The sequence below is a fragment of the Collinsella stercoris DSM 13279 genome, from assembly GCF_020735465.1.
GTDB classification, from domain to species: Bacteria; Actinomycetota; Coriobacteriia; order Coriobacteriales; family Coriobacteriaceae; genus Collinsella; species Collinsella stercoris.
Window position 1 is genome coordinate 690,058 of record NZ_CP085935.1, and the last position, 57,671, is coordinate 747,728.

Annotated in this window: 44 protein-coding genes and 1 riboswitch (2 of these 45 only partly in view); of the genes, 27 read left to right on the top strand and 17 right to left on the bottom strand. The window is 66.4% G+C overall.

Translation table 11 applies throughout. The annotated features are described in order from the left end of the window. Positions 1-523 carry the start of a glutamate--tRNA ligase gene (gene gltX, locus LK434_RS02940; RefSeq protein WP_006721318.1) on the bottom strand. The gene continues 953 nt to the left of window position 1, outside the view, so only the first 523 of its 1,476 coding nucleotides appear in the window; the start codon lies at positions 521-523; its stop codon lies beyond the left edge, outside the window. A 172-nt stretch (positions 524-695) separates the two neighbouring features. Between gltX and LK434_RS02945 the strand changes: the two genes are divergently transcribed. Then, positions 696-956: an ROK family protein gene (locus LK434_RS02945; RefSeq protein ID WP_040361268.1), complete on the top strand. Its 261-nt coding sequence runs from the start codon at positions 696-698 to the stop codon at positions 954-956. Between the two features lie 11 nt (positions 957-967). Here the strand turns inward: LK434_RS02945 and thiD are convergent, their stop codons facing one another. From thiD to LK434_RS10625, 4 genes are all read right to left on the bottom strand, one after another. Next, entirely contained in the window at positions 968-2,509 is a 1,542-nt protein-coding gene (gene thiD / locus LK434_RS02950) for a bifunctional hydroxymethylpyrimidine kinase/phosphomethylpyrimidine kinase (RefSeq protein ID WP_227917825.1), read from the bottom strand. Positions 2,510-2,657: 148 nt separating this feature from the next. Continuing rightward, on the bottom strand, positions 2,658-3,497 hold the full coding sequence (thiM, locus tag LK434_RS02955) for a hydroxyethylthiazole kinase (protein ID WP_227917826.1): 840 nt from the start codon (positions 3,495-3,497) through the stop codon (positions 2,658-2,660). 250 nt (positions 3,498-3,747) lie between these two features. Continuing rightward, complete coding sequence (gene thiC / locus LK434_RS02960; RefSeq protein WP_040361513.1) at positions 3,748-5,097, bottom strand: phosphomethylpyrimidine synthase ThiC; 1,350 nt, start codon at positions 5,095-5,097, stop codon at positions 3,748-3,750. Then, a riboswitch (TPP riboswitch) is annotated at positions 5,088-5,206 on the bottom strand. (Overlaps the previous gene by 10 nt.) Before the next feature lie 56 nt (positions 5,207-5,262). Continuing rightward, positions 5,263-6,096: an ISL3 family transposase gene (locus LK434_RS10625; RefSeq protein ID WP_457766484.1), complete on the bottom strand. Its 834-nt coding sequence runs from the start codon at positions 6,094-6,096 to the stop codon at positions 5,263-5,265. Positions 6,097-6,352: 256 nt separating this feature from the next. Between LK434_RS10625 and LK434_RS02975 the strand changes: the two genes are divergently transcribed. The 6 genes from LK434_RS02975 (at position 6,353) to LK434_RS03000 (ending at position 15,113) form a co-directional block, all read left to right on the top strand. Next, the gene (locus LK434_RS02975) at positions 6,353-6,859 is read left to right on the top strand and encodes a signal peptidase I (protein ID WP_083784222.1); all 507 of its coding nucleotides are present in this window, start codon (positions 6,353-6,355) and stop codon (positions 6,857-6,859) included. Positions 6,860-6,911: 52 nt separating this feature from the next. Further along, on the top strand, positions 6,912-7,619 hold the full coding sequence (locus tag LK434_RS02980) for a SipW-dependent-type signal peptide-containing protein (protein ID WP_040361262.1): 708 nt from the start codon (positions 6,912-6,914) through the stop codon (positions 7,617-7,619). An 87-nt stretch (positions 7,620-7,706) separates the two neighbouring features. Next, the gene (locus LK434_RS02985) at positions 7,707-8,420 is read left to right on the top strand and encodes a hypothetical protein (RefSeq protein ID WP_006721307.1); all 714 of its coding nucleotides are present in this window, start codon (positions 7,707-7,709) and stop codon (positions 8,418-8,420) included. Beyond that, entirely contained in the window at positions 8,420-13,801 is a 5,382-nt protein-coding gene (locus LK434_RS02990; protein WP_006721306.1) for a M26 family metallopeptidase, read from the top strand. Before LK434_RS02985 ends, LK434_RS02990 begins: the two co-directional genes overlap by 1 nt. After that, positions 13,798-14,469 carry a SipW-dependent-type signal peptide-containing protein gene (locus LK434_RS02995; RefSeq protein ID WP_006721305.1) on the top strand — a complete coding sequence of 224 codons (672 nt, stop codon included), beginning with the start codon at positions 13,798-13,800 and terminating at the stop codon, positions 14,467-14,469. The genes LK434_RS02990 and LK434_RS02995 overlap by 4 nt, the downstream gene beginning before the upstream one ends. Beyond that, the gene (locus LK434_RS03000; RefSeq protein ID WP_148334584.1) at positions 14,469-15,113 is read left to right on the top strand and encodes a hypothetical protein; all 645 of its coding nucleotides are present in this window, start codon (positions 14,469-14,471) and stop codon (positions 15,111-15,113) included. The genes LK434_RS02995 and LK434_RS03000 overlap by 1 nt, the downstream gene beginning before the upstream one ends. On the opposite strand, the gene LK434_RS03005 is transcribed toward LK434_RS03000, so the two are convergent. Next, the gene (locus tag LK434_RS03005; protein ID WP_006721303.1) at positions 15,110-15,262 is read right to left on the bottom strand and encodes an integrase core domain-containing protein; all 153 of its coding nucleotides are present in this window, start codon (positions 15,260-15,262) and stop codon (positions 15,110-15,112) included. The two genes, LK434_RS03000 and LK434_RS03005, sit on opposite strands and share 4 nt — an antisense overlap. 35 nt (positions 15,263-15,297) lie before the next feature. After that, positions 15,298-16,317, bottom strand: a complete 1,020-nt coding sequence (locus LK434_RS03010; RefSeq protein WP_006721302.1) for a CorA family divalent cation transporter — start codon at positions 16,315-16,317, stop codon at positions 15,298-15,300. A 190-nt stretch (positions 16,318-16,507) separates the two neighbouring features. Between LK434_RS03010 and metK the strand changes: the two genes are divergently transcribed. From metK to LK434_RS03035, 5 genes are all read left to right on the top strand, one after another. After that, complete coding sequence (gene metK / locus LK434_RS03015; protein WP_006721301.1) at positions 16,508-17,815, top strand: methionine adenosyltransferase; 1,308 nt, start codon at positions 16,508-16,510, stop codon at positions 17,813-17,815. Positions 17,816-17,996: 181 nt separating this feature from the next. Then, entirely contained in the window at positions 17,997-20,522 is a 2,526-nt protein-coding gene (priA, locus tag LK434_RS03020) for a replication restart helicase PriA (protein ID WP_227917827.1), read from the top strand. A gap of 299 nt (positions 20,523-20,821) precedes the next feature. Then, on the top strand, positions 20,822-21,358 hold the full coding sequence (gene def / locus LK434_RS03025) for a peptide deformylase (protein ID WP_006721297.1): 537 nt from the start codon (positions 20,822-20,824) through the stop codon (positions 21,356-21,358). Positions 21,359-21,360: 2 nt separating this feature from the next. Continuing rightward, positions 21,361-22,284: a methionyl-tRNA formyltransferase gene (gene fmt, locus LK434_RS03030; protein ID WP_227917828.1), complete on the top strand. Its 924-nt coding sequence runs from the start codon at positions 21,361-21,363 to the stop codon at positions 22,282-22,284. A 127-nt stretch (positions 22,285-22,411) separates the two neighbouring features. Then, positions 22,412-23,833, top strand: coding sequence for a transcription antitermination factor NusB (locus tag LK434_RS03035; RefSeq protein WP_040361254.1), 1,422 nt, complete (start codon positions 22,412-22,414; stop codon positions 23,831-23,833). A gap of 172 nt (positions 23,834-24,005) precedes the next feature. On the opposite strand, the gene LK434_RS03040 is transcribed toward LK434_RS03035, so the two are convergent. From LK434_RS03040 to glgB, 7 genes are all read right to left on the bottom strand, one after another. Next, a complete protein-coding gene (locus LK434_RS03040; protein ID WP_006721293.1) occupies positions 24,006-24,248 on the bottom strand; it encodes an FmdB family zinc ribbon protein in 243 nt (80 codons plus the stop codon). 179 nt (positions 24,249-24,427) lie between these two features. Continuing rightward, positions 24,428-27,742: a 4-alpha-glucanotransferase gene (locus LK434_RS03045; protein ID WP_006721292.1), complete on the bottom strand. Its 3,315-nt coding sequence runs from the start codon at positions 27,740-27,742 to the stop codon at positions 24,428-24,430. 152 nt (positions 27,743-27,894) lie between these two features. Continuing rightward, entirely contained in the window at positions 27,895-30,447 is a 2,553-nt protein-coding gene (gene glgA / locus LK434_RS03050) for a glycogen synthase GlgA (RefSeq protein ID WP_006721291.1), read from the bottom strand. Between the two features lie 139 nt (positions 30,448-30,586). After that, positions 30,587-31,696, bottom strand: coding sequence for a glucose-1-phosphate adenylyltransferase subunit GlgD (gene glgD / locus LK434_RS03055; protein WP_006721290.1), 1,110 nt, complete (start codon positions 31,694-31,696; stop codon positions 30,587-30,589). Between the two features lie 4 nt (positions 31,697-31,700). Beyond that, a complete protein-coding gene (locus LK434_RS03060) occupies positions 31,701-32,849 on the bottom strand; it encodes a glucose-1-phosphate adenylyltransferase (protein ID WP_006721289.1) in 1,149 nt (382 codons plus the stop codon). 135 nt (positions 32,850-32,984) lie between these two features. Further along, entirely contained in the window at positions 32,985-35,411 is a 2,427-nt protein-coding gene (locus LK434_RS03065) for a glycogen/starch/alpha-glucan phosphorylase (protein ID WP_006721288.1), read from the bottom strand. Between the two features lie 92 nt (positions 35,412-35,503). Further along, positions 35,504-37,555 carry a 1,4-alpha-glucan branching protein GlgB gene (glgB, locus tag LK434_RS03070; RefSeq protein ID WP_006721287.1) on the bottom strand — a complete coding sequence of 684 codons (2,052 nt, stop codon included), beginning with the start codon at positions 37,553-37,555 and terminating at the stop codon, positions 35,504-35,506. A gap of 414 nt (positions 37,556-37,969) precedes the next feature. On the opposite strand from glgB, the gene LK434_RS03075 reads away from it, so the two are divergent. Beyond that, entirely contained in the window at positions 37,970-38,671 is a 702-nt protein-coding gene (locus LK434_RS03075) for a thiamine diphosphokinase (protein ID WP_006721285.1), read from the top strand. Between the two features lie 78 nt (positions 38,672-38,749). Here LK434_RS03075 and LK434_RS03080 read toward each other — a convergent pair whose 3' ends face one another. The 3 genes from LK434_RS03080 to rpmB form a co-directional block, all read right to left on the bottom strand. After that, complete coding sequence (locus tag LK434_RS03080) at positions 38,750-39,517, bottom strand: phosphotransferase family protein (protein ID WP_040361250.1); 768 nt, start codon at positions 39,515-39,517, stop codon at positions 38,750-38,752. A 108-nt stretch (positions 39,518-39,625) separates the two neighbouring features. Then, positions 39,626-42,274, bottom strand: coding sequence for a bifunctional acetaldehyde-CoA/alcohol dehydrogenase (gene adhE, locus LK434_RS03085; RefSeq protein ID WP_006721283.1), 2,649 nt, complete (start codon positions 42,272-42,274; stop codon positions 39,626-39,628). A gap of 639 nt (positions 42,275-42,913) precedes the next feature. Further along, positions 42,914-43,102: a 50S ribosomal protein L28 gene (gene rpmB, locus LK434_RS03090; protein WP_006721280.1), complete on the bottom strand. Its 189-nt coding sequence runs from the start codon at positions 43,100-43,102 to the stop codon at positions 42,914-42,916. Positions 43,103-43,484: 382 nt separating this feature from the next. Here rpmB and LK434_RS03095 point away from each other — a divergent pair, with 382 nt between their 5' ends. The 14 genes from LK434_RS03095 to smc form a co-directional block, all read left to right on the top strand. Continuing rightward, positions 43,485-45,833: an ABC transporter ATP-binding protein gene (locus LK434_RS03095; RefSeq protein WP_006721279.1), complete on the top strand. Its 2,349-nt coding sequence runs from the start codon at positions 43,485-43,487 to the stop codon at positions 45,831-45,833. A 13-nt stretch (positions 45,834-45,846) separates the two neighbouring features. Beyond that, a complete protein-coding gene (locus LK434_RS03100; RefSeq protein ID WP_006721278.1) occupies positions 45,847-47,652 on the top strand; it encodes an ABC transporter ATP-binding protein in 1,806 nt (601 codons plus the stop codon). A gap of 144 nt (positions 47,653-47,796) precedes the next feature. Further along, entirely contained in the window at positions 47,797-48,150 is a 354-nt protein-coding gene (locus LK434_RS03105) for an Asp23/Gls24 family envelope stress response protein (protein ID WP_040361244.1), read from the top strand. Between the two features lie 54 nt (positions 48,151-48,204). Further along, the gene (locus LK434_RS03110; RefSeq protein WP_040361242.1) at positions 48,205-49,869 is read left to right on the top strand and encodes a DAK2 domain-containing protein; all 1,665 of its coding nucleotides are present in this window, start codon (positions 48,205-48,207) and stop codon (positions 49,867-49,869) included. 12 nt (positions 49,870-49,881) lie between these two features. Beyond that, positions 49,882-52,065 (top strand): ATP-dependent DNA helicase RecG, encoded by a 2,184-nt coding sequence (locus LK434_RS03115; protein ID WP_227917830.1) that lies wholly within the window; start codon positions 49,882-49,884, stop codon positions 52,063-52,065. Then, positions 52,062-52,646 carry a 16S rRNA (guanine(966)-N(2))-methyltransferase RsmD gene (gene rsmD, locus LK434_RS03120; RefSeq protein ID WP_227917831.1) on the top strand — a complete coding sequence of 195 codons (585 nt, stop codon included), beginning with the start codon at positions 52,062-52,064 and terminating at the stop codon, positions 52,644-52,646. The genes LK434_RS03115 and rsmD overlap by 4 nt, the downstream gene beginning before the upstream one ends. Then, the gene (coaD, locus tag LK434_RS03125; protein ID WP_006721273.1) at positions 52,643-53,140 is read left to right on the top strand and encodes a pantetheine-phosphate adenylyltransferase; all 498 of its coding nucleotides are present in this window, start codon (positions 52,643-52,645) and stop codon (positions 53,138-53,140) included. The genes rsmD and coaD overlap by 4 nt, the downstream gene beginning before the upstream one ends. A gap of 77 nt (positions 53,141-53,217) precedes the next feature. Further along, positions 53,218-53,718: an ATP synthase subunit B family protein gene (locus LK434_RS03130; protein ID WP_006721272.1), complete on the top strand. Its 501-nt coding sequence runs from the start codon at positions 53,218-53,220 to the stop codon at positions 53,716-53,718. 1 nt (position 53,719) lies between these two features. Next, complete coding sequence (locus tag LK434_RS03135; RefSeq protein WP_006721271.1) at positions 53,720-54,271, top strand: YceD family protein; 552 nt, start codon at positions 53,720-53,722, stop codon at positions 54,269-54,271. 103 nt (positions 54,272-54,374) lie between these two features. After that, positions 54,375-54,554 (top strand): 50S ribosomal protein L32, encoded by a 180-nt coding sequence (gene rpmF / locus LK434_RS03140; RefSeq protein WP_039910269.1) that lies wholly within the window; start codon positions 54,375-54,377, stop codon positions 54,552-54,554. A 75-nt stretch (positions 54,555-54,629) separates the two neighbouring features. Next, positions 54,630-55,646, top strand: a complete 1,017-nt coding sequence (gene plsX, locus LK434_RS03145) for a phosphate acyltransferase PlsX (RefSeq protein WP_006721269.1) — start codon at positions 54,630-54,632, stop codon at positions 55,644-55,646. 217 nt (positions 55,647-55,863) lie between these two features. Next, a complete protein-coding gene (locus LK434_RS03150) occupies positions 55,864-56,112 on the top strand; it encodes an acyl carrier protein (protein WP_006721268.1) in 249 nt (82 codons plus the stop codon). 5 nt (positions 56,113-56,117) lie between these two features. Next, the gene (gene rnc, locus LK434_RS03155; protein ID WP_006721267.1) at positions 56,118-56,843 is read left to right on the top strand and encodes a ribonuclease III; all 726 of its coding nucleotides are present in this window, start codon (positions 56,118-56,120) and stop codon (positions 56,841-56,843) included. Positions 56,844-56,852: 9 nt separating this feature from the next. Then, positions 56,853-57,671: the 5' portion of a chromosome segregation protein SMC gene (gene smc, locus LK434_RS03160; protein WP_227917832.1), read on the top strand. Its footprint extends 2,718 nt past the window's final position; only the first 819 of its 3,537 coding nucleotides appear in the window; it begins with the start codon at positions 56,853-56,855; the stop codon falls past the right edge of the window.

Sequence of the window (57,671 nt, forward strand, 5' to 3'; positions counted from 1 at the left end):
CGTGGACGGCGTCGTTGATCACGACGTTGCCGCGATCCTCGGGCACCTTGATGCGCAGCGTGTAGGGCTCGCCGGCCTCCATGCGTGAGCGCGCCTCGTCGGCGGGGATGTCGCGGCAGCGGCGCTGGTAGCCCTGGAAGGGGTCCTTGCGCGCCGCGGCGGCCTCGCGGTCGGCGGCGAGCTGCTCGGGCGTGCAGAAGCAGGGGTACGCCTTGCCTTCGGCGAGCAGGCGCTCGGCGGCCTCGCGGTAGATGTCAAGGCGCTCGGTCTGGGAATACGGGCCGAAGTCGCCGCCGACCTCGGGGCCCTCGTCCCAGTCAAGGCCCAGCCAGCGCATGGCGCGCAGGATGACCTGCGTGTTCTCCTCGGTTGAGCGGGCCGGGTCGGTGTCGTCGATGCGCAGGATGAACGCCCCGCCGCATGAGCGGGCGAACGCCCAGTTGTAGATGGCGGTGCGGGCGCCGCCGATGTGCAGCTTGCCGGTGGGCGACGGCGCGAAGCGGACGCGGACGGGAGAGGTCATGTACGGCTCCTCTGCAATACGGATACCAGTTGAACGACCTGCATTATACATGCATCCCGCCGCCGCATGCCCCGCTGCGGGCGCACCTGCTGGGATGGACACACAAGTTCGACTTCGCGCCGCCGCGGCGCGAGCGGGCGTCGCGGGGCGACGCATGAGAGGGGAGAGCGACATGAGGCTTGCGGTGTTCGACGTCGGGGGCACGGCCATCAAGTATGCGGCGATGACGGACGGAGAGATGGACGGCAAGGGCGAGGTCCCCACGCCGGCCACGTGCTCGGGTGATTTCCTGGCCGCCATCGAGGGCGTGCTCGACGCCCTGCGTGCGGGGATGGCGCGCCTGCATGAGACCGACTTGTGCTACCGTTTTCCGCCATCGATTGCGCGCGGGCCACAGCCCCACCTCTCAATTTGGTGCCCGCCCTCTTTTTGAGGGCGGGGTGCCTAAACGGGCACCTTCTGGTGCGGGCGGTAGGCCCACATGTGGTCGATGGGGCCGGAGCCGGCGCCCAGGTTGAGCCCGGCCTCGAGCGCGCCCATGAGGTATGACTTCGCTGCCGCCACCGATTCTTCAAGCCCGAGACCTCTGGCGAGACCGCAGGCAATGGCCGACGAGAGCGTGCAGCCGGTGCCGTGGGTGTTTTCGGTATCGACGCGGGGGCTGCGAAGCCACGTCGTGCGAACGCCCGCACCGACGTCTGCGGTTTCAGTCGGTGGCAGGGCCAGCACGTCGTTGGCATCGTGGACGCCGTGCCCCCCTTTGACGAGCACGGCGCAGCCGAAGCGGTCGGCCAGCGCGACGGCCGCCCGCTCCTGGTCCTTCTCGTCGCGCACCTCGAAGCCTGCGAGGACCTCGGCTTCCGGCATGTTGGGCGTGATGAGGCGCGCGAGCGGTATGAGTCGATCTTCGAGTGCATGGACCGCGTCCTCGGCGATGAGGCGGGCGCCGGATGTGGCGACCATCACGGGATCCAGCACGATGTTGGTGGCGCTCCAGCGCGTGAGCGCGTCGGCGACGGCTTCGATGACGGGCGCCGACGGGCACATGCCGATCTTTATCGCCGCGGGCGGGATGTCCTCGAATATCGCATCAATCTGTTCGGCTATGAACGTCGGCGTCGCCTCGAGCACGTTGCGGACGCCCATGGTGTTCTGCGCGGTGAGCGCGGTCACGGCCGTCTCGGCGAACAGCCCGTGGGCCGCGACGGTCTTGATATCCGCCTGGATGCCCGCGCCGCCGCTCGAGTCGGAGCCGGCGATGGCGAGTACGGCGGGCAGTGCGGCGCATGCCGGGGGCAACGCCGGAAAGGCGGATTCGCCGCCGCCGAGCATCTCGTCCAGACGGGCGCGCAGGCTTCGCGCGGCAGCTTGGGCGTCATCGGCCGCGAAGAGGGCCGAGACCACGGCCGCGCCGTCTACACCTGAGTTCGCGAGCACGTCGAGCGTCTCGACGCGCAGCCCGCCGATGCCCACCACGGGGATGTCCACCGCTCGGCAGATGCGCGCGAGCTCTTCGGAGGTGACATCGACGGCATCGGGCTTGGTGGGGGTGGGGATAAGCGCGCCCACGCCCAGGTAGTCGGCTCCCGCCGCCTGGGCAGCGCGCGCCTCCTCGACGGTCTGGACCGAGACGCCGATGATGGCGCCGTCACCCAGCAGCCGACGCGCATCGGCGCAGGCGGTATCGCTTTGGCCCACGTGGACGCCGTCGGCACCCACCTCGCGTGCGATCTCGACCTCGTCGTCGATCACGAAGGGCACGCCTGCGGCATGGCAGATGGGCATGAGCTCGCGAGCGAGCGCTACGATCTCATCGTGCGTGGCGTGCTTCTCGCGCAGCTGGATGAAGGTGGCGCCGCCGGCTATAGCGTCGGCTACGAGCTCGGGCAGGGTGCGTCCGTTGAGCCAGGCCCGATCGGTCACGGCATATAGGCGCATATGCGTACGGATGTCCTGGGCGCTCCAGCGCCCGCGGCGAGGTGCCATGTACGAATCTCCTCTCGATTGCGATGCCCTCCGCGTCGGAGGGCTGCCCGAAGGGCCGTGTGGCGAGGGGGCACTGGCACTGCCCTTCGGGGACGGCAGGGCGGGCGGGTGCGTGCCCGCCCTGCCTCGGCTGCAAGGGCGCGGCCCCCTAGAGCTCCTCCACGAGCGCTCCGGCAGCGAGCTGCTCGGCGGTCATGTTGCAGATAGCGTCGAGCAGGTAGGTGCGGAAGCTGCCGTTTCCATCGAGCTCGCCCATGCGCGAGGCCGCGATCTGGCCGGCCAGGCCCTCGCCTGCGATGGCGGCGACGACGGCCTCGAGCCTGGAGGCGGGGTTGGCCGTCACGTAGGCGCCCACGAGGCACGAGAGCACGCAGCCGGCGCCCGTCATCTTGCCCATGAGGGCAACGCCGTTGCGGATGGCAACGGCGCGATCGGCGCTCGCCACGATGTCGATGGCGCCGGTGATGGCCACGATGGCATCGAGCTTTGCCGCGAGCTCGCGTGCGAAGGCGGCGCTCTCGGCGAGATTCTCGTCGGTCACCACGTCGTCGGGGTTCACGTCGACGCCGCGCGTGGAGGAGGCGGCACCCGCGACGGCCTTGACCTCGCTCATGTTGCCGCGGATGACGGTGATGGGCAGGGTGTCGATGAGCTCGGAGGCGGTGGCGGTGCGCAGCGCCGAGGCGCCGGCGCCCACCGGGTCGAGCACGATGGCGTGCTCGAGCTCGGCCGCGCGCTTGCCGGCCACGCGCATGCCCTCGATGGAGTGCTGGTTGAGCGTGCCGATGTTGAGCACGAGACCGCCGCAGATGCTCGTGATGTCGGCCACGTCCTCGGGCTCGTCGCTCATGATGGGCGAGCCGCCGCACGCCAGCAGCGCGTTGGCGCAATCGTTGACCGTCACATAGTTGGTGATGCAATGCACCAGCGGCACCGTCTCGCGAACAGCAGTGAGGGCGTCCTTAAGATCAGCGGCGGAAATAGTCATAGTAAGCAATCCTTCCATAACGAATGAAACGCTTCTGCCAGGGCGGATGCAATGCCAAGGCAGAGCATCAAGCAAGTTTTTTCTTTTAGGAACGTGGTGGCGCGTAGCCAGCCACCTCAGCCGTGGCAACGCAGGGTCGGGGGGCGGGGTGAACCCCTCGCGCGATTTCTGAGGCAAAGCCGAAGCTGAACGTGAGAGGTTCACCCCGTCCCCCCGACCCGGCCATTATCCTCAGCCACGTCGCCCGAGCCTAGTGCTCCGAGTCCAGATCGATCGTCGTCCCCTCGAGCACCTTGTTGACCGTGCGCACCGCACACATCTTGCCGCACATCGTGCAGGTGCCCTTGGTGGCCGCCGGCGATGCCTCGTAGCGCTCGCGAGCCGTCTGGGGATCGAGGGCGTACTTCCACATCTCTTCCCAGTCGAGCTTGCGCCGGGCCTGCGCCATGCGGTTATCCGCGTCGCGCGCGCCGGGGACGCCCTTGGCGATGTCGGCCGCGTGGGCCGCGATCTTGGTCGCCATGAGGCCTTCGAGCACGTCGTGGGCGTCGGGCAGGCACAGGTGCTCGGCGGGGGTCACGTAGCATAGGAAGTCCGCGCCGGCCGAGGCCGAGATGGCGCCGCCGATGGCCGCGGTGATGTGGTCGTAGCCCACGCCGATGTCGGTCACGAGCGGCCCCAGCACGTAGAAGGGGGCGTTGTGGCACAACCGCTTTTGCAGCTTGATGTTCGCCGCGATCTCGTCGATCGCCATGTGCCCGGGGCCCTCGACCATGACCTGCACGCCGGCGTCCCAGGCGCGTTTGGTGAGCTTGCCCAGCTCGATCATCTCGGCGGTCTCCATGGCGTCGTTGGCGTCGTAGAGGCAACCCGGGCGGCAGGAGTCGCCGAGCGAGATGGTCACGTCGTACTCGTGGCAGATTTTGAGGACCTCATCGTAGAACTCGTAGAAGGGGTTCTCGTTGCCGGTGACCTCCATCCAGCCAAAGAGCAGGCTGCCGCCGCGGCTCACGATGTTCATGAGGCGGCCGGTCTCCTTGAAGGTCTTCACCACCGAGCGGTTGATGCCCGCGTGCACGGTGACGAAGTCCACGCCGTCCTCGGCATGCACGCGCAGGACCTCGAGCAGGTCCTCGGCGGTGAGTTCGACCAGCGGTTTCTCCATGTAGCCGATGGCGTCGTACATGGGCACGGTACCCACCATGAGCGGACACTCGTCGATCACCTGTTGGCGGAAGGCACGGGTCTTGCCGGAGTTGGAGAGGTCCATGATGGCATCGGCGCCGCGGTTGACGGCGATGCCGACCTTCTTCCACTCCTCGGCTGCGTCGGCCTTGTCGCCCGAGATGCCGAGGTTCACGTTGACCTTGGTGGAGAGGCCCTCGCCCACGCCGCGCGGGGTGAGGCCGCGCTCGATATGGCGGATGTTGGCCGGGATGGCGATCGAGCCGCGCGCCACGCGCTCGCGGATGTACCCGGGGTCGCGCCCCTCGTGCTCGGCCACGGTGCGCATCTGCGGGGTGATCTTGCCCGCGCGGGCGAAGTCCATCTGCGTGATGGGCTCGTTCGGCGGATTGCCGGCGGTGTTGATGGTGCTCATGCACTCGCTCCCTTCGTTGGCATTATCCATATCAGGTTCTTCGGGTCGGGGCGGGCGCCGCCCCCTCTCAGCTTGCCGTCTCGTCCTGCAGGCTCCCCGTGATATGCAGTTGTCGGTTCCGATTGTAAGCCCTATCCGCGCACACGGCGCCGTCTTTCGCGCCTTTTACCTAGCGTTTATTGAAGACGAAGGTCTGACGCGGTCCGCTCCCGTTCGAAAGCTCGGGCGCGAAGCGGAACCCCATATCGAAGCGTTTGAGGTCGTCGGGGCCCTCGGCTCCCATCTCGAGTCGATAGGGCTGCACGGCGTCGAAGGGACGCGCGCAGCCGTAGAGCTCGGACAGGATCCAGAGGTGCTCCTGCAGCCAGGCGAGCGCGCACTCGTCCAGGATCCCGGGGGCCATGTTCTGATACTGGATTCCCACGTAGGAGAAGATCGCGGGCGCAACGAGGCGGGCGAGGGCGGGATCGTCGAGGCCTGCCCCTCCGTGAGGTCCTCGGGGTTCTCGGGCAGCGGGAACCTGAGGCCCCTCACCCGCCCGGCCGGGTCGGGAGGGGCGGGCTCACCCTTGCGCGGGCGTCCGCGGCGCCGTCTCGGCGCGGGCGCCGACCCGGTCTCCCTCCACGCGCGGCGCCCCGGCTCGTCGAGGGCGCCGGTCGCCCACGAGACGGCGTGGAAGGGGTCGACGGCGAGCTCGGCGCCGGGGGCCCTCTCCGCGACGACGTCGGCGATCCGGCGCGCGCCGCCGGCGGTGACGACCTCGATGCCGGCGCGCTGCCCCTCCGTGAGCGGGTCGAGGAAGGCGTTGAGCTGGCGCCTGCCGTGGCCGGCGCAGGCCCACACGACCCTTCCCCGGTCGTGGTCGACCACCACGGTCATGTACTTGCGGCCCTTCTCGTAGCCGGTCTCGTCGACGCCGATCGAGCGCAGACCGTCGAGGCGGCCCCGCCCGTCGGCCTCCTCGAGCGATGCCCCCACGCGGGCGCATATCCCGTCCACGGGACCGCCTGCGCCTTGACGCCGCGCTCGGGGCACTCCACGCGGCGCGGGGTGCGCCGCTGCCGTTAGATGTCGGTTTTCACCGTCCGCTCAACCCACACAAATCCCCGAAGAATCCTTAAAAATGTCAAGTAATGAGGGAAATCATCAAAAGCGTTGCAAAATGGTAGATGTGTCGTATACTGGTCATCAAATTTAAATACCTTATCCCCCTAGGAAGCTCGCCAGTGCTCAAGAAGTTATTACATACTCTAATATGTGTTGGGGGGGGGTCGCTCTTTCGCTCCTCATTGCATTTGTAGGTGTTCGTCTTCTAGGATTGACCCCTTATGCAGTTCTGAGTGGCAGTATGGAGCCCGAGTACCCCGTGGGCTCCCTCATCTACGTTGCCTCCGTGGAGCCGGAAGAGGTCTCGATCGGTGATGCGATCACCTTCGAGCTGGGGTCGGGCACGCTGGTGACCCATCAGGTCTACGAGGTGGACCAAGCCAATCGACAATTCAATACGCAGGGCATCGCCAACAAGACGGGCGACGGCGAGATCGTGCATGACGCGCAGCCGGTGCCGTACGAGCGCTTGGTTGGCAAGCCCGTGCTGTGCATTCCCTTCCTTGGTTATCTCAACAGCCTGCTCACGGGGCGGGCTGGCCTCTTCATCATCGCGGCTGCCCTCCTGCTGATGCTCGCCGCGGCGATCGGCATCGAGCTCATCGAGCGCTCCGAGGCCGATCACACCCCGATCGGGTCGCACATGCGCAGATAGAGCGCATGTCGCCATAGGTAACCAGCGCGCGAGCGCAAGGAAGGAGAACATGATGGAACAGCAGAAGAAGAAAAGGACCGGCCTGGTGATCGCCCTCGTGGCCTGTCTCGCCCTCGTCGGCGTCGCCGGCGTCATGGCGTGGTATTCGTCCACGAGCGAGATCACGAACAACTTCGTCGACGGCGGAATCACCGAACCCGGCACCGACCCGACCGACCCCAACAAGCCGCTTAAGCCCGATGTTACCCCCGACCCCGAGCACAACGGACATCATGGCCAGGTCAACGGCAACATCGTCGAGAATCAGTGGATCGCGAACTCCAAGGTGACCCCTGGCTCCTCCATCCCCAAGAACCCCAACGTGGGCATCGGCAAGAACTCCGATAGCTGCTATGTCTTCGTGAACGTCAAGAACAACTTCACGAGCGGCGCCCACTTCACGCTGAACAATGGCTGGAAGGCCGTCCAGGCGACCCAGTACAATAGCCAGGCAAACGAGTACACGGGCGGCCTCTTCGTGTACGTGGGCAAGGACGTCGCTGTCAACGCCGGTGACGCCGCCATCCTCACGGCCAACCCCACCGCCGACAGCTGGACCGGCGAGGTCTTCAGCAAGGTCAAGTTCGATGCGGACGCCGTCCTGGGGAACAGCAAGTCCATCAAGGTGAGCGCCTACCTGGTCGCAGCTTCCAACAAGACCGAGCAGATCGACGTCGCCGAGATCACCGACGCCGCCAAGGCCTGGGCTAACAAGCAGTAGCAAGCACGTACCTCGCATGATGCACCCGGGCGATTCGCTCGCCCGGGTGCATCCCTGCGAGATGCAACGGAGGGAGTCTGCGGAGCCATGAGCGATGCAGTCGAAGACAAGGAAGCAACGACCCGGGCAGCTGGTTCGAATAGCGCCGTGAGAGAGGATGCGAGGCGGGATGGGCCAACGGTGTCCGAGGACGCGCCGCGCCGCCAGCCTGCTCGACGCGCCTGCATCGCGGCGCTCGGGTGCGTGCTGCTTCTCGCCCTGCTGGCGGCTGGCGCCGCGCAGCAGACCCTCTCCGCTGGATCTCGTAGCGCCATCGCGCAGAATCGCGCGACCTTCGGCGGCGTGTCCGTCCGCGTGATCGAGAGCATGCCCGGGCCCTCCGGCGCGGAGGTCCCCGCCGAGACGGTCGATATACCCGTGGGCGATTACGGCAAGGTCGATCGCATGGTGCGCGTGGAGAACGCCGGCTCGCACCCCGCCTATATCCGCGTCCGCCTGGACTTTGTAGGGGAGACCCCGGAAGGGGAGCATATCCCGCTCAACGATTGCATCACCTACCAGTTGGCCGCCCAGGGTTGGACCGAGCATGATGGCTGGTACTACTGCGACACCGCCCTCGAGGGCGGCGAGCGCACGACCGAGCTCATAACCGGCATGGTGGTCGACGCCGCATCCGCGCGCGCCGCAGCGCCCGGAGCGGAGCTCAAGCTCCATGTCGTGGGCCAGGGCGTCCAGGTCGAGAACAACGCCGCCGCGGCGATTGACGCCGAGGGCTGGCCGGAGGAAGGGGGCGAGCGCTGATGGCGAACATTCGAGGTAAGGTGCTCTCCATATGCGTCGCGCTGCTGCTGGCTGGATCGTTCCTGATGGTTCCCGCGCCCGCTGCGGCCCAGCAACAGGTCACCACCATCAAGAACTTCGCGGATCTGCTCTCGGCGTGCCTGAGCTCGAGGAACATGGATACGAGCAACGTCCATTACGTCCTCGACCTGCACGACGCCAAGGACAAGACGCTCGACTTGTCGAGCGATCAGGTCGATAGCATCGTCCAACAGATCGGTTCGCTCACCTTCGGCAGCAAGGACAACCCCTTCAAGGGCACCTTCGACGGCCAGGGCTACACCATCAAAGGCCTTAACTACGAGCGGAAACTCTTCGTCCCCGCCCCCGACACGGGCCTGTTCGCCTGGACGGACGGCGCCACCATCAAGAACATCAACTTCGAGGACGCCTACATCGGCGCGGACTATCGTGGTGGCGTGATCGTGGGCTACGCCAAGAACAGCAACTTCGAGCACATCAAGCTCACCAACTGCACGTCGTCGGTCACCCCGGCCAACAACGCCGTCTCGCTGGTTACCAACGCCGGCCTGGCCGGAGGCATGGTCGCGGGCGAGGCTGAGGGCTGCACGTTCTACGACATCGAGGTCGAGGGCGGCAGTGTCATCAACAACTCCACGATCGCGGTGTCCGGCCTCGGCGGCGAGGGTCTGTATCTGGGGGCCATCGCGGGCATCGCGGAAGGCTCTACCATCGAGTACTGCCGCACCCTGCCCATCCGTTCGCTCGGCGCAGACGGCAAGGTCGCCTACACCTATCCGCGCGTGCACAACAAGTACGACGTCGCGGTTGGCGCCGTCGCCGGTCAGGCGGTGTACGCGGGCGGTATAGCGGGGGCCATCGGCAAGGGCACGCGCGTCATCGACAGCTTCTCGACCGCGGACTGCTACACCTACGCCGCGACTTACGTCAGCGTGGGCGCGGGCAACGTCGGGTACGTCGGCGGCATCGCCGCGCGCTCCGACAACGGCTCCCAGATCACCCGTTGCCACTACGCCGGCAACCTGCACTCCAATCTGTACAACGCGCTGCTGGTGATCCCCATCATCCAGAAGAACCTCTACCTGGGCGGAATCGTCCAGCAGGACAACGACGCCGACTGCGCGATCCGCGATACCTACTTCAAGCCGAGCGTGAGCAGCGTGCTCGACCCGGGCACCAACAAGGACCTGCCCTCGATCAACGACCGCAGGAACAAGAAGGTGTACTCGGGCTCCTCGTTCGGTCCCCAGGACGACAAGACCTATGCCGACCGCTCGTTCTGGGAGTCGGCGGACTTCGACTTCGAGGGCGGCATCCAGCGCACGACCGACTGCCTGGGCGGCAAACCCCATATCAACAAGTGGATCATGGATTACGACCTGGGGATTCCCGTGCACGGCTCCTCCGTCAAGGCCACAATCGACTTCCCCGGAGCGGGCACGGCGACCATCGGTCCCAACTCGCTCATCGCGACCAACGCGCCTCAGACCACCTCCGATCCCTACACCTTCGCCGTCCAGGGCTACCTGCCGAGCGATTTCGACATGGAGCTCGAGGCCAAGACGACCGCTTTGGACGAGATCGCCGATTCCGAGCTGAGCGATCCCAAGAACCAGGGCTTCGTCTTCCGCGAGTGGTATCGTGCGCGCGATGTCGACGAGAACCGCATCGACCCCGATCCCTCCCTGATCGCCGGATTGATCACGGCGGGGGAGACGGTGTCGGCAAATGCCGTCACCAAGGTGAAGAACACCGGACCCGGAGACGACTCCGGCTTCCGCGACAACGACCTCTTCATCGCCCACAGCCAGGCGATGGTGCTGTTCCACGACGTCAAGGGCGACGTGGTCGACCCGATGACCGGTGAGCCGCGTGGCGTCTCCGAGGCGGATTGGTACGATTGTGCCGCTCCGCTACCCAACGCCGTCGAGCCCAAGGTCGACCGCGCGCAGGGCGGCTCCGTGAGCGACACCGCGGTCTTCCAGGGATGGACGAGCAGGAAGAACACCGAGGGTCCCGATGCCGGCTATGCCGCCGTCACTTCGACCCAGCTCGCCGCCATGAAGCGCGACGGCGTCTTCTACGCCGCGGGAGACCCCGTGATGCGCCCGCTCGACCTGTATCCCGTCTACTCGGATTACTCGTCCAACATCAAGACGGTGTTCGAGGGCCATAAGTACGATGTCGCCGGCGCTCCCGTCGTCGACGACAAGCCCTTCATGCGCAAGGGCGTCGGCGAGACCAGCATCGCTACGCGCGAGGTCGACGGAGTGAAGCGCTACGAGCTGTCGGTCAAGAAGGTCGGCGGCGCCGCCGCGTGGCCGGACGGCTACCGCTTCCGCGGCTGGTACTTCAACCTCGACGACGGCACCGAGGTGCGCCTGTCCGATAAGGAGACCTTTCTGCTGCCGCTCGATACCGACTTGACGCGTGAGACCACCTATACCGCGCGCTTCGAGTACCGCGTCGACTACTATGCGAAGTCCTTCAACGACCCGGACCTGTTCCCCGCGAAGCTCGTCATCTCCAAGTGGGAGCGCTACGAGAGCGTGCCCGCGCAGATTGAGGGCCCGATCTTCGACGCCGAGAGCGTGCTTCACTGGGGCGCCGATTACGCGCGCCACGGCAGGCGGGACGAGCCATGCAACGGAATCTATGCACAAAATATCGTCGCGCCGGTCAAGCTCTACTCCCATAATCTCGTTGAGGAAAACAACTACCACCTTATGGTCGATACCGACTTTCCTGATTCAGGCGCCGTCGACTTGAAGTGGATCGGCGACACGCGCGGTTTCGAGATGAGGTTCACCCCTGACATCGAGGCATCGGATGCGTCCGCTCCCGGCTATCGCTTCCTGTTCTGGTCCCTGCAGAATAGGCAATCCGACGGCCTTGGCAATCGATGGAGCTATGTTAAGAATCCGACTCGAACTGGAAGGCTCGGAAGCACCGCTGCATACAAGTACCGTGGCCGCGCCTTCGTGGTGGCCGAGGCGCGGTTCCATAAGGTGGACGAGCAGCAGACGGTGGAGGTCTGCCGTCGCTACGACGAGCCGGTCCTACTGCCCGCCGACGTGCATCATGACTACAAGTGGCCCTTCGCGCTCGACGGCGTGTCCTTCGACGGTCTCGTGAACGAGACCGGGCCGGAGGATGGCACCCTTGCCGATATCCGCGCCGCCAACGTCGACTCCGGCGCCTCGCCGTCCGCCGCCGAGATGGCGCGCGAGGGCTACTACTTCATCGGATGGATCGACGGATCCAAGGGTTCGGAGACCGAGAAGGGCGGCAAGGTCTGGAACGCCCTCTACGACGGCACCGACGCGTACTGCACCACCGATATCAGCCATGCCCTGTCCTACATCGTGCTCGAGTCCGACCGCGTGAGCGCTCCGATGGACCTCTATCCCATCTATTCCAAGTACGACTACGCCGCGACGACCAACATCAAGCGCGCGGGCGTCGTGGACGGAGCCGGCATCAACGTGCCCAAGGACCCGACGGCGCTCCTCGCCAAGGATCTCGGCGACGGTCGGATCAGGGTCGATTTCTCCGCCGACACCCATACGCGCATCACCGATGGCGGGGACCTCTATAAGCTCGTGTCGTGGACCGTCGAGCGCAACGGAGCGCCTATCGCGACCATCTCGGCAACGGCGCCCGACGGGTCTCCCGCGCCCGAGGTCGGCAAGCCGGTCGGCAACGATAACGCCAAGCTTTCGTATACCTTCCCGGCCGGTCCGTCCTACACCTTCGTGGCGAACTACGAGCCCCTTGCCGTCGTCTACCACACCAACGTCGACGCCGTGCAGGTCGTGACCCGCAACAAGGGCGACCGTTTGGGCGACGCGCCAGAGGGTGCGCCTGCGTTCGCACTCGAGGATGTCGATAAGGTCGCGGGCCAGCGCGTCGTGTTCACGGGTTGGACTGAGGTTCGGCCCGAGGGGGACGCTCAGTACGTTATCGACCACGACGGCACCACGCCTCTCGTCAACAAGTCCACGCGCGTCAACCGCAGCATGGAGCTCTTCGCCGTCTACCGCGTGAGCGGGGTCACGGTCGATTCCAACATCGATGACGTGCTGCTCGGACTCGGATTCACGGACCTCTCGAAGGTGCGCACCGTCGTCCGCGGCGACTTCGGCCGGCTGTCGCTGGCGGCGGAGCCCGTTCCCGGCTACGAGTTCCAGGGTTGGTACCGGGATTACGACCATGCCGCCGGCACGGGAACGCTGGTGACCGAGTCCGATGCCCATCCACTCGGCTCGGCCGTGTTCGATAAGGCGTGCTACACCGCCGTGTACAAGGCGGTCCACGAGGTCCGCTACCACGGCGTCGACGGCGGCGTCATCTACACGGCCTACGTGCACGAGGACGACCCGCGCTCCTTCATCGAGATGGTCGACAAGATCGGTCCCGACGGCAAGCCGACGGGCGAGACCGTGCCGAGCTTCATCGATGCCGAGGCGCTGCTGAAGATCAACGCGCAGCTCGATGCCGCGGCGCAGGTTGCGGGCGCCACGGAGCGCGAGCTGTTCGATAACTGGGCCCGCAAGGTCGATGGGCGCCTGGTGCCGTGCGAGGATGCGTTCTACGAGGCGCAGATCAATCGCGACCTCGACCTGTATCCGGTCGCCTGGCGCGTGTCCGCCTCTGATTCGGCCGGTAAGCCCTTCATGCCCGAGATGCTGTGGGCGCTCGACATGAAGGCGGCCAACGACGGGGATTCCTCGACCGCTCCGGTCAAGGGCTACTTCAAGAACCCTTACGCCCAGCCCGAGCTGAGCGTGACCGTGCAAAAGGTCGGCTACGGGGCGCAGGGTGAGCCTCCGACGGTCGCGCCCCAGCCCGATGTCGACGTCGCCGTCTACGCGGCGCCGATGTTCGATGCGGAGCTCGTAGGCAACGAGATGACCGACGACCAGGGCATCGCGCGATTCAAGTTCAACGGATCCATCGTCATCACCAAGGAGGTGGCGGATGCGGCGGCAGATGGGCGCTCGTTCAGCTTCGTCGTGACCGACACCAAGACGGGGGATTCCAGAACGGTCCTCGTTCCCGTGGCCCTGGCCCAGGGCGGAGCGAGCTGCTCCGGCTCAAAGACGCTCGTGCTCCCGTTTGGCACGTACCGCGTCGCTGAGGACGGTGCCTGGGCCTGGCGCTACGCGGGCGCGCTGAGCGTCGGCGGCAAGCCCTCCGCGAGCCCCGCCACGTTCGACGTCGACACGACCAAGCCCCTGCGCGTGGCGTGCGCCAACGAGCGCGTGAGCGACCTCTGGCTCGACGGCCAGGGGGATGCCCATAACGTGTTCGAAGCACCTGCAAGCACCGTCGCTCCGAAGGGACGTGATCGCCTGTGAGCGCTAAGCACTTCAAGCAGCCGCCTGCCCCGAAGCATGGCCGCACCCCGCGTCGCGCGACGGTCGCCGTTGCTGCCGTCGCCGCGCTGGCGCTACTCGGCGCCGCCGCTACGTTCGCGTACTACACCGCTACGTCCGGAATCACCAACATGTTCACTTCGGCCCACGTCGCGCCCCAGGTGAGCGAGGAATTCAAGCCCGATGCCGGTATCAAGGAGAACGTCGGGGCGATGCTGCCCGACGATGGGAAGAACATCGCCTCCTACGTGCGCATGGGCTTCTCCATCTATTGGCAGGATAAGGACGGCGCCCAGCTCTGGGAGGAGCCGCTCTCATCGGAGTCCGGCCTGCCCACGGGGATCCTTCCCGATTACACCATCGTCATGGGGGACGCTCTTAAGGCAAATCCGCAGCCGGGATCTTGGGTCGAGGGCGCCGACGGCTTCTACTACTGGTGCTCGCCGCTCGAGCCGGGCGCCGCGACCGACGCGCTCATCAAGAAGGTCACGTGGGACCTTGGCCATCCCGACGGGCGCAAGCTCGTGGTCGACGTCTCGGTCCAGGGTATCCAGGTCGATCCCCATCGCGCGTTCAACGAGGCTTGGGGCGCCTCCTCGGGCCTCACGCCCGGCGCTGATGGCGTTCTCGTTCGGAAGGGAGGCAACTGATGCAGCGAGGAGGAATCCGGCGCGGTATGCGCGCCTGCCTGCTCACGGCACTGGTATCGCTCGTCTTGCTGATGGCGTCGGCGCCTACCGCCTGGGGCCAGGGCGTTCCGACGGTTGTCTACGACGGCGCGAGCGAGCAGATCGTCTTCGAGGGGGCCGACGGCACCGATTTGCTTTTGGGCGCGAAGGATCTCATGCCCGGAGACGCGATCGAGCAGAGCGTGCGCGTCGAGGCTCGCAACCTCAGGCGTCCTGTCGAGCTGTTCGTCGAGGCCGTCTTCGAGGGACCGGTGCCCGGTCTTGAGAACGTCGAGGTCGCCGTCCTGCTTGATGGACGCGAAATCGCACGCGGACCGCTTGCTACCCAGCACGGCATGGCCGAGCCCGTCTCACTGGGCACGCTGGATGCGGATGGCTCGCGCGAGCTCCTTGTTTGCTTGAACGTGCCCGTGGAGGTCGGCAACGAGACTATGGAGGCCGTTCAGGCGCTCGACTGGCGCTTCGTCGCGGAGGATCGAGCGGTGGGAGGCGCCGACGGCAACCTCGCCCAGACAGGGGATGGCACGTGGCTGGTCCTCGCGCCCTTCGTGCTCGCTGGCACCGTCCTGGTCACGTGCGGCCTTCGTTCCAGGGCGCGCGGCTAGCTGTTGTGTGCCAATAGGTTGTTTACACCCACGATGCGCGACATGGGAGGGAGGCCCCCGCACGCGCTGTGCGGACGGGACCAATTGTAGTGCTCGATGAAGGCCGGGAGGGCGTCCGGTGTCGCGCACCGTCCGGGCGCACACCGCATGCGTCCTCGTCTCGCCCCACCCGGGCGCGCCTATCTCACAGCCATTTCTTCCACTTGAAGAACGCCAGCTCGGCCGCGATGATGACGAGGCTCAGCGCGATGACCGTGGCGTACCCGTACTCCCAGCTCAGCTCGGGCATGTTCGAGAAGTTCATGCCGTACCACCCCGTGATGGTGGTGATGGGCACGAAGATGGACGCCACGACGGTGAGGTAGAGATTCGTGGCGTCGCGGCGGGCGTCGGCCCGCGCGTCCTTGAGCTCGATGAGCTGCACGCAGTATTCGCGCAGGTACTGGGCTTTCGCGGACAGGCGCTGCGCCTGCTGGGACAGCGTGTTGAACAGCCGCCGATCGGTGCGGGGGAGCAGCCCGTCGTCGTCCTGCGCGATGGTGCTGGCAAGCTCGTCGAGCTGCTGGTAGGCGCCGTTCAGGCGCATGAGCTCCCTGCGGCGGCGCAGGATGCGGCCGTCCTCGCCGCGCAGGCGGCTCGGCGCGGCGATGATGCGCTCCTCGATGTCGGACAGCTCGCCCTCGACGTCGACGAGGCGCAGGAAGTCCTCGCGGATGAGATGGCGCAGCAGCTCGTAGAGGGCGCGCGGGGCCGACGGGTACGACGAGAGGTCGTCGGTGAGGGCGCCCTCGGCCGTGCCGGAGTACGCGCCGTCGATGTTGAGCAGCGCGAGGCGGGCGTCGTCGAGGAAAAAGCCGAAGTGCACGCGCTTGCGCGTGGCGCCCGGGGCCTCGGGCAGGTAGACGGAGCCGGCGAAGCACCCCGCGTACGCCTCGGCGAACGTCGAGTGGCTCGTGGCGAGCTCGCGCAGGGTGCGCAGGACGTCCTTGTCCTCGATGCCGAGGCCGTCGACCTCGCCCAAGTCGATGACCTCGATGCGCGCCGCGGCGGCCTCGCGTCCGCTTCTGCGTCCGCCCTTGCGCCCGCTTTCGTCCTCGGAGCCGCCGCCCTTCGCGGCCCGCCGCCCGCGCGGTGCCTCGTCCGCATGCAGCATCGCGTCGATGCGCTCGATGTCCCGCTCGAGGTCGCGGTGCGTCGTGTCCATGCCCTGCCGTCCTCCCTGTCGTCCTGTGACGCTTGTACCCGTTTTTGCCGCGCGCGTCCCATCGGTGCATGTGCAGCTTTGGCAGAGCCTGCGCGCACGCCCGCCCCGGCACCGCGCCGGGCGCTACAATTACCCAGCGCACCCGGCGGAATGGTAACGGTCGCCGGGTGCAACACGGAAAGGGGCTTATATGCTAGATCAGATTCGTTCCACCCAAGATGCGAAAACCATGCGGCGTCCCGGGTCGGGCTCGTTCGTGTTCACCTCCGAGTCGGTCACCGAGGGACATCCCGACAAGATCGCGGACCAGATTTCCGACGCCATCCTCGATGCCATCCTTGCGAAGGAGGCCGAGCTCGAGACCAAGGGCTACGTCGCGCCCAACGGCACGCCCGCCAAGCTTGAGGACGTCCGCTGTGCATGCGAGACCTTCGTCACCACCGGCACCGTCATCGTCGCCGGCGAGATTCGCACCGAGGCCTACATCGACGTTCAGAACATCGCGCGCGAGGTCGTGCGCCGCATCGGGTACGATCGCGCCAAGTTCGGCTTCGACTGCGACACCTGCGGCGTGCTCAACCTCATCCACGAGCAGAGCCCCGACATCGCGCAGGGCGTCGACGAGTCCTTCGACGCGCAGGCGGGCCGCACCACCGACCCGCTCGACCTCATCGGCGCCGGCGACCAGGGCATGATGTTCGGTTACGCGTCCAACGAGACGCCCACGCTCATGCCCATGCCGCACTACCTGGCGAGCCGCCTGGCGGAGCGCCTGTCCGCGGTGCGCCACGACGGCACGCTCGATTACCTGCGCCCCGACGGCAAGACTCAGGTCACCGTTCGCTACGAGGGCGGCCGCCCCGTCGCCGTCGAGACCGTCGTCATCTCCACGCAGCACGCGCCAGAGGTCGAGGACATGTCGATCATCGAGGCCGACATGCGCGAGCATGTGATCGCGCCCGTTATGGAGGCGGCGGGCATTCCCTGGGACGGCGCCGAGCTGTACGTGAACCCCACCGGGCGCTTCGTGGTGGGCGGCCCTATGGGTGACACGGGCCTCACCGGCCGCAAGATCATCGTCGACACCTACGGCGGCATGGGTCGTCACGGCGGCGGCGCGTTCTCGGGCAAGGACTGCACCAAGGTCGACCGCTCCGCCGCCTACGCGGCGCGCTGGGTGGCCAAGAACGTGGTGGCCGCCGGTCTGGCCGAGCGCTGCGAGATCGAGCTCGCCTACGCCATCGGCGTGAGCCATCCGCTGTCCATCATGGTCGACACGTTCGGCACGGGCTTGGTCGACGAGGCGACGATCACCGATGCCGTGCGCCGCGTGTTCGACCTGCGCCCGGGCGCCATCATCCGCGACCTCGACCTGCGTCGCCCCATCTACGAGAAGACGGCTGCCTATGGCCACTTTGGCCGCGAGGACGCCGACTTTACCTGGGAGCGCACCGACCGCGTGGACGAGCTGCGCGCCGCCTGCGGACTCGGCGCGTAGCGCGCGGGGGACATACCGGGCTGTAGAGCCGTTTGCACGAGAGGGGCCATGCGCTGGCCCCTCTTGCCTTGACGCGCCTGCCTGCACTCGACATGCCCCCATGTGCGCCAGCGCCCGTGCGTTGCGCATCGAGGCGCGTGCGATGTCGCCGTATGCACGCTCTCTGGGCTACACTTGAGCCATGAGACATCTGGATGAACAACAACTGAGTTTGCTGGACGGGCTCGCGGAGCGCGACGACGTGAGGGGAGGCGCCCCTGACGAGGCGGACGAGGCGCATCGAGCCGCCCCGTGCGCCGCGTCGCCCGCATGCGCATCGCGTGACGGCGCGCAGGCAGTCGCATACGTATCGGTCGTCATCGATATTCCGGCGCGCGCGCTGTCCGAGCCCTTTGCCTACGCCGTCGAGCCCGAGCACGAGGAGTCCTGTCAAGTCGGCGTCACGGTCCTCGTGCCGTTCGGGCGCCGCGTCGAGGCGGGGTACGTGGTCGCGCGCGCTCGCTCTTTGGACGAGCTCCCCGGCGCGCGGGGCGTCGATCCGAGCCGCGTGAAGCGCATCCGCGACGTCGCCGCCGCCCCGGCGTTCTCCTCGGCCTCCGCGCGCCTCGCCTTTTGGATGAGCCGTCAGTACGTGGCCCCGCTTTCCGAATGCCTCCGTTTGCTGCTGCCTCCCGGCGGCGCGGGGAAGGTCGTGCGCGGCGAGGACGGCTCCTATGCGTACGAGCCGCCCACTGTGTCGCCCGTCACGGCTCGCTGGGTGAGCCTGACCGATGAGGGGCGCTCGTTTGAGCCCGCCGAGCGCGCGGTGCGCCAGCGCCAGCTCATCGAGGCCCTGTCGTGTGGGCCCGTGACCACCCGCGAGCTCAACCTCATGCAGGGCGACCTGTCCGCCACGGTGCGTGCGCTGGAGAAGCGCGGCGTCGTCGCGGTGGAGGAGCGGCGCAGCTGGCGCGGATGCGACGGGGCGACCACCCTCTCGTCCGCCTGCGGCGCGGCGCCCGACCGGTTGACGGCGGGCCAGCGCGCGGCCCTCGAGGCGATCGCGCGCGCGGCGGATGCGGCGGCGGGCGACGTGGTGCTCATCGACGGCGTGACGGGATCGGGCAAGACCGAGGTCTACCTGTCGGCCATCGAGCGCACGCTCGATGCGGGCCGCACGGCGTGCGTCCTGGTGCCCGAGATCTCGCTCACCGCGCAGACGGTGGGCCGCTTCCGCTCGCGTTTCGGCGACGCGGTCGCGGTGTTCCATTCGCGCCTCTCGGCGGGCGAGCGCCTCGATCAGTGGGACATGGTCCGCTCCGGCGCGGCCCGCGTGGTGGTCGGCGCCCGTTCGGCCCTCTTCTGCCCGCTCGCCAACTTGGGGCTCATCGTGATAGATGAGGAGCACGAGGCGAGCTACAAGCAGGGGAGCAGCCCGCGCTACCATGCCCGCGAGGTCGCCGCCGAGCTCGCGCGCCTCAATGGCTGCCCGCTCGTCCTGGGCTCCGCCACGCCCTCCGCGGAGGCCCTGGCGCGCTGCGAGGCGGGCGGTCATGCCGGTGTGCGCTGGACGCGGGTGGAGATGCCCGAGCGCCCCGGAGGCTCCCGCCTGCCCGAGGTCGTCGTCGCGGACCTGCGGCGCGAGTTCGCGTCCGGTAGCCGCTCGATCTTTTCCAAGCCCCTGCTCGACGCGCTGGACGAGGTGGGCGCCAAGCGCCAAAAGGCGGTGCTGCTGCACAACCGACGGGGGTTCGCGAGCTTTCTCATGTGCCGCGAGTGCGGCTGCGTGCCCACATGCAGGCACTGCTCCACCGCGCTCACGTATCACGAGCGCTCGCACACGCTCGAATGCCACACCTGCGGCGCGTCGTATCGCGTGCGGCCATACCCCGAGTACGGCAGCGCCTGTCCCAAGTGCGGCAGCCGCTATCTTGCCAAGATGGGCCTGGGGACGCAGCAGGTCGAAGACGCCTTGCGGGAGCTGCTGCCGCCCGACGTCGAAGTGATCCGCATGGACGCCGACTCGACGCGGGCCAAGGGCTCGCACCAAAAGCTGCTCGAGCAGTTCGACGCCGCCGAGTGCGCGGTGCTGCTGGGCACGCAGATGATCGCCAAGGGGCTCGACTTTCCCGAGGTCACGCTCGTGGGCGTCATCAATGCGGACTACGCGCTCAAGATGCCCGACTTCCGCGCCGGCGAGCGCGCCTTCGACCTGCTCGAGCAGGTGGCGGGGCGCGCCGGTCGCGGGCGGGACCCGGGGCGCGTGATCATCCAGACCTACGTGCCCGACGAGCCGGTCATCCGCGCGGTCAAGGCGCATGAGCGCGGCATCTTCACCGCCCACGACCTCGCGATGCGCCGCGATGCCCTGTACCCGCCCTATGTCCTCTTGGCGAACATCCTGGTGTGGGGCCGCGAGGAGCGCGCCGCGCGCTCGATGGTCGAGCGCATCGCCGGGGAGCTGCGCTCCCAGATGGGCCTCGACGCGTCGCTCGGGCTGCACCCGTTGGGGGGCGCGGCGCGCCGTCCCGGTTTGGACGCGCCCCAGGTCCTCGGGCCCACGCCCTGCGTGATCGAGCGCGCCAAGGACCGCTACCGGTTTCACATCATCGTCAAGGCGCCGCTCGACTACGACCTCTCCGGCGCGCTCTCGGCCGCCGTCTCGCGCGCCGGGACGCGGCCCGGCGTGAGCATCGCGGTCGACGTGGACGCCTACGATCTCATGTGACCGCCCGCTCCCGCAGGGGCACACACGCCCTCCCGCATACGAGGTCGCCCGTGCGGTTCCCGTGTTTGAAGAGGTGCGCGACGGCCCCGATGCGCACCGCGCGCCGCAAGATCATGATCTCGACGGCGGCTGAATGCGGGTAGTATAGAGGGCATGACGATTGGACGGACGCGCAGCGGATGCCCACCGTGCCCGTAGGCCAGCGGTCCTGTGTGGGGGCCGACCGTACGGTCGAGGCGCGCGTCGGCCGCGTTCGCTTGGGTACATGAAGGGGCCTTGAGCCCCGTGAAAGGAAGAACATGGAAGTCAACGGAATCGTGCTTTCGCCGGATCCGCGCCTTCGCCAGGAGTGCGCCGAGGTGGAGGAGATCAACGGCGAGCTCATCGAGCTCGTCGAGCGCATGAAGGACCAGATGTTCGAGAACGGCGGCTGCGGCCTGGCGGCCCCGCAGGTGGGCCAGACCATCCAGCTCGCCATCATCGACACCGAGTATTCCTCCAAGAAGGATTACGACCCCTACGTCCTCATCAACCCGGTGATCGTCGAGCAGTCCGACAACCTCGTGCCGTCCAGCGAGGGCTGCTTGTCCATCCCGGGCATCAACTGCGAGATCCTTCGACCCGACCATGTGGTGGTCGAGGCCTACAACCTCGACGGCGATTGCATCCGCTACGAGGCGGCGGGCGATTTGTTCTGCGTGTGCCTGCAGCACGAGATCGACCATCTGCACGGCAAGACGATGTTCGATCGCCTGACGCCGCAGCAGCGCGTGCACGCCATGAAGCAGTACCAGGAGGCGCTGGCCCGCGGGGCCAGGCCGGGGGAGACGGAGTAGCCATGCGCGTGGTCTTTATGGGCACGCCGTCGTTCGCCGTGCCGTCGCTTCGCAAACTCGCCGCCGTCCACGACGTCGCGCTCGTCCTCACGCGCCCCGACGCCGTGCGCTCGCGCGGAAAGAAGCTGGAGCCCTCGCCCGTCAAGGAGGCGGCGCTCGATCTGGGGCTCGAGGTGCTCGAGGCGAACCGCATGACGCCCGAGGTGCTCGACGCCCTCCGCGCCGCCCATGCCGACGTGTTCTGCGTCGCCGCCTATGGCTGCATCCTGCCCGACGAGGTCCTCACCATGGCTCCCTTGGGCTGCGTGAACGTCCATGCCTCCCTGTTGCCCCGCTGGCGCGGCGCCGCCCCCATCCAGCGCTCCATCTTGGAGGGCGATGCGCGGACCGGCGTGTCCATCATGCGCATCGGGCACGGTGTCGACACGGGCGCCTACTGCGCCCAGGCCTCGTGCGGCGTGGGCGGCAAGACCGCGGATGAGCTGACGGCCGAGCTCGCCGAGCTCGGCGGCGACCTGCTCGTCGAGGCGCTGCCCTCGCTCATGGACGGCACGGCCATCTGGACGGAGCAGGACGAGTCGCTGGTGACGCATGCCGCTAAGGTCTCCAAGGCGGACATGCGCCTGGACCCCGCGGACGCCGCGCTCGCGTCCGAGCGCAAGGTCCTCGCCTCGTCCGACGCCGCGCCGGCCCGGTGCGCGCTTTCGGGCAAGCCGGCTCGCGTCATGCGCGCCGTGCGCGCTGCGCCCGGTGCGCCGACGGTGGCGCAAGGCGAGCTGCGCATCGAGGGGGGCCGCGTGTTTCTCGGCTGCGGTGACGGCGTGCTTGAGGTGCTCTCCATCAAGCCGGACGGCAAACGCAAGATGGACGCGGCCGCATGGGCTGCCGGCCAGCGCGCATCGCGCGGGACTTGGGAGCGCCTGTAGGCCGTATCGCCTGGCATCTCCGCTGCCGCGCGCAATCGCGCGTCCGCGTGGGCGATGACCGATGCGTATGATTGACGCTATGAGCGCCGCGGGCGATGACTGCGCGGCCGTGAGGAGGATCTCATCTATGGCAGGCTTGACGCCCGCACGTCGCGCCACGCTCGATGCGCTCATGCAGGCGCAGGAGAGCGGTCGGTACGTGCGCGACATCTTCGCGCACGGGGATCAGTTGGGGCGCCTGAGTTCCCGGGACGCCGCATTCGCCCTGCGCCTCGCCTTGGGCGTCACCGCTACGGAGGGGTGCCTCGACGACGCGCTCAACTCGCACCTTGCCAAGCCGGGAAAGGTCTCGGCGCGCGTGCGCTGCTGCCTGCGCATCTCCGCGTACGAGGCGCTGTATCTGGACACGCCGGCCGACGTGGTGGTGAGTCAGGGCGTCGAGCTCGTGCGCTCATGCGCCAAGAGCGCCTCGGGCCTCGCCAACGCCGTGTTGCGGCGCGTGTGCGAGAACCGCACGCAGTTCCTGAGCGCCGAGGACGCCGTTGATGAGCAGCGACCCATCGTGTCCGCGGCGCGGCGCTCCGGGTTGCCGGTGTGGCTCGTGCGGGCAATCACCCGGGCGCACCCGCTGGAGTCCTCGCGCGTGCTTGCGGCCCAGACGCGCCCGGCTCCGACGGCGGTCCATCTCAATGCGCGCCTCGACGGGTCGAAACCCTCGTGGCTCGATCAGGCGCAGCCCGCATTGCTCGGTCTTGCCGGGGCCTATCGCGTGGCGCACGTGGGCGCGGTCGCGCACGCCGGCGCGTTCGACCGGGCAGATGCCGTCGCCTCGGATTTCTCCGCGCAGCTCATCGCGACCGCGGCCGTCGCCGCGGGATCCTGCCTGGAGATCGGCGCGGGCCGCGGCACCAAGACCTTCGTCATGCAGTCCCAGGCCATCCGCGCGGGCCTTACGCGCACGCATGTCGCCCTCGACCTGTACGAGGGCAAGTGCGCGGCAAATGCGCGCCGCATCGAGCTGGCGGAGTACCCGCGCGTCAAGACGGCGTTCGGTGACGCCCGCGACCTCGATGCGGTGCTTGGGGCCCTCGATCGCGAGGCGGCCCGTCGCATGGAGTTCGACACGGTCCTCGTCGACGCCCCGTGCTCCGGCACCGGCACCATGCGCCGTCATGGCGAGATCCCGTGGCGGCTCGCGCGCACCGACGTGACGCGCGATTTGCCCGAGCTGCAACTCGCGCTCCTGAGCGCTGCCGCCGCGCGCGTCGCGGTGGGAGGGCAGCTCCTGTATGCGACCTGCTCCATCATGCCCGAGGAGAATGAGGGCGTCCTCGAGCGTTTTGCGCGTAGCGAGATGGGGTCGGCGTTTCGCGTCGAGCCGCTTTCCCAGGCGCCCGCGTTTTGCCTGGAGCCGTTTCGCCATGCGGCCGATGTCATCCGCGGGCACGAGGACGAGCGGGGGCTGTTCCACACGTATCCTGCGCCCGACGAGTTCGATGGGCATTTTTGCGCGCGTATGGTCCGGCGCTCGCAGGCGTCGGCGGTGTGATGGGTCGCGCTCGCTCGGCGCTCGCGCGCGGGCGGGCCGCGTCTTGGCTACACGAACCTTGCTGCACATGAGACGACCCTCGGGCGGAACCCGAGGGTCGTCTCATGCACGTGGCCTGCGGTGCTGGGGCGTGACGCCGGTTCGGCCACGATGCCACCGACGATTCGGCACCCTAGTTGTTGTGCGGGCAGGACTCGCAGCCGCACGAGGAGCCGCCCGCCGGTGACGCGCCGCCCCCGTCGCGCTGATCGGTGTTGTAGAAGCCGGACCCCTCGAACTTGATGCCGCTGGCGCTGAAGACCTTCTCCGCGCTGCCCCCACAGGAGGGGCAAAGAACCTCCGGCCGCTCGGTCATGCCGTGCTCGACCTCGAACACCGAGCCGCACGCCGTGCAGCGATAATCGTATCGTGCCATACGTCTTCCTCTCATCGATGCGCCTGTCGCCCGCGCCCAAAGCGGCGGCCACCGCGACCGCCGTCAAGCTGGATGCGAGATGGCGCTCACGATGGCCGCCCGTCCTGTGCCTGCGAGCGCCCCGCGAATGTGTACGGGGGTTACTGTACCCCAAAACCGCACGTCGCGATGTGGCGGGTTTATGCCGTCTGGACGTCGGTCGGCTCCACGCGGCGATGGGTCTCGGCGAGGACGCCCGCGATCTTGCGCTCGTACTCGCAGATCAGATCATCGCTTGCTTGCCAGCTCCAATTGCCCTCGGCCACGCCCGGCACGTTCATGCGCGCCTCGTCGCCCAGCCGCAGCAGGTCCTGCAGCTGCATCATCACCACGTCGGCGCGGCTCTCGAGCGCATGGCGCATGATCTCGCCCGCGAGATACGCCGCGCCCTGCTCGTCGGCGTCGGAGCAAAAGGAGCGCTGGCAGAATCCGATGAGCGTCGAGGTGTCGTGGGTCGAGGTGTAGAGCACCTTCTCCTTGTGCGGGCAGATCTGCTGGCGCACATCGTAGTCGGCGAACTCGAGGACGTCCATGCCGGGAAAGCCGCAGCTCGCCAGCAGCGCGCGCACGCCGGGGGTCAACAGGCCCAGGTCCTCGGCGATGAGCGGCAGCGGGCCGAGCTGCTCATATGCCTTCTCGAACAGCTCGATGCCCGGGCCCGGCATCCACGTGCCGTCCGCGCCGGTCCCGCCCGCGGGTATAGCGAAGTAGTTGTGGAAGCCCAGGAAGTGATCGAGGCGCACGCGGTCGTAGAGCTTGAGCGAGCGGCGCAGGCGCGCGAGCCACCATACGTAGCCGTCCTGCCGCATCGCGTCCCAGCGATAGGTGGGGTTGCCCCACACCTGCCCGGTGGCGGAGAAGCGATCCGGGGGGACGCCCGCGATCTCGTAGGGAATGCCGTCCTTGCCGAGCGAGAACATCTCGGGCTCGCTCCAGGCGTCCGCGGAGTCGTCCGAGACGTACATGGGGATATCGCCGATGAGCTCGATGCCGTGCGCGTGCGCGTAGGCGAGCATCTCGGCCCATTCGGTCTCAAAGCGGTATTGCACGAAGGCGTGGAAGCGCGCCCGGTCGGAAAAGCGGGCGTCGGCGAAGATGCCGACATGGTAGCGGCGCAGCTCGGCAGGCCAGCTATGGCGCGAGGTGCCGTTCATCGCGTCCTTGACCGCCATGAAGGCGCAGTAGGGATCGAGCCAGCTCTCGTTTTCGAGGGCGAAGTCGAAGAACGCCTCGCTGTTGAAGCCGCCCGTCGCCTTGAACCGCTCGAACGCGCGCTTGAGCACGGCCGGCGTTTCCTCGAGCAGGTTCATATTGCCGGCGAACGCGGAGGGGCCGGCGTAGGGCGAGCCAAAGGAGTCGCACGGGTTGACGGGCAGCACCTGCCAATAGCGGATCCCCATGGTCGCCAGGTGGTCGATGAAGCGCCGCGCGGGGGCGCCGAGCGTGCCGGCGCGACCCGCGTTGGGGATCGAGGTGATGTGCGCGACCACGCCCGCCCCGCGTGCGAGGGGCTTTTGCAGGCGCTCGCTGCGGCTCGAGTAGATCGCCGCTGAGCCCAACGGCCACAGGCGCACCTCGGCGCACCCGTCGGCCCCGCGCTCCAAGTCGGCGCCGGAGATGACGTCGACGCCGAAGTCGCCGTCGATGGGCACGCGCACGGAGCGCGTGTTGCTAAGGCTGTGGTTGATGAGGATGCTCGCCGCCTGGCCGTCGGAGCCGCGGCGGCGGTAGCACAGGACGTCCTCGTTGCAGGCGTAGGATTCCAGCGTGCCGTTGACGAGGAACGGCAGCGCGCGGCGCAGCATCGCGGTGTTGCGGACCATGGTGAGCATGTCACGGTCGTGGACCTGGTCGGGCGTGGGCAGGGTGCGGCGGTTGCCGGGGTCGGAGAGCCCCTCGAGGGCGTATTCATCGCCGTAGTAGATGGAGGGCACGCCAGGTAGCGTCATCTGCATAAGGGTCGCGAGCCAAAAGCGTCCCTTGGCGAGTCCCATGGAGTGCTCGTCCAGGCGGAACTTGCCGCGCTCCTCCTCGGGCAGGGTGCTTTCGTCAGGGCCGCCTCCCAGCACCGAGGCGATGCGCGGCTTGTCGTGGCTCCCCAGCAGGTTGAGGCAGCACGCCAGGGCCTCGGGCGGATAGTTCTCGCGGAGCGTCTCGATGCGCTCGGCGCATTGGTACGCGCTCTCTCCGTACACCAAAAAGCCGAGGATCGCGTCGCGCAGGGGGTAGTTCATGGCGGAGTCGAGCTCGTCGCCCAACAGGTAGGAGCGGAGCTTGCCGTAGGCGAGCTTGTTCGAGGCGTCCTCCCAGACCTCGCCGAGCAGCAGGCCGTCGGGGCACTCCTCCAGGACGGCCGTCTTGATGTCGGCGATGAGCTCGTCGGAGAGCTCGTCGGCCACATCGAGGCGCCAGCCGCGCGCGCCCGCGCGCAGCCAGGTGCGCACCACGCCGTGGTCGCCCAGCAAAAGCTCCCGCACGCGCTTGGATTTCTCGTTGAGGTCGGGCATGTTCTCGATGCCCCACCAGGAGCTGTACGTGCCGTCCTCGTTCCAGCAATACGCGTCGCGCCAGGGCGAGTCCTCGCTTTGCCAGGCGCCCGTGCCGGGGTAGTTGCCAAACCGGTTGAAGTAGAGCGAGTCGTCGCCCGTATGGTTGAACACGCCGTCGAGTATGAGCGAGATGCCGAGTTCGCGCGCGCTCGCGGCGAGGCGTCGGAAGTCCTCCTCGGTGCCGAGCATGGGGTCGATGTGCAGGTAATCGCCTGTGTCATAGCGGTGGTTGCTCTGCGCCTCGAAGATGGGGTTGAGGTAGATGGCCGTGACGCCCATGGCGTGCAGGCGGGGCAGGTCCTCGCGGATGCCCTCGAGCGAGCCGCCGTAAAAATCCCAGCTGCGGATGGATTTGTCGTCATTGCGGTCGTAGACGGGCGGCTTGTCCCAGTCCATGACGAGGTGCTTGCCGGGGCCCTTGCGGGGCGCGTCGACCACGGGCCGCGCGCGCTCGAGCCACGCCTCATCGCGGCGATAGCGGTCGGGGAATATCTGATAGACGATGCCGTTCTCGTACCATGCCGGGCGCGTCTGACGGTGCCGGTACACGGTGATTTGGAACGAGGGCACGTCCTCGCGGTCGGTGTAGGTGACGGCCTCGCCTCCCGTCGCCCCCTCGCGCGCGCCCACGCGCACCTGCGAGCCGTCGGTGCAGGTCACGAGGAAGCTGTACCACAGGATGCAGGGGCTTGGGCAGGGGAGGTCGGCGACGAGGGTGTTGTCGGGCCCGAGGTGCATGGGAACGAGTTCCTCGCCGCGGTCATCGACCCACGTGCGGACCTCGCCGGTGAGGAACTCCGCGCTCGCGTCCTCGACGCGAAGCGTGAGGTGGACGGTGGTGCCGGCCACGACGGCCCCAAAGGGGACGCGATATTCTGACCTGCGGGAGTGGTGAATGAGCTTCATGGTTGCGCTATCTCGACGAACGGACAATTTCTGTTCGATTATACAGGGTGGAGGGTCAAGGAACACACCTCCCGCCCCATCGTGCGCGCGGTGCGTCGCGGGGGCGGGAGGTGCTGTTCATGGGGCCGCGGTCCGTATGGCTGCGGCGATGGCTACTTGCGCTTGCCCTTTCGCGTCGCCTTGGGAACGACCTTGGTGACAGGTGCCGCTTTGGGCTTGGCGTGCGCCGGCGTGTACGCCGCTTCAGCCGCCGTAGGGGTCTTCTCCGTGGGTGCCGTGGGCGCCTGGGGAGCAGGCGTGACGGTGGGAACGATGGCGTCGAGGTCGAGCGCCGGCTGCTCGGGCTTCGCGACGGTCGCCTTCTGAGCGGCGGTCTTGCGGGTGGGCTTGGCAGCGTCGCCCGCCTCAGAGGCTGCGTCCTTCTTGGGCGCGGCGGCCTTCACCGTGGCAGCCTTCACCGTGGCAGGGGCGGGTGTCGCAGATGCGTGCTTCGGCTCATCGTCGGCTTCCTTGGCCTTCTTGGCTCGAGAGGAGGACGAGGTGGCCTTTTTGGCAGCGGTGGCCTTTTTGGTCGTGACGGCCTTCTTGGCCGTGGCGCCCGTCGGGGCGTCCGTTGCGGCCTCGCCTTCCGCGTCCACGGGCTTAGCGGCCGACGTCGTCGCTTTCGCGGTGCGCGGCTTGGTCGCCTTGGGCTCGGAGGCTGCGGCCTTGGCGGTTGAGGTCTTGGACGACGTCGTCTTTTTGGCAGCCGGCTTCTTGGCGCTGGCCTTCGCGGTTGCCGCGGGCTGGGCCTTCGCGTCGGCCTGCTCGGCAGGGGCGGGTTCAGCCTTCGCGGTGGTCTTCGCGGCGACCGCGGGCTCCTTGGCGGCTGTGGCGGCCTTCGCGGTCTTGGCCTTGGGCTTGGCCGCGGTGGCCTTCGCGGCCCCCTCCGTCTTCTTTGCGGTGCTTGCCCTAGGTGCGCTCGCCTTGCGCGTGGTCGCCTTGCGCGCCGGGGTCTTCTTCACCGGCTCGGCGCCCGTCTCGCCGGCGGCCTGCGCGACCTGAGCCGCGAGGGGCTCATCTTTTGCCTGCGGGTCTCCGCTGCCCTCCTGGGGCTGCTTTTCCGGCGCGTCCTCGGCGGCCTGAGGCTGGGCGGGAGCCTCCTCGGCGCGCTCATCCTCGGCCTGCTCGGCCTTGACGGGCTCCTCCTCGTGCGGCGCGGGCTCCGACTCGGGCTGGGGCAGCGGGATCTCGGGGTGCAGGTTGTGGTACAGGGCGATGTAGGCCTCGGCGGAGCGCTTCCAGCTGAAGTCCGCCTTCATGGCGTTCTGAACCAGCCCGTCGAAGGCGGGGCGGTTGTCCCAGAAGAGGCGCGCCGCACGGAAGACGGCGTCGGCCATCTCGTCGCCGTTGAAGTGCGCGAACGAGAAGCCCGTTCCCTCGCCGGTGTACTGGTTGTACGGGATGACGGTGTCCTTGAGTCCGCCGGTCTCGCGCACGATGGGCAGGGTGCCGTAGCGCATGGCGATCATCTGCGACAGGCCGCAGGGCTCGAAGAGCGAGGGCATGAGGAACAGGTCGGCGCCCGCGTACATGCGCTGGGACAGCGCGGGGTCGAACTGGATGCGCGCCGCCATGGTCCCGGGGTACTTGCCCTCGAAGTAGCGCAGGGCGTTCTCGTACTCGGAGTCGCCGGTGCCCAGCACCGCCACCTGCACGCCGCCGGACAGGATGCGGTCGAGCGCGTAGGTGACCAGGTCCATGCCCTTTTGGCGCGTGAGGCGCGTCACCATGACCATGAGCGGCCGGTCATCGCGGACCTCCAGCCCGAGCTCCTCCTGCAGGCGCGCCTTGCACACCGCCTTGCCGGAGCGGTCCTCGACCGTGAAGTTCTGCGCGATGCGCGGGTCGGTGGCGGGGTCGAAGCCGTCGGTGTCGATGCCGTTCACGATGCCCTGCAGGATCGGGGCACGGCGGCGCAGGATGCCGTCGAGGTGCTCGCCGAACTCGGCCGTCTTGATCTCCTCGGCGTAGGTGGGGGAGACGGTGGTGATGGCATCGGTGTAATTGAGCGCGCCCTGCATGTAGTTGACGGCGTCTGGGCCGCAGGTGAGCTGGAACGCGGCGGCGGGGACGTGCGCCAGGCCCAGGATGTCGTTCAGCACCTTGGCACTGTACTGGCCCTGGAAGGCGATGTTGTGGATGGAAAAGACGGTCTTGACGTTTTGGTACAGCGGCAGCGCCTGGTAGAACTCGCGCAAAAAGACCGGCGCCATGGCGGTGTGCCAGTCGTTGCAGTGCAGGACGTCGCAGGTGAAGTCGTCGAGGGCGTAGGGGAGGTACTGCAGCGCCTCGACCACGGCCTTGGAGAAGAACGCGAAGCGCTCGCCGTCGTCGAAGAACCCGTAGGGGTAGCCGCGGCTGAAGTAGTGCTCGTTGTCCACGAACAGGTAGTCGACGCCCTTGTGGTTGAGGCGCTCCAGGCCGCAGTACTCGTTGCGCCAACCCAGGGGAACGTAGAAGTCGCACAGGTGGTCCATCTGGTCCTTGTACTTCTGCGCGATGGTGTCGTAGTTGGGCACGAACACCACCACGTCGGCCCCGGCCGCCTTGAGCGCCTGGGGCAGGGATCCCGCCACGTCTCCCAGGCCGCCCGTCTTGACGAAGGGCGCGGCCTCGGCGCTGGCAAAGGCCACATGGAGTTTGCTCGGGGTGTTGTCTGGCATTTGGTACAGCTCTCTTTCGGTATGCGCGCGTGATGCGCGGGGTGTCTGTGAGGATACGCCGCCCAGAGCTTCTGCTCGGACGGCGTATCCATGGTAACGCTCTTTTGTGTCGAACGCGTATCCCGTGCGGGCGGGTTCGTTAATTAGCGATCGGGACCTTCGGCACCACGAGCACGTTGTCGGGCGTGCCGGTTATGATGGTACCCGCCTCGATGACGTTGTTCTTGTCCACAATCGCGTTCTCCACGCGGGCACCGCGTTTGATGACGCAACCCTGCATGATGATGGAGTTCGCCACGTACGCGCCGCTCTCGACGACGACATCGCGCGAGAGGGTGGAGCCGCGCACGGTGCCGTCGATGCGGCACCCGGCGGAGATGAAGGAGTTCGTGGCATTGGAGCCGGAGCTGTACTTCGCGGGCGGCGTGTCGTGGGCCTTGGTCATGACCGGGCGGCTGTGGGTGAACAGCTGGTGCATGACGTCGGGGTTGAGCATCTCCATGCTGCGGCGGTAGTAGCTCTCCTCGTTGAACATGCCGACGGCGAGGCCCTTGAACTCATAAGTGCACACGTCGATGCGGCAGAAGTCCGGGCGGATGGCTTCGAACAGGTCGAGGTAGTCGAGCGTCTCGTACTCCTCGCAGATCTGCAGCAGCAGGTCTCGGTTGATGATGAAGCAGTCGAGGAATTCGTTATCGCCGTAGGAGCAGCCGTCGGCGAGGTTGGTCACGCGGCCGTTGCCGTCGATGTCCAGGCGGGTCACGTCGTCGAGCTGGCGGTCGGCCTTCTTGTAGATCATGGTGACGCCGGATCCGCTGCGCTCATGGGCGTCGATGACGTCGGAGAGGTTCATGTTGAACGCGATGTTCGTGGCGCTCATGACCACGTAGGGCTCGGTGGCGCGCTGGAACAGCATCTTGTTCATGTTGATGTCGCGCAACAGGAAGCGGATGCCCTTCTTGGCGGTGCCGTAGGCGCTGCCCTGCAGCAGGAACAGGCCGCCCTTCTTGCGGTCGAGCTCCCACTCGCGGCCGCTTCCGAGATGGTCGACGAGAGAGCGGTAGTTACCGGGAAGCACGACGCCCACGGTGCGGATGCCCGCGTTCATCATGTTGGAGAGCGGGAAGTCGATCAGGCGGTAGCGACCCATGAAGGGCACGGACGCGAGCGGGCGGCTCTCGAGCAACGGGCTGCGCTCCTTGCTCGTGTAGTTGGCAGTGATGTAGCCGATGGCCTTGCGGTTGATCATCGGATCATTCCCCCTTCCCGATGACGACGTCGTTTCCGACGACGGCGGTGTCCTTCGTCATATCGACGCTTCCGAGCTTGACGCCCTCCTCGATGACGGCGTTCTCGCCGAGGATGGCGCGCGCGACGTGGGCCCCGTCCTTCACGACGGCGCCAGGCAGCAGCACGGAGTCCTCGACGATGGCGCGCTCGCCCACGTAGCAGTCGGTGGACAGGATGGAGTGGCGGGCGGTGCCGTAGACGCGGCAGCCGTTGGAGACCAGGCAGTCGTCCACGCGTCCGTCGGGACCGATGAAGTGCGGCGGGCGGGTGGAGTCGTTGCTCATGACGGGGAAGGACTTGTCGAAGAGGTCGAACTCGGGGTTGTCGCCCAGCAGATCCATCGAGGTCTCGTGGAAGCTGGCGATGGTGCCGACGTCCTTCCAGAAGCCGTGGAACTCGTAGGTGTACAGGCGCTTGCCCTCGCCCAGGAGCTTGGGGATGATGTCGTTGCCGAAGTCATGGCTGCTGCGCTGGTCGACGGCGTCCTCCTCGAGGGCCTTGACGAGCACGTCGGTCGAGAAGATGTAGATGCCCATGGACGCCAAGTTGGAATCCGGTTTCTCCGGCTTCTCGGTGAACTTCTCGATGCGACCGTCCTCGGGGTTGGCCGTGATGATGCCGAAGCGGCTGGCCTCCTCCCACGGCACGGGCATGACCGAGACCGTGAGGTCGGCGTCGTGCTCGATGTGGCTCTCGAGCATCTTGCGGTAGTCCATGCGGTACAGGTGGTCGCCCGACAGGATCAAGACGTACTTGGGGTCATGGCTCTTGATGTAGTCGAGGTTCTGCGTGATGGCGTCGGCCGTGCCGGCGTACCAGGCGCCGCCATCCTGGGTGGCGTAGGGCGGCAGGATGGAGACGCCCGCGCCGTGCTCGGACAGGTCCCACGCGCGGCCGGAGCCCACGTACTCGTGCAGCTGGTAGGGGCGGTACTGCGTGAGCACGCCCACGGTGTCGATGCCGGAGTTCGCGCAGTTCGACAACGAGAAGTCGATGATGCGGAACTTGCCGCCAAAGCTCACGGCGGGCTTGGCGATCTTGGATGTGAGCGCCATCAACCTGCTGCCCTGTCCTCCAGCGAGGAGCATCGCGATGCATTCTTTGGTTGCCATCAATCTCTCCCTTGAATCCGATTGAGCTTTGCAGATGCAAAAAGCGGGGTCCCGTGACCGGTGGCGGCGTTCCCGCGCATGCCGCCACCGTTGCAGAACAGATTTCCGGCTGCGCCCCGGTGCGACCTACCTCCTCTAAGCGTGCCAGATCTCGTCGCGGTACTCACGAATGGTGCGGTCGGACGAGAACCAGCCGGACATCGCCGTGTTGTGCAGCGCCCTGCGGTTCCAATCCTGCGCATCGGGATACGTCGAGGTGAGGGACTCCCAGGCGTCCACGTAGGAGTGGAAGTCCTTGAGCACCAAGTCGTAGTCGTTGTTGAACATGAGCTCGTGGTGGATGCTCTCGAAGTTGCCCGAGAGGCCCGCGAAGGTGCCGTCGACGAACTGGTCGATGATGCGGCCCAGGCGGGCGCGATCGGAGTTGACGATGTCCCAAGCGAAGTACTGGCCGGAGGCGCGCAGCGCTTCCACCTCGGGCGTGGTGAGGCCGAAGATCGCCTCGTTCTCGCGGCCGGCGAGGTCGACAATCTCGATGTTCGCGCCGTCCATGGTGCCGAGGGTGATGGCGCCGTTCATCATGAGCTTCATGTTCGAGGTGCCGGAGGCCTCCTTGCCGGCCGTGGAGATCTGTTCGGAGATCTCGGCGGCGGGGTAGATGAGCTGGGCGTTGGAGACGCGGAAATTGGGGATGAAGCAGACCTTCATGATGTCGTTGACGCGCGGGTCGTTGTTGACGACCTCGGCCACCCCGTTGATGAGGCGGATGACCTCCTTGGCAAAGGTGTAGCTCGAGGCGGCCTTGCCCGAGAAGATGAAGGTTGTGGGCTGGATCTTGAAGTTGGGGTCGGCGAGGCGACGGTTGTAGAGGTCCATCACCTTCATGATGTTGAGCAGCTGGCGCTTATAGGCGTGGAAGCGCTTGACCTGGACGTCGAAGATGCTGTTGGGGTCGATGACCAGACTGCACTCGCGCTTGACGTACTCGGCCAGGCGCAGCTTGTTGGCGCGCTTGGAGGCGCCCACACGCTCGAGGAAGGAGGCATCGCCTTCGAAGGCGGTGAGCTTCTCGAGCTCGGAGGCATCGTCCAGCCAGCCGTCGCCGATGACCTCGGTCACCAGCTTGGCGTAGGTGGGGTTTGCCTCGGCGAAGAAGCGGCGGTGGCAGATACCATTCGTCTTGTTGTTGAACATCTCGGGCCTCAGCGCGGCGAAATCCTTGAGGGTGCTCGCCTTGAGGATGTCGGAGTGGATCTTGGCCACGCCGTTGACCGAGTGGCTGCAGATCACGGAGAGGTTGGCCATGCGGACTTCTCCGTCCCACAGGACGGCCGTGGCGCGCAGGCGCTCGGCGCTCTCGGGCTGGCTCATGTCGAAGCCCTCGCGCCACCGGCGGTTGATCTCGTCGATGATCTGGTAGATGCGCGGCAGCAGCGAGGAGAACGTGGAGATGGGCCACTTCTCGAGCGCCTCGGGCAGGATGGTGTGGTTGGTGTAGGACACGGTGCGCGTCACGATGTCCCACGCCTCGTCCCACGGCAGGCCCTTCTCGTCCATGAGGATGCGCATGAGCTCGGGGCCGCACATTGCGGGGTGCGTGTCGTTGGTGTGGATGGCGACGTAGTCGGGCAGCTCACCCCAGGCCTTGCCGTGCTCGCGCTCGAACGTGTCGAGCAGCGTGCGGATACCCGCGGCCACGAACAGGTACTCCTGCTTGAGGCGCAGGAGGCGCCCATGCTCGCCGGCGTCGTTGGGGTACAGAATCGCCGAGATGGCCTCAGCGTTCGCGCGGTCGCGGTCGGCGCCGGTGTAGTCGCCGGCGTTGAAGGCGTCGAGGTCGAAGTGCTCGTCGATGGGCTCAGCGCTCCAGCAACGGAGCTTATTTACGGTTTTGCCGCCATATCCCACAATTGGGATGTCGTAGGGGACGGCTAGGACGTCCTGCGTTCCCTCGACGGAGAAGATGGTGCGGTCACCCTCCTGGCGCGAGACCACGTGGCCGCCAAAGCCGATGCGGACGGCCTTGTCGGGGCGCTTGACCTCCCACGGGTAGCCCTTGGAGAGCCATTCGTCCGCGACCTCGACCTGGCGCCCGTCGACGATCTCCTGCTTGAAGAGACCGTAACGGTAGCGCATGCCGTTGCCGTAGCCGGCGATGCCCTCATGCGCCATCGAGTCGAGGAAGCATGCGGCCAGACGGCCCAAGCCGCCGTTGCCGAGCGCCGGGTCGGGCTCCTGGCGCTCGATCACATCCAGGTCGCCGCCCATGTCAGCGATCGCCTCGGCGACGAGGTCGCGGATGCCAAGGTTGAGCAGGTAGTTGTCGAGAAGGCGGCCGATGAGGAACTCGATCGAGAAATAATAGACGCGCTTCTTTCCCTCTACGCGATTGCGCTCGTCGGTCTGGGCGGCAATGACGCGCGAATCGCCCGCGATCATCTTGGCGAGAGCGGTGAACCGGTCGATATCGCTCGTGTCCTCAAATTCCTTGCCAGAAAGAGCGCGCACATGCTGGCGATACTGCTCAGCGAACTCTTCTTTGCTTTGGTAGATCTTATCCATGGTTTCCTTTCGGGGTCGGGTTGGGTTCAGGTATCCATTCTGCGCGGTCGACCCGGCGCGTGGAAGGCTATTCACGCGGGCTTCTAGTCGGGTTATTTGCTGGTCTTCGCACGCGATGACGCCGGCTTTTTAGTTCCACGTGTTTGTTTCTTTGTAGTTTTGGGCGTAGCCTTTAGCGGTTTTGGCGGCTTGTAGGAGGACGCGCGGCGACGGCGGTACACCAGGCCGGCAAGACCGGGAACGGAGATCTCGATCGAGTTCTCGCGTCCGTTCCACGGCTCGGGCTTGGAGGATGCCATCTCGACCTTGGGATATCCCGAGCCTCCAAAGGACGGGTCGTCGCTCGTGAACACGAGCTCCCAATCGCCCTCGCGCGGGACGCCCACGCGGTAGGTCTCGTAGGAGGCGGGGTCGAAGTTGATGAGGATGAGCAGGTCGTCGGCGGGCTTGTCCCCGTGGCGCACGAAGCTCACGATGGACTGCTCGGCGTTGTCCGCGTCGATCCACTCGAATCCCTGCTCCGTGTAGGCGTTCTGCCACAGGGCGCGCTGCGCGGTGTACAGGTGGTTCAGGGCCTCGATGAAGCGCTGCTGCGCGCCGTGCGTGGCGTCGAAGTCGTGGGCGAGGAACCACTCGATGGACTCGTAGTAGCGCCACTCGATCTGCTGGCCAATCTCGTCGCCCATGAAGGAGAGTTTGGCGCCGGGGTGCGTCATCTGGTAGAAGAACAGCGTGCGCAGGCCCGCGAAGCGGCGCCAGTCGTCACCGGGCATGCGTCCGATGAGGGAGCACTTGCCGTTCACGACCTCGTCGTGGCTGAGCGGCAGCACGAAGTTCTCCGAGAACGCGTACATGATCGAGAAGGTGAGCAGTCTGTGGTTGCCCGGGCGCCACGGGAAGTCGCACTGCATGTAGTGCAGGGTGTCGTTCATCCAGCCCATGTCCCACTTGAGGTGGAACCCCAGGCCGCCGTCCTCGGCGGGGTAGGTCACGAGCGGCCATGCGGTGGATTCCTCGGCGATCATCATGACGTCGGGGAACTCGCGCCCCACGGCGCAGTTGACCTGGCGGATGAACGCGGAGGCGTCCAGGTCCTCCTCCGTGCCGTACTTGTTGAACTTCTTGTCGGCGGGGTTGTCGACGCCGAAGTTGAGGTAGAGCATGCTCGAGACGCCGTCCATGCGGATGCCGTCCACGTGGAACAGCTCGATCCAGAACAAGACGTTGGACACCAGGAAGCTGCGGACTTCGGGACGCGCGAAGTCGAACTTGTGGGTTCCCCAGTTGGGATGGATCTCGCGCTCGAAGAGCATGTGGCCGTTGAAGGTGGCGAGGCCCTCGGCGTTGGCGCAAAAGCCGCCGGGCACCCAGTCGAGGATGACGCCTATGCCCGCCTTGTGGCAGCTGTCGACGAAATGCATGAGCTGCTGCGGGGTCCCGTAGCGGGAGGTGGCGGCAAAGTAGCCGGTCGCCTGATAGCCCCAGGAGCCGTCGAAGGGGTGCTCCATGAGCGGCATGACCTCGATGTGTGTGTAGCCCATCTTCTTGACATAGGCCACGAGCTCGTCGGATAGGTCGTCATAGGTGTAATAGGTGCCGCGTTGCGCGGGGAACGGGTCGCCGGGGCCCGGCCAGGTGCCGTCCTCGCGCGGCTCCCCCTGCGGCTCGTCGCCATGGCGCTTCCAGCTGCCCAGATGCACCTCGTAGATGTTCAGGGGGCTTTTCATGATGTCGCGCTCGGCGCGCTTTTTGAGCCAGGTGGCGTCTTTCCACGCATAGCCGGCGATGTCCCAGAGTTTGGAGGCGGTTCCCGGGCACGTCTCGGCAAAGAAGCCGAACGGGTCCGCCTTCCAGAGCAGCTCGCCCGCATAAGTCTCGATGACATATTTATAGAGGGATCCCGCCGCAAGGCCCGGGACGAAGCCTTCCCAGATGTCGCTTTCGGCCGCTTTGGCGAGCGGCGTCGCCTTGGGGTCCCATGCGTTGAAATCGCCCGCCACGTGGACGCTTTGGACATCCGGGGCCCACACGCGGAAGAGCCATCCGTCCGCGCCGTCCTGGACGTCCGGGTGCGCGCCCATCTTTTCCCAGGCGCGCTGCCACATGCCGTGGGAGAACAGATGGATGTCGTCGTGCGTGAGCATCAGGCTGGCGGGCGCGGGCTTCGCGGCGGGCGACGCCGCGCCGGGGGCGTTCTTTTTGGTTTTCGCGGGCTTCGATGATGCAGCCATCTGAACCTCTCCATCGTTTGTATGGCGTTCTGCCATGGACCAACGAAAACGTCTCGGGCTCTCGGCATACGCAAATCGATAAGTGGGGACGCAGTGGCTGCTGCGTTCGTTCCACACGCTGGGGCGTATGTGGAACCGCTGACGGCAAATACCGTATCACTTGTTCATCACAGAACGGACAAGAATACCGCCGCCGGTATGATTCTTTCCTTGGATGAAACAAGTACAATCATCCTTGACATAGCCGCGATAACCGCTTTTGCATGCTGGGTCACATAATGGTCCCATACGGTTAGACGCCCGTCTTTGGGCCGTAAGGAGTTGGTCATGGGAGTGCGCTTTGCGCCGCAGGTCGAGGGCGATGACGCCCCGTACACGCTCGTCGTGGGAGGTTCCCCCGTGGTACTCGACGCCGCCGCGCTCGCGCTGCTCGCGCGGGGCTGCCCGCGCGTCGTGGCGGTCGATCGTGGCCTGGACGCCTTGATCGACGCCGGGGTGACCTGCGACCTCTTCTGCGGCGACGCCGACTCGGTGGGCGCGCGGGGGCAATCGCTGGTCGACCGCGCGCTCACGGGCGATTCTGGGTTCATACGAGACGTCGAGCGCTATGACCCGCGCAAGGACTTCACCGATTTGGCGCTCGCCCTGCGCGCCGTGCGCGAGCGCTGGGGGGATGTGCCGCTGCTCTGCACGTCTCTTTCCGGGGGCAGGACCGATCACGAACTGGCGGCGCTCGGGTGCCTGCTGTCGTGGCGGGGGCGCATCGCCTGGGAGGAGCCGTCGTTTTCCGGGCGGCTGTTGCGCTCCGGCGATGCATGGGATTTGACCGGGTTGGCGGGTTCCACCTTCTCCTTTGTCTGCCTGAGCCCCGAGGCGTCGTTGTCGGAGCGCGGGATGGCCTGGCCGCTCGATCATCGCCGCGTGCGCCTTCTCGAGGACCTGGGGATCTCAAATGTCTTGCGCGATGACGCCGTCATCGCATGCCACGAGGGCTCCGTCATGGCCTTTTGCCTGCATTCGGCGGAATAACATGCAAAAAGAGGGCCTTCCGTTGGGAAGGCCCTCTTTGGTGACGGCTGCGATGCCGTCGAGGTGGTGCCGGGGCGATTAGCCCATGTAGTCCACGACGTCGATCCAGCTCATGAGGAACTCGTCGTTGACGTCGGTGCGCTTACGGGAGAGCTCGGCGGCGGCGACGATGGACATCCACTGGCGCACGACCTGCATGGGCACGTCGGCGCGATCGCAGTAGAGCTCGAGGTACGCGTCGGCCTGCTGCTTGTCGTTGAGCGCGAACAGCAGGTAGGTCATGGCGGCGTCGGCGGCAGGGGAGCCCTGCGTGGCGTGCGCCCAGTCGCAGACGTAGAGCTGGCCGTCCTCGGCCACGATCACGTTGGACGGGTTGAAGTCGCCGTGGCAGATCTGGAACTCCTTCTTCATGCCGTCGAGGCGCTCAAGCAGGTTGTAGCGCGTGGTGGCGTTGATGTGGGGAAGCTCGTTGATCATGCGGGCGTACTTGTCGCGCTGACGGTTGAGCAGCGGGGAGCGGTTACCGTGGATCTCGACCTGAAGGTCCACGAACTGCTCCAGGTGCTCGTAGAACTTGGAGGGCTCGGCGGACATCCTATCGGCCAGGGTGACACCGGGGACCTTCTCGGTGAGGAGCGCCCAGCCCTCGCCCTCGACGGCGGAAACCTCGAGCGGCTTGGGCGTGCGGATGCCGGACTCGGCCACGCGGGCGAGGTTCAGGGCCTCGTTGAAGACGTCGGAAGCGGGCTTGTTGGCGTTGAACACCTTGGCGATCTTGTCGCCGAGGTCATAGACCTTCTTGTTGGAGTGCTCAACCAGCACGGTCTTGGAATCGGGAAGAAGCATGGTGCTACCGTCCTTTCTCAATGGGTCTTGCACCATCGTAGGGCGTCCGGTCGCGCCGCCGCCGCGCAAATGGGCGAGCGGCACGAATCGGACGGGAAATGGCGAAGCTTACAGAACGGCGTAGTCCTGGGGCTCGCGGCCGTAGAACGCGTCGAGGTAGAGCTCCTTGATCTCGCTCATGAGCGGGTAGCGCGGGTTGGCGCCGGTGCACTGGTCGTTGAAGGCCTGCTCGGTCATCTCATCGAGGGTCTCGAGGAAGTAGGCCTCGTCCACGCCGTAGTCTGCGATGGTCTTCTTGACACCGATGAAGTCCTTGAGCTCCTCAAGCTTCGTGATGAAGTTCTCGAAGACCTCCTTGTCGTCCTTGCCCTCGATGCCGCAGTACTTGGCCATCTCGGCGTAGTTGTGCAGCGCGTTGGGGTAAGGATACTGGGAGAAGGTGCCCATCTTGACGGGAGCCTCGGCGGCGTTGTAGCGCATGACGCGGGTCAGGATGACGGCGTTGGCGATGCCATGGGGCAGGTGGTGGAAGGCGCCGAGCTTGTGGGCCATGGAGTGGTTGAGGCCCAGGAAGGCGTTGGCGAAGGCCATGCCGGCCATGCAGGAGGCGTTGTGCATCTCCTCGCGGGCGTGCGGGTCCTTGGCGCCGTTCTCATACGAGCTGGGGAGGTTCTCGAAGACCAGCTTGGCGGCCTTCATGGACAGGCCCTTGGTGTAGTCGGAGGCCATGATGGAGACGTAGGACTCGATGGCGTGGGTCATGACGTCGATGCCGGAGGCGGCGGTGAGGCCCTTGGGGGCGGTCATCGCGTTGTCGACGTCGACGATGGCCATGTTCGGCAGCAGCGCGTAGTCGGCGAGCGGCCACTTGATGCCGGTGTCCTTGTCGGTGATGATGGCGAACGGGGTGCACTCGGAGCCGGTACCCGAGGAGGTCGGGATGGCAACGAAGTATGCCTTCTCACCCATCTTGGGGAAGGTGAAGACGCGCTTGCGGATATCCATGAAGTCCATGGCCATGTCTTCGAAGTTGCACTCGGGGTGCTCGTACATCATCCACATGATCTTGCCGGCGTCCATGGCGGAGCCGCCGCCGACGGCGATGATGACGTCCGGCTCGAAGAGGGCCATCTGGGCGGCACCACGGCGCGCGCACTGCAGGGACGGGTCGGGCTCGACGTCGTAGAAGCAGTCGTGGGCGATGCCCATCTCGTCGAGCTTGGCCTCGATGGCGCGGGTGTTGCCGTTCTTGAAGAGGAACTGGTCGGTGACGATGAAGGCGCGCTTCTTGCCCATCACGGTGCCGAGCTCGTCGAGCGCGACCGGCGTGGAGCCCTTCTTGAAGTATACCTTCTCGGGAGCACGGAACCACAGCATGTTCTCGCGGCGCTCTGCCACGGTCTTGACGTTCAGCAAGTGCTTCACCCCAACATTCTCGGAGACGGAGTTGCCACCCCAGGAGCCGCAGCCCAGCGTGAGGGACGGCTTCATGCCGAAGTTGTACAGGTCACCGATGCCACCCTGGGAGGACGGGGTGTTGATGACGATGCGGCAGGCCTTCATGGTGTCCTCGAACAGGGCGATCTTCTCGGCCTGCGCAGGGTGCACGTAGAGGGAGGCTGTGTGGCCGGGACCACCGGCAAGCACGAGGTGCTCGGCCTTGTCGACGGCCTCCTGGAAGGACTTGGCCTTGTACATGGCGAGGACGGGGGAGAGCTTCTCGTGGGAGAACTCCTCCTTCTCGGGGTCGGTGGAGGTGACCTCGGCGATCAGAATCTTGGTCTTGGCGGGAACCTCGATGCCGGCGAGCTCGGCGATCTTGGCGGCGGGCATGCCGGGGATGCGGTGGTCGAGCGCGCCGTTCTTGAACATGGCGCCACGCAGGGCCTCCATCTCGGCGCCCTTCTTGACGAAGTAGCAGCCGCGACGGGCAAACTCGTCCTTGACCTCCTTGTAGATGGACTCAAGAACGGTCACGGACTGCTCGGAAGCACAGATCATGCCGTTGTCGAAGGTCTTGGAGTGAATGATGGAGTTGACGGCGAGCTTGATGTCGGCAGTGTCGTCGATGATGACAGGGGTGTTGCCGGCGCCGACGCCGAGGGCGGGCTTGCCGGAGGAGTACGCGGCCTTGACCATACCAGGGCCGCCGGTAGCCAGGATGATGTCGACGTCTGCCATGACCTTATTGGTAAGGTCGATGGAGGGGACGTCGACCCAGCCGATGATACCCTCGGGCGCGCCAGCCTTGACTGCGGCCTCCAAGACGAGCTTGGCTGCGGCAATGGTGCACTTGGCGGCCGCCGGGTGCGGGGAGATGATGATGGCGTTGCGGGTCTTCAGGCAGATAAGGCACTTGAAGATCGCGGTGGAGGTGGGGTTGGTGGTCGGGATGACCGCGCCCACGATGCCGATGGGCTCGGCGATCTTAGTGATGCCGTAAGCATCGTCGCGCTCGATGACACCGCACGTCTTGGTGTTCTTGTACGCGTTGTAGATGTACTCGGCGGCGTAGTGGTTCTTAATGACCTTGTCCTCGAGGACACCGCGGCCAGTCTCCTCGACTGCCATCTTGGCCAGCGGGATGCGGGCCTTGTTGGCTGCCATCGCGGCCTCGTAGAAGATCTTGTCTACCTGCTCCTGGGAGTAGGTAGCAAAAATCCCCTGGGCCTCGCGCATAAGCTCGAGCTTGGCCTCAAGGGATTCGATCGAATCTACGACTTCGGGGGCGGCGGCAACGGTAGGTTTCTTCGCCATACTGCTCTCTCCTTTACGAGAAGCGGGTTTACCCAACGTTTCGTACTGTAGCGCAATGAAACGCTTCACTGCCGTGAATGGTAGGCTAAGAGCCGCGAACGGTAGAATGGAGCGCTTCAATTGCGTATTCCTTCTCGAAATATGGTGAGAGCGTGTCAAAATTGTGATGAGTGGAACGTTTCAAATATGCGACTCATGCATTCATACTTGCATGTGCGCACGTTACGGAGGACGCTTCTGGACCCTCCGCTTCGGTACGCATCGCGGTGCGGATTACGTGCCCTGCCTGATCGAGCGCCGCGTCTATGCAGCCTGCTCGACCAATGAACGCGTCTCAGCCGCGATCGCCCTGCGCGCACGATCGTCTTCACGTTCTTGATCGCGTCGCATCTCCCATCGAGCCGTCTTCCCGACTGGATGTGCGAAAACGCACGTTTGAAAGGCCCTGGTATATTTCAAAGGTGCGTTTACGCACAAAAATGCGTTGAAAACGTGCCAAATCGATGGTTTGAAATCGACGTCCGCATACAAGAAAACGACGAACGCATACAAGAAAACGACGTCGCATACAAGAAACGCCCCGGAAGTCCCGGGGCGTTTGATGCGTGCAAGCAAACGTTTGTCCAAAGAGGGGAGTGCTTAGGAGCGAGCCACCTTCTGGGCCTTGAGGCAGCTGGTGCACACGTTCATCTTGCGGCGCACACCGTTCACGACGACGTACACGCGCTGGATGTTCGGACGGAACTTACGGTTGGAGACGCGGTGGGAGTGGCTGATGGAGCGACCAGCAACGGGGTGCTTACCGCAGATTTCGCAAACTTTGGACATGTCAGTGACCCTTCTTAGGCGACCGGATTCGAGGTCGCGTGAACAAACAGCAATGAACTATACCATAGACGCCGCTTCATGTGGGAAATCTTCACATTGCGCGGCAAAACTCGCACCGAGGCGTGGGATGCGGTGCGCGACGGTACCTAGTATATATATGAGTGGATGAAATGAAATGCAGGGAATATGACGGCGTGGCGCCTGTTCTCAGGGCGAGGCTGCTTGGCCACGCCTGCGCCGCCCTGCGATCGCGGTGGGTCGCCGCTTTGACGGAAATATCATGAGGTACCTAAAGTGCGAGCTTTTATGGAGATGGGAGCCATTTGTTTTGATGGGGTCGGTCTGGAAAAAATACGTTCGAAAAATGGGGCGAGGGGGTTAGATGAAGACATTTAGCTTTTTGAGGCATCACAAGGCGAACCTGCTGCTCGCGCTCGTGCTCCTCATGATCCAGGCGTACAGCGAGCTCACGCTGCCGTCGATCATGAGCGGCATCGTCGACACCGGCATCAGCCGCGGCGGCATCGAGAGCGTGGTGCCCGATGAGATCACCGTCGACGACCTGTCCGACCTCGAGCTGTTCTTGACGCCCGATGAGGTCTCGCAGGTCTCGAGCGCATATGGCGCCGCCGACGGCGCGGGCGTGCGCTCGTTTATCGGCTCTGAGGACGACCGTCGCGCGCTCGAGGGCTTTCTCGGTCAGGCCGAGATGCTCGTCTTCCAGCTCGACAAGGGTGTTCCGTCCGACCAGCTGCTCGAATCGATGGGCACGGACGCCGCCACGGCGCTCGGGGCGCGCCCGCTGGCGGAGGGAGGCGCTCCATTCGGCTTGGACGATCCGTCGTCCGGCGCGCCCGGCGCGCAAGCCGCTGCGGGGCGGCTGCCGTCCGTGATGGGAGAGACCATCGACATGGAGGATATCCGCACGCTCGTGCAGGCCGGCGTGATGTCCGCCGACGAGCTGGTCGCGGCGCGCGGCTCCCTGATGGACGCGCTGGGCGACTCCGGGGAGACGATCGTCACCTCGCAGGCCATCGAGTTCGTCAAGCGCGCCTATGGGAACGCCGGCATCGACCTGGGCGCCGTCCAGACCGACTACCTCATTCGCGAGGGCGCCATCATGCTCGGTTACGCGCTGGTCGCTGCGCTTTGCGCCATCGCCGCCGCCTACAATGCGTCGCGCACGGCGGCCAAGGTCGCGCGTGACCTGCGCCACGATGTGTATGAGCGCGTCCTGTCGTTCTCCCCGGCGGAGATGGGCGCGTTTTCCGAGGCCTCCCTCATCACCCGCGCGACGAACGACATCCAGCAGATCCAGATGGTGCTCGTGATGTGCATGCGCATGGTGCTCTTCGCCCCCTGCATGGGCGTGGGCGCGGTCGCCAAGGTGGTCGGCTTCGGCTCCACGGGGCTGCAGTGGATCATCGTGGTCGGACTCGTGGTCATCTCGGTGGTCATCGGCCTGCTCATGTCACTCACCATGCCCAAGTTCCGCCGCATGCAGGACCTCGTCGACCGCAATAACCTCGTGGCGCGCGAGATCATCACGGGCATCATGCCCATCCGCGCGTTCGGTCGCTCCGCCAGCGAGGAGGAGCGCTACGACGAGGCGAACCGCGCACTCACCGGAACGTATATCTTCACCAACCGCGCCATGAGCTTCATGATGCCCGTCATGATGATGATCATGAACGTGATATCCATCGCCATCGTGTGGTTTGGCGGGCACGGCGTCGACGCCGGCACGATGCAGGTGGGCGACCTCATGGCGTACATGAATTACACGATGCAGGTGATCATGAGCTTCATGATCATCACCATGGTCGCGGTCATGCTGCCGCGCGCCGACATAGCCTCGGAGCGCGTCCAGGCGGTGCTGGCCACCACGTCGAGCGTGGCCGACCCGGCGTCGAGCATGACGGGCGCCCAGCGTCACATGACCGCGGATGGCGAGGAGCTCCCCTGGACGGGCGTGCTCTCCTTCGACGACGTGTCGTTCGCCTATCCCGGTGCCGAGGAGCCCACGATCGAGCACGTCTCGTTCACCGTCCGACCCGGTCAGACGCTCGGCGTCATCGGGTCGACCGGCGTGGGCAAGTCGACGCTCGTGCAGCTCATCCCGCGCCTTTACGATGCGACTGAGGGCAGCGTCACGGTCGATGGCGTCGACGTGAGGCGCATGGACCTCAAGGAGCTCCGCTCCCTCATCGGCTATGTGCCGCAAAAGGGCATGCTGTTCTCCGGCGACATCGCGAGCAACATCGCCTATGGCGATCCGGACCTGCCGGACGAGCGCATCGAGCGCGCCGCGCGCATCGCGCAGGCGGCTGATTTCATCGAGGAGAAGCCCGAGGGCTACGAAAGCCCGATCTCGCAGGGCGGCACGAACGTCTCGGGTGGGCAGCGCCAGCGCCTGGCGATCGCGCGCGCCCTGGCGATCGACCCCAAGATCCTGGTGTTCGACGACAGCTTCTCGGCGCTCGACTACAAGACCGACTCCGAGCTCCGCGCCGCCCTGGCGCGCGAGGCGCGCGGCAGCGCCGTCGTGATCGTGGCGCAGCGCGTGGCGACCATCATGCATGCCGACCAAATCATCGTGCTGGACGACGGCCGCGTGGTGGGGCAGGGCACGCACGATGAGCTCCTGCGCACCTGCGACGCGTATCGGGAAATCGCGATGAGCCAGCTCAGCTCCGCCGAGCTCGGACTCGATGAAGGGGAGGTGCGCTAACGTGCCGGGACCTATGGGACACGGTCGCGGACCGGCGACCGAAAAGGCCAAGGACCTCAAGGGCGCCCTGCTCGGGCTCGTGCGCTACCTCGCGCACGATTGGCCCATCGTGCTGATCTCACTGGCGTGCGCCGTGGGCTCGGTCGCGTTCAACGTGACGGGCCCGCGCGTGCTGGGCGAGGCCACCACGACGCTGTTCGAGGGCATCGCGGCCAAGGTTGGCGGCACCGGCGGCGTCGATTTCGATGCTGTGGGCCGAATCCTCGCCACGGCCCTGTGCATCTACCTCACGTCGGCCGCCCTGAACCTGGTGCAGGGCTGGCTCATGACGGGTATCACCCAGCGCGTGTGCTACCGCATGCGCCGCGAGATCATCGAGAAGATCGACCGCATGCCGCTGTCGTACTTCGAGCGCGTGAGCACGGGCGACGTGATGAGCCGCGTCACCAACGACGTCGACACGCTCGGGCAGTCGCTCAACCAGAGCGTGACGCAGCTCGTGACGTCGATCGCCCAGCTCGTGGGCGTCAGCATCCAGATGCTCTCCCTCTCCGTGGCGCTCGCGGGGGTCACGTTCCTCACCGTGCCGCTCTCGCTGCTGGGCGTGATCTTGGTGGTGCGCGCCTCGCAGCGCCACTTCCGCCGCCAGCAGGCCTTCCTGGGGCAGGCCAACGGCATCATCGAGGAGAGCTTCGCCGGGCAGAACATCATCCAGGCGTTCAACCGCGGCGAGCGCGCGGTCGCCGATTTCGACGAGGTGAACGAGAAGCTCTACGAGTCCGGGTGGCTCGCGCAGTTCCTCTCGGGCATCATGCAGCCCATCATGGGGTTCGTGGGCAACTTGGGCTACGTCGCGGTCGTGGTGGTGGGCGCGTTCCTCGCCGTGGGCGGCTCCATCACCATCGGCGACGTGCAGGCGTTCATGCAGTACGTGCGCAACTTCACGCAGCCCATCACGCAGCTCTCTCAGGTGTCCAACATGCTCCAGATGCTCGCCGCCGCCGCGGAGCGCATCTTCGAGTTCCTCGCCGAGCCCGAGGAGGCCGACGACGCGGTCACGCCCGGGCTCGCACGCGCGGACGGCGCGGTGAGCTTTGAACACGTGCGGTTCGGCTACGTGCCCGACAAGATCGTGATCAACGACTTCACCTGCGACGTCGAGGCGGGCCAGACCGTCGCCATCGTGGGCCCCACCGGGGCGGGCAAGACGACGCTCATGAAGCTCCTCATGAGGTTCTATGACGTGAACGGTGGCTCGGTGCGCGTCAACGGCGTGGACGTGCGCGAGTACGCCCGCGAGGACCTGCGCGCGAACTTCGCCATGGTGCTGCAGGACACGTGGCTGTTCAAGGGCAGCGTGCGCGAGAACATCCGCTACGGCAACATCGACGCCGATGACGCGATGGTCGAGGCTGCCGCCCGCGCGGCGCTCGCCGACCACTTCATCCGCACCCTTCCCGGAGGCTACGACTTCGAGCTGAACGAGGACGCGTCCAACGTGAGCCAGGGGCAAAAGCAGCTGCTCACCATCGCGCGCGCCCTGCTCGCCGACCGCCCCATCCTCATCCTGGACGAGGCGACCTCCAACGTGGACACGCGCACCGAGCAGCGCATCCAGCAGGCCATGGACATCCTCATGCATGGGCGCACGAGCTTTGTGATCGCGCACCGGCTCTCCACGATCCGCTCCGCCGACAAGATCTTGGTGCTCCGCGATGGCGACATCGTGGAGTCCGGCACACACGACGAGCTGCTCGCGAAAGGCGGGTTCTACGCCGAGCTCTACAACAGCCAGTTCGAGGACGGCGGCCGGGACTGACGCGCGCTCAGGGAGCGCGGCCGTGCGACCGCGCGCTCATGTGGACCGTCTGGTTTTGGCGACCCGCCTCGCCCGGGCGTTGTAGAATAGACGACATGAATGCTCAGACCACCTCTCCTGGAGTGCGTGCGGAAGGAGAATCCCATGACTGAACCGATCGCCGGGACCCTCAACGTCTCGAACGACGTCATCGCCGATATCGCCGGATACGCCGCCATGTCATGCTATGGCGTGGTGGGCATGGCCGAGCAGCTGCAGGGCGCCGAGAGCGTGCGCCTGCTCCCCGGTCAGCGGCTGCGCAAGGGCGTGCTCGTCACGGCCGGGGAGGACGGCCTCACCGTCGACCTGCACGTGGTCATCGAGGCGGGCGTGAACATGCGCTCCGTGAGCGAGAACCTCGCGAGCTCCGTGTCCTTCACGCTGTCCGAGATCGCCCAGATCGACCCGGCGCAGCTCAAGATCGCCATTCACATCGACGGGATGAAGTCCCGCCTCTAACGGAGCCCGCCGTTCGCATAGCCCTGCATGCTCGAGATGAAAGTGCCAGTACTGATGATTGCAAAGACCATTCGCACCTGCTTCCCCATCGCGGTGTCGGCCGTGGCCGATAAGGCCGAGGAGATCAACAAGCTCAACGTTTTTCCCGTGCCGGACGGAGACACGGGCACCAACATGTCCCTCACCCTTCAGTCCGTGGTGAAGGAACTCGCCGCGCTGCCGGTGGACGCCGACATGGACGCGATCGCCGGGGCCATCACCCACGGCTCGCTCATGGGTGCGCGCGGCAACTCCGGCGTCATCACGAGCCAGATCCTGCGCGGCGTGGCCGAGGGCCTGCGCGATGCGGGCGAGCCCGTCGACGCCTCCGACGTCGCCGCCGCGTTCCGTCGCGCCGTCAAGGTCGCCTTCCAGGCGGTCCGCAAGCCCATCGAGGGCACCATCCTGACGGTTCTGCGCGATGTCTCCACCAAGGCCGACGAGTGCGAGAAGAAGCGCCTCACGGTCGAGGAGACCCTCGACGCCCTCGTGGTCGAGGCGTATCAGTCCGTCGCCCGCACGCCCGACCTCCTGCCCGTCCTCAAGGAGAACGGCGTGGTCGACTCCGGGGCCTTCGGGTTCGCCATCTTCCTCGAGAACTTCGTGGCGGCCGCGCTGGGCCGCACCTCCAAGATCGAGGACTTCTCCGCGACGTTCGACGCGGACGCCACCTCCGCCAAGGCCGGCGCCCTCGACCGCGTCAAGATCGAGGCGAACGACGACTGGGAGGGCTCGGAGTTCCGCTACTGCAACGAGTTCCTCTTCAAGGCCGAGAGGCCCTTCGATGAGGACGAGGTCCTCAAGTTCCTCGGCTCCATGGGCGATTGCGAGCTGCTGGTGGGCGCCTATCCCGACTACAAGGTGCACGTGCACTCCAACACGCCGAACCTCGTGCTCGAGCATATGCTGCAGTTCGGCCAGGTGTACGAGGTCTTTATCCACAACATGGACCTCGAGGTCGCCGAGCGCACCGCCAAGATCCATGCCGACCAGGACGCGGCCGTCGAGCCCGCCAAGGCCCTCGGCTTCGTCGCCGTGGCCGCCGGCTCCGGCGAGGCGGAGATCCTTAAGTCCCTCGGCGTCGACGTGGTCGTCTCCGGCGGGCAGACCATGAACCCCTCCACCGCCGACCTGCTGGAGGCGGTCGCCCGCGTGAACGCCGACTCCGTCATCATCCTGCCCAACAACGGCAACATCCGCATGGCCGCCGAGGCCGCCGCGAGCGCCTGCGAGGACAAGCGCGTCTTCGTCGTTCCCACCAAGACCGTGCCGCAGGCTTTCTCCGCGCTGTTCGCCGTCATGCCCGACAGCCCCGTCGAGGACGTGGTCGAGGCCATGACCGAGGCCAAGGCCGAGGTCCGCGATGGCGAGGTCACCCGCGCCGTCCGCGACAGCCAGGCCTCCGACGGCACGCCCATCCACGACGGCGACGTCATGGGCATCATCTGCGATTCCATCGACATCGTCGGCTCCGACGTCAAGCAGGTCACGCTCGACTGCATCAACCGCATGATGGACGAGGAGGAGGGCGACGCCCTCACCATCTTGGCGGGCGAGGAGCTCGATGACGACGCGTTCCAGGAGATCATCGACGCCATCGAGGAGGCGCAGCCCGATCTCGAGATCGACGCGCACCGCGGCGAGCAGCCCCTCTATCCGGTCATCTTCTCGATCGAGTAGGCGCTATCCGGGATGACGGACGCCTGCATCGCTCCGCGCGCAGCGGGCCGCCTCGCGCGCACGTGCTCCCTTGCGGAGGACGTCTCGCGCCTCAAATACGTTTCCGGAACGAGGGAGGAGGCCCTCCGCAGGCTCGGGATCGAGCGTGTGGGGGACCTTCTCCTTCACGTTCCCGCGCGCTACCTCGACTTCTCCCGCGCCTATAGCGTCGAGTCCGCGCCGCTCGGCGAGGTGTGCACGATCGTGGGCACCATCGACAGGGTGTCCAATCGCCCCACGTCGAAGCGGGGCATGACCGTCACCGAGGTGTTCCTGGTCGATGCGACGGGCGTGCTCAAGATCGCGTTCTTCAAGCAGCCGTGGATCGCCCGCGAACTCGCCGTCGGCGAGCGGCTCGCCGTGATCGGCAAGGTCGAATTCGCGTACGGGTTCAAGCAGATGGCCGCCCCCCATTACGAGCGGCTCGAGGGCGACGGCGCGTCGGGCACGATCCTGCCCGTCCACCCGGTGCGCGATGGCGTGTCCCAGGCGTGGATGCGCCGCCTCGTCTCGGTCGCGCTCGAGGGGGCGGGGTCCTTCTGCGACCCCGTCCCCGCGCCGCTGCGGTCGCGCCGCAAGCTCATGAGCCTCTCTCGCGCCGTCCGCGCCGTGCAGTTCCCCCGCCTCATGCCGGAGGTCGCATTCGCTCGCAAGCGGCTCGCCTATGACGAGCTGCTGTACCTGCAGCTCGCGCTTCGCCTGCGCAACGACGTCAACCTGCTGGGCGTCACGCCCGTGCGGCACGCGCCGGGCGCGCGCGTCGAGGCCTTGCGCGCGGCGCTTCCCTTCGCGCTCTCGGCGGAGCAGGAGGCCGCCGTCCGCGAGATCTTGGGGGACATGGCGCGCGGCGACCGCGTGATGAATCGCCTGCTCCTCGGAGACGTGGGCACGGGAAAGACCGCGGTCGCATGCTTTGCGTTGGCGGCCGTGGCCGATTCGGGCATGCAGGCGTGCGTGATGGCGCCCACCGGCGTCCTCGCGCAGCAGTACGCGGTCAAGTCCGGGCCCCTGCTGGAGGCCGCCGGCGTCTCGTGGGCCCTGCTGACGGGCGCCACCCCCCATGCGGAGCGCGCCATGCTGCTCGAGCGCCTGGCGAGCGGGGAGATCAGCGTGCTGTTCGGCACGCACGCGGTGCTGGGCGACGACGTCGCGTTCGAGCATCTGAGCCTCGTGGTGATCGACGAGCAGCATCGATTTGGCGTTGGGCAGCGCAACGCCTTGCGCTCAAAGGGCCCGGGGGCCGACCTTTTGGTCATGACGGCCACGCCCATCCCGCGGACGCTCGCGCTGTCCGTGTACGGCGATCTGGACACGAGCGTCATCCGCCATCGCCCCATCGCGGGCGCGGGCGTGACCACGCGCGTGCTCGAGGGGCCCAACCGCGACATCGCGTACGGGGCCGTTCGCGAGGCGCTGGCGCAGGGCCGGCAGGCATATGTGATATGCCCCATGGTGTCGCCGCAGGAGGGCGCCGAGTCCCTGGAGGACGTTCCCGGCCTCGATGTGGACGAGAACGGGCGGGCCCATCAGGCCGTCACGCTGCACGACGTCCAAACGGAGGTCGAGGAGCTCCGCCGCGTCTTTTCCCCGGCGCGCGTCGAGATGCTGCACGGCAAGATGTCGGCCCGGGCCAAAGACGAGGTCATCGACGAATTCCGCGCCGGCCGCATCGATGTGCTCGTGGCGACCACCGTGGTCGAGGTGGGCGTCGACGTCCCCAACGCGACCGTCATGCTCATCGAGAACGGGGAGCGCTTCGGGCTCGCCACGCTTCACCAGCTGCGCGGGCGTGTCGGGCGCGGGTCGCTGCCGGGGACGTGCTTTGTGATCACCGAGGTGCGCTCGAGGCGGGGCAAGCGCACGCCCGCCCTCGAGCGCCTCGAGGCCCTCGCAAAGACCGATGACGGCTTCGAGCTCGCCGAGATGGATTTGAGGTTGCGCCACGAGGGGGAGATCCTCGGGTTGAGGCAGCACGGCGGCGTATCGCTGCGGTTCGTCGACCTCGACGCGGACGTCGATGTGATCGAGCACGCGCATGAGGACGCCGATGAGCTTTTGCGGTACTCACATGATCTGGGCGCCGTGGCGACCCTGCCGTTGCGGCATGAGGTCGTGTCCCGCTACGGCGATGTGTTCAAGGAGGTTAGCGGAGGATGAGAATCGTTGGAGGCGAATGGCGCGGTCGCCCGATCGAGTCCCCTCACGGTCGCGAGGTGAGCAGGCCGACGACTGATCGGGTCCGTGAGGCGATCGCGTCGATGCTGGAGAGCGCCCTTGCCGAGGGCATCGAGGGCGCGCGCGTGCTCGACGCGTTCGCCGGGTCGGGGGCGCTCGGCCTGGAGATGCTGTCGCGCGGCGCGGGGCATGCGACCTTTTTCGACGCCGACCGCGGCGCGTCCGCCCTCGTGAAGCGCAACCTGTCCAAGGTGGGCTGCGCGCCCGAGCGCTTTGCCGTGGCGTGTGCGGACGTGCTGCTCGCCGCCCGGCGGGGCCGCGTGCCGGGAGGGCCGTTCGACGCGGTCCTCATCGACCCGCCCTACGCCTGGGGGACGCGCCCCGCGATCGAGCTCGCCGCGAGCCTGATGGAGCGCCGGCTGCTCGCACCCGGCTCCATCATCCTGTTCGAGCGCACCGCCGCCACGCCCGCCCTCGTTCTCGAGGGGTTTGAGAGCCTCAAGGAAAAACGGTATGGGCAGACGTGCATCGACGTGCTGAGATACACAGTGAGGAACGTATGATTGACGACATTCGCCACGTGTTGGTGCCGGGAACGTTCGACCCCATCACGTACGGCCACATCGACGTGGTGCGGCGCGCGCTGAGGATCTGCCCCAAGGTCACGGTGGCCGTTGCCGAGAGCCTGGGGAAAAACGGCGTGGGCACCACGTTCACCCTCGACGAGCGCGTCGACCTCGCGAGGGAGGCGCTCGCCGGACTCGAGGGGGTCGACGTCAGGCCGTTCACGGGCCTTCTGGTCGATTTCGCCGCCCAGGTGGGCGCCGGCGCCGTCGTCAAGGGGCTGCGCGCGATGACCGACTTTGAGTACGAGCTGCAGCAGGCGGACCTCAACTACCGTCTCGACTCCGGGCTCGAGTCGATTTTTGTCATGAGCTCCCCCGAATACGGGTACCTCTCCAGCTCGGTCGTGCGTCAGATCGCCTCGTTCGGCGGGGACGTGAGCGGCTTCGTTCCCGCGTGCGTCGACCGTGCGCTCAAGGGACGTTTTGCGTAGGCTACCTGCCGCAATCGCTCAAAGATACGTTGTGGTACCATAATCCGTTAGAGTGAAACAGCAGAAAGGAGACCCTCATGCCGGTCGATAACCTCCCGGGTGAGCGCATCGAGAGCCTTGTCGATGAGCTCGAGGGCATCATCGAGGAGGCGCGCCCTCCGTTTGGCAAGAGCGCGCAGCAGAAGATCATCGAGACCGACGTCTTCTTCAACATCCTCGACGAGATTCGCATGAGCTATCCCGAGGAATGGCAGAAGTCCCGCCGCATCCTCAAGGAGCGCGAGGAGCTTCTCGCCAGCGCCGCCGCCCAGGCGGACTCCATCATCGCCGACGCGCAGCAGCAGGCGCTCACCATCGCGTCCGAGCAGGAGATCGTCCGCCTCGCCCAGCAGCAGGCCGACGATATCCGCGACCGCGCCAATCAGTACGAGCGCGAGACCCGGTACGCCGCCGAGGATTACGCCGAGCAGGTCTTCACGCATCTCGAGGAGAACCTCAAGTCGCTCACCGGCACGGTGGCCCGCTGCCGCCAGCAGCTCAACGACAGCGCCGCCCAGAACCAGAATCAGGGCTGGTAAGATGAGCTGCCTTGGTTCGGTCGCGGTCGACTTGTCCGACAAGCTCGAGAATCCCGGCGAGTCGTATCAGCTGAGCGGTCACATCGACGTCGATGGATACGCGGTGGGCGAGAAGGAGCTCACGCTGCCCGAGGGCGCATCCTACGACGTGGTGTTCACGAACGCGGGCGACGGCATCCTGGTCACCGGCATCGTGCGCGCGAGCGTGACGGGGGAGTGCGACCGCTGCCTTGAGCCCGCGGCCTTCGAGGTCGCCGGCGAGATCGAGGAGTACTACCTGTTCGAGGAGCCCGAGGACCCCGAGAGCTACGAGGACGGGTTCGAGCTCATCGGCCCCGATCGCGTGATCGACTTGGGCGACGCGATCTCGGATGCCGTCGTGATGGACACGCCGTTCGTGGTGTTGTGTCAGCCCGACTGCAAGGGCCTGTGCCCTACGTGCGGGGCAAACCTCAACGAGGGCGATTGCGGGTGCGCCGAGGCGGCCGAGCAGGCGTGGGTCGACTCCGACGAGAACCCCTTTGCGGCGCTCAAGGGCCTTAAGCTCGACTGATTCCCCTGTCCGTTTTTTAATGTTTTGTGTATGCGGGTGATTTCTGCTACTATCGTTGCTTGCGCGTAATCGCCGCCAGTTATGAGTTGTAAGGAAGGTCAACATGCCAGTACCTAAGCAAAAAAAGGGTCGCGCCAAGACGCACTCTCGTCGTTCGACGAACATGAAGATCAACGCTGCTTCCCAGTCCACCTGCCCTCGCTGCGGTGCCGTGAAGCTCCCGCACCACGTGTGCGGCAACTGCGGTTTCTACAAGGACCGCGAGGTCATCGTCGTCGAGTAGACTCGACTGGCGGTTACGTTGAGTTCAGTATGGCCGGCTCGGTGAGTCGGCCATTTCTCTATCGAGGGGGTTTACATGGATAAGGTGCGCGTGTGCGTCGACGCGGTTGGCGGCGACGAGCCGGCGGAGGTCGTGCTTGCGGGCATCGAGGCCGCACTCGAGGCCGATGCGGACCTCGAGGTCCTCGTCGCGGGTCCCGAGGAGGTCATCGCCGAGTTCTGCGCGACGCACGAGCGCGCCGAGGCGCTGGTTGCCCCCGAGATCATCACCATGGAGGACGACCCCATCACGGCGGTCATGACGCGGCGCAAGTCCTCGATCGTCCTCGGTTGCCGTGCGGTCAAGAAGGGGCAGGCCGGCGGGTTTTTCTCCGCGGGGTCGACCGGCGCCGTCACCGCGGCCGGCACCGCCTACGTGACCCCGTTCAAGGCCGCCCTCGAAGACAGGCGCACGGCGATCCGTCCCTGCCTGACCAATGCGCTGCCCAATCGCGCGGGAGGGCTGACCGTGCTGTGCGACATGGGCGCCAACCCCGACGTCGAGCCCCTGGATGTGGTGCGTTTCGCGCAGATGGGCGCGGCGTACGCGTCGTGCGTCCTGGGCATCGACCATCCGCGCGTCGGCCTGCTGTCAAACGGCACCGAGGAGCATAAGGGCAGCGCGTTCACCCATGCGTGCTTTCCGCTCATGAGCCAGCTCGTCCCGGGTTTTGCCGGCAACTGCGAGGGCACGGACCTCACGAGCGGGAACTTCGACGTCGTGGTGTGCGACGGTTTCGCCGGCAACATCGCCCTCAAATCCATCGAGGGCGCGGCCAAGCTCATGATGGAGGAGCTCAAGCGCGGGCTGACCTCATCGCTTGCGGGCAAGGTCTCCGCGGTGCTCATGAAGCCGATGCTCCGCCAGCTCAAGCGCAAGCTGTCCGGCGACGCCAAGGGCGGCGCGGTGCTGCTGGGCTTGCGCGGCGTGGTGATGATCGGCCATGGGGCAACGAGCGTCGAGGCCGTGAAGAACGGCACCTTGGCCTGCGCGCAGTGCGTGCGCGAGGGGCTCGTCGATCGCGTGGCCGACGCCATGGGGCTCGACGCGTAGCGCGGGCGTTGCCATCGCCTGCGGGGCGCCCGACGTCCATCGGGGCTTTCCAGCCTGTGCGCACGCGTTCACGACGCGCCGACGCCGCGTGGGCGTTGGCTGAGCGCGCACGCGCGGTGGCGGTCGCCCGCGTAGGCATCGCGCGCTTGGGGTAGAATGACCAACATGTGTGAATGGCCGGCGCGCGTGCGACGGCCCTGTTGAAGGGAGTATCCCCATGACGCTCGATCGCACGGAGATTTTCGACAAGGTCTGCGACATCGCCGCGGATGTGCTCGGCGTGGAGCCCGACGGTCTTTCCGAGGCGACCACCTTTGACGACCTCGACGCCAACTCCCTCGACCGCCTCCAGCTCGTGACCGCCATGGAGGATGAGTTCGATATCGAGATCGACGACGACAAGCTCATGGCCATCAATTCCGTGGCCGAGGCCATCGACGCCATCGAGCAGACCTTGGAGGCATAGCGACCTTGTCCATCCGCGAGAAGCTCGAGCGCGCGCAGGAGATCTGCGGGCGCGCATTCAACGACACCTCGCTGCTCCGCAGCGCCATCACGCACCCCTCCGCCGTCGAGGGCGAGCCCGTTTCCGCCTCCTACGAGCGCCTGGAGTTTTTGGGCGACTCGATCCTGGGGTCGGTCGTCGCGCTCTCCCTGTTCAAGACGTATGGCGATTTTGACGAGGGAAAGCTCACCCGCCTCAAGGTCTCGCTCGTCTCGGGCGCCACGCTCTCCGACGTGGGCCGCGAGCTCGGGATCGACCAGGTGATCATCCTCGGCGCCTCCGAGCAGGGCACCGGGGCCCGCGGCATGCACTCCGCCCTCGAGAACGTCTATGAGGCGCTCGTGGGCGCGCTGTACCTCGATGGGGGTTGGGAGGCTGCCGAGGCGTTCATCATGCGCACGCTCAAGCCGCATCTGGCGACCGAGCGCGCGGAGCATCCGTCCAACCCCAAGAGCTTCTTGCAGGAGTGCGTCCAGTCCGACCATATGGAGGCGCCCTCCTATAAGGTCGTGGGGGAGGAGGGCCCGGCCCACGAGCCCACCTTCACCGCGGTTGCCCTGGTTGGCGGGGTCCGTCGCGGTCGCGGCACCGGTTCGTCCAAGAAGGAGGCCGAGGCGGCGGCGGCGCTCGATGCGCTCGATCGCATGGGGTACACCACGAACGGCGTCATCTTGAAGAAGAAGCTCGGATAGCGAGGCACCGTGTACCTGAAGTCGCTCACCCTCAAGGGATTCAAATCCTTCGCCGACCGCGCGCACATGACGTTCGAGCCGGGGCTCACGGTCATCGTGGGCCCCAACGGTTCGGGCAAATCCAACGTGTCCGACGCCATCCTGTGGGTGCTCGGCGAGCAGAGCGCCAAGCAGCTGCGCGGCCAGGCCATGGAGGACGTGATCTTCTCCGGTTCGTCGGCGCGCAAGCCCGTCGGCGTGGCGGAGGTCACGCTCGTCCTCGACAACTCCGACCACATGCTGCCGGTCGATTTCAACGAGGTCGCCATCACGCGGCGCATGTACCGCTCGGGCGAGAGCGAGTACCTCATCAACTCCAGCCCGTGCCGACTTATGGACATCCAGGACATCCTGCACGACTCCGGCCTGGGCAAGGACACGCACTCCATCATCTCCCAGGGCAAGCTCGACGCCATTTTGCAGAGCCGTCCCGAGGAGCGCCGCAGCCTCATCGAGGAGGCCGCGGGCATCTCCAAGCACAAGCGGCGCAAGGAGCGCGCCCTGCGCAAGATCAAGAGCATGGACGAGCACCTCACGCGGGCCCGCGACATCAACCGCGAGATCTCGCGCCAGCTCAAGCCCCTCGAGCGCCAGGTCGACCGCGCGCGCAAGTACAAGGACCTGTCCTCCCGCGCAAACGAGCTCACGCAGATCCTCGCGGTCGATGAGCTCCGCCAGCTCCAGGCCCAGTGGGTCGACCTCGAGGCCTCCTCGCGCGAGAGCGCGGCCTCGCTCGAGCTCGCGCGCTACCGCCTCTCCGAGAAGGAGCGCGAGCTCGAAAAGCTCCAG

Bases quoted from the DNA above. Each gene is read 5' to 3' on its own strand.
- LK434_RS02945 (WP_040361268.1), top strand. From the start codon at position 696: ATGAGGCTTGCGGTGTTCGACGTCGGGGGCACGGCCATCAAGTATGCG.
- thiD (WP_227917825.1), bottom strand. From the start codon at position 2,509: ATGGCACCTCGCCGCGGGCGCTGGAGCGCCCAGGACATCCGTACGCAT.
- thiM (WP_227917826.1), bottom strand. From the start codon at position 3,497: ATGACTATTTCCGCCGCTGATCTTAAGGACGCCCTCACTGCTGTTCGC.
- thiC (WP_040361513.1), bottom strand. From the start codon at position 5,097: ATGAGCACCATCAACACCGCCGGCAATCCGCCGAACGAGCCCATCACG.
- LK434_RS02975 (WP_083784222.1), top strand. From the start codon at position 6,353: ATGTGTTGGGGGGGGGTCGCTCTTTCGCTCCTCATTGCATTTGTAGGT.
- LK434_RS02980 (WP_040361262.1), top strand. From the start codon at position 6,912: ATGGAACAGCAGAAGAAGAAAAGGACCGGCCTGGTGATCGCCCTCGTG.
- LK434_RS02985 (WP_006721307.1), top strand. From the start codon at position 7,707: ATGAGCGATGCAGTCGAAGACAAGGAAGCAACGACCCGGGCAGCTGGT.
- LK434_RS02990 (WP_006721306.1), top strand. From the start codon at position 8,420: ATGGCGAACATTCGAGGTAAGGTGCTCTCCATATGCGTCGCGCTGCTG.
- LK434_RS03000 (WP_148334584.1), top strand. From the start codon at position 14,469: ATGCAGCGAGGAGGAATCCGGCGCGGTATGCGCGCCTGCCTGCTCACG.
- LK434_RS03005 (WP_006721303.1), bottom strand. From the start codon at position 15,262: ATGCGGTGTGCGCCCGGACGGTGCGCGACACCGGACGCCCTCCCGGCC.
- LK434_RS03010 (WP_006721302.1), bottom strand. From the start codon at position 16,317: ATGGACACGACGCACCGCGACCTCGAGCGGGACATCGAGCGCATCGAC.
- metK (WP_006721301.1), top strand. From the start codon at position 16,508: ATGCTAGATCAGATTCGTTCCACCCAAGATGCGAAAACCATGCGGCGT.
- priA (WP_227917827.1), top strand. From the start codon at position 17,997: ATGAGACATCTGGATGAACAACAACTGAGTTTGCTGGACGGGCTCGCG.
- def (WP_006721297.1), top strand. From the start codon at position 20,822: ATGGAAGTCAACGGAATCGTGCTTTCGCCGGATCCGCGCCTTCGCCAG.
- fmt (WP_227917828.1), top strand. From the start codon at position 21,361: ATGCGCGTGGTCTTTATGGGCACGCCGTCGTTCGCCGTGCCGTCGCTT.
- LK434_RS03035 (WP_040361254.1), top strand. From the start codon at position 22,412: ATGGCAGGCTTGACGCCCGCACGTCGCGCCACGCTCGATGCGCTCATG.
- LK434_RS03040 (WP_006721293.1), bottom strand. From the start codon at position 24,248: ATGGCACGATACGATTATCGCTGCACGGCGTGCGGCTCGGTGTTCGAG.
- LK434_RS03045 (WP_006721292.1), bottom strand. From the start codon at position 27,742: ATGAAGCTCATTCACCACTCCCGCAGGTCAGAATATCGCGTCCCCTTT.
- glgA (WP_006721291.1), bottom strand. From the start codon at position 30,447: ATGCCAGACAACACCCCGAGCAAACTCCATGTGGCCTTTGCCAGCGCC.
- glgD (WP_006721290.1), bottom strand. From the start codon at position 31,696: ATGATCAACCGCAAGGCCATCGGCTACATCACTGCCAACTACACGAGC.
- LK434_RS03060 (WP_006721289.1), bottom strand. From the start codon at position 32,849: ATGGCAACCAAAGAATGCATCGCGATGCTCCTCGCTGGAGGACAGGGC.
- LK434_RS03065 (WP_006721288.1), bottom strand. From the start codon at position 35,411: ATGGATAAGATCTACCAAAGCAAAGAAGAGTTCGCTGAGCAGTATCGC.
- glgB (WP_006721287.1), bottom strand. From the start codon at position 37,555: ATGCTCACGCACGACGACATCCATCTGTTCTCCCACGGCATGTGGCAG.
- LK434_RS03075 (WP_006721285.1), top strand. From the start codon at position 37,970: ATGGGAGTGCGCTTTGCGCCGCAGGTCGAGGGCGATGACGCCCCGTAC.
- LK434_RS03080 (WP_040361250.1), bottom strand. From the start codon at position 39,517: ATGCTTCTTCCCGATTCCAAGACCGTGCTGGTTGAGCACTCCAACAAG.
- adhE (WP_006721283.1), bottom strand. From the start codon at position 42,274: ATGGCGAAGAAACCTACCGTTGCCGCCGCCCCCGAAGTCGTAGATTCG.
- rpmB (WP_006721280.1), bottom strand. From the start codon at position 43,102: ATGTCCAAAGTTTGCGAAATCTGCGGTAAGCACCCCGTTGCTGGTCGC.
- LK434_RS03095 (WP_006721279.1), top strand. From the start codon at position 43,485: ATGAAGACATTTAGCTTTTTGAGGCATCACAAGGCGAACCTGCTGCTC.
- LK434_RS03100 (WP_006721278.1), top strand. From the start codon at position 45,847: ATGGGACACGGTCGCGGACCGGCGACCGAAAAGGCCAAGGACCTCAAG.
- LK434_RS03105 (WP_040361244.1), top strand. From the start codon at position 47,797: ATGACTGAACCGATCGCCGGGACCCTCAACGTCTCGAACGACGTCATC.
- LK434_RS03110 (WP_040361242.1), top strand. From the start codon at position 48,205: ATGATTGCAAAGACCATTCGCACCTGCTTCCCCATCGCGGTGTCGGCC.
- LK434_RS03115 (WP_227917830.1), top strand. From the start codon at position 49,882: ATGACGGACGCCTGCATCGCTCCGCGCGCAGCGGGCCGCCTCGCGCGC.
- rsmD (WP_227917831.1), top strand. From the start codon at position 52,062: ATGAGAATCGTTGGAGGCGAATGGCGCGGTCGCCCGATCGAGTCCCCT.
- coaD (WP_006721273.1), top strand. From the start codon at position 52,643: ATGATTGACGACATTCGCCACGTGTTGGTGCCGGGAACGTTCGACCCC.
- LK434_RS03130 (WP_006721272.1), top strand. From the start codon at position 53,218: ATGCCGGTCGATAACCTCCCGGGTGAGCGCATCGAGAGCCTTGTCGAT.
- LK434_RS03135 (WP_006721271.1), top strand. From the start codon at position 53,720: ATGAGCTGCCTTGGTTCGGTCGCGGTCGACTTGTCCGACAAGCTCGAG.
- rpmF (WP_039910269.1), top strand. From the start codon at position 54,375: ATGCCAGTACCTAAGCAAAAAAAGGGTCGCGCCAAGACGCACTCTCGT.
- plsX (WP_006721269.1), top strand. From the start codon at position 54,630: ATGGATAAGGTGCGCGTGTGCGTCGACGCGGTTGGCGGCGACGAGCCG.
- LK434_RS03150 (WP_006721268.1), top strand. From the start codon at position 55,864: ATGACGCTCGATCGCACGGAGATTTTCGACAAGGTCTGCGACATCGCC.